The organism is Cytobacillus spartinae (genome assembly GCF_042865285.1).
Lineage (GTDB): Bacteria > Bacillota > Bacilli > Bacillales > Cytobacillaceae > Robertmurraya_A > Robertmurraya_A spartinae.
The window spans coordinates 804299-861969 of record NZ_JBIACK010000001.1 but is presented as its reverse complement, the minus strand read 5'-3'; the positions used below and the strand labels follow the sequence as shown (position 1 = coordinate 861969).

General features: G+C 35.0%; 59 protein-coding genes and 3 pseudogenes (1 of these 62 cut by a window edge). 53 read left to right on the top strand and 9 right to left on the bottom strand.

All coding sequences use genetic code 11. From position 1 onward, the window contains the following. Positions 1 to 72: 72 nt before the first annotated feature. Positions 73 to 951, bottom strand: coding sequence for an EamA family transporter (locus tag ACFYKX_RS04400; RefSeq protein WP_389358411.1), 879 nt, complete (start codon positions 949 to 951; stop codon positions 73 to 75). Positions 952 to 1153: 202 nt separating this feature from the next. On the opposite strand from ACFYKX_RS04400, the gene ACFYKX_RS04395 reads away from it, so the two are divergent. Together ACFYKX_RS04395 and ACFYKX_RS04390 are read left to right on the top strand one after the other, a co-directional pair. Then, positions 1154 to 1735 carry a hypothetical protein gene (locus ACFYKX_RS04395; protein ID WP_389358409.1) on the top strand — a complete coding sequence of 194 codons (582 nt, stop codon included), beginning with the start codon at positions 1154 to 1156 and terminating at the stop codon, positions 1733 to 1735. Positions 1736 to 1872: 137 nt separating this feature from the next. Beyond that, complete coding sequence (locus tag ACFYKX_RS04390; RefSeq protein WP_389358407.1) at positions 1873 to 2415, top strand: CueP family metal-binding protein; 543 nt, start codon at positions 1873 to 1875, stop codon at positions 2413 to 2415. 75 nt (positions 2416 to 2490) lie between these two features. On the opposite strand, the gene ACFYKX_RS04385 is transcribed toward ACFYKX_RS04390, so the two are convergent. Beyond that, complete coding sequence (locus ACFYKX_RS04385) at positions 2491 to 2736, bottom strand: hypothetical protein (RefSeq protein WP_389358406.1); 246 nt, start codon at positions 2734 to 2736, stop codon at positions 2491 to 2493. 373 nt (positions 2737 to 3109) lie between these two features. Here ACFYKX_RS04385 and ACFYKX_RS04380 point away from each other — a divergent pair, with 373 nt between their 5' ends. The 10 genes from ACFYKX_RS04380 (at position 3110) to yidA (ending at position 12196) form a co-directional block, all read left to right on the top strand. Next, positions 3110 to 4108, top strand: coding sequence for a LacI family DNA-binding transcriptional regulator (locus ACFYKX_RS04380; protein ID WP_389358404.1), 999 nt, complete (start codon positions 3110 to 3112; stop codon positions 4106 to 4108). A gap of 3 nt (positions 4109 to 4111) precedes the next feature. Continuing rightward, the gene (gene rbsK / locus ACFYKX_RS04375) at positions 4112 to 5053 is read left to right on the top strand and encodes a ribokinase (protein ID WP_389358402.1); all 942 of its coding nucleotides are present in this window, start codon (positions 4112 to 4114) and stop codon (positions 5051 to 5053) included. Beyond that, complete coding sequence (locus ACFYKX_RS04370) at positions 5050 to 6012, top strand: nucleoside hydrolase (protein WP_389358400.1); 963 nt, start codon at positions 5050 to 5052, stop codon at positions 6010 to 6012. The genes rbsK and ACFYKX_RS04370 overlap by 4 nt, the downstream gene beginning before the upstream one ends. Positions 6013 to 6016: 4 nt before the next feature. Beyond that, positions 6017 to 6994 carry a nucleoside hydrolase gene (locus ACFYKX_RS04365; protein ID WP_389358398.1) on the top strand — a complete coding sequence of 326 codons (978 nt, stop codon included), beginning with the start codon at positions 6017 to 6019 and terminating at the stop codon, positions 6992 to 6994. A 34-nt stretch (positions 6995 to 7028) separates the two neighbouring features. Next, positions 7029 to 7586 carry an ECF transporter S component gene (locus tag ACFYKX_RS04360; RefSeq protein ID WP_389359045.1) on the top strand — a complete coding sequence of 186 codons (558 nt, stop codon included), beginning with the start codon at positions 7029 to 7031 and terminating at the stop codon, positions 7584 to 7586. A gap of 9 nt (positions 7587 to 7595) precedes the next feature. Next, a complete protein-coding gene (locus ACFYKX_RS04355; RefSeq protein ID WP_389358396.1) occupies positions 7596 to 8345 on the top strand; it encodes an energy-coupling factor transporter transmembrane component T in 750 nt (249 codons plus the stop codon). After that, the gene (locus tag ACFYKX_RS04350) at positions 8342 to 9205 is read left to right on the top strand and encodes an energy-coupling factor ABC transporter ATP-binding protein (protein ID WP_389358394.1); all 864 of its coding nucleotides are present in this window, start codon (positions 8342 to 8344) and stop codon (positions 9203 to 9205) included. Before ACFYKX_RS04355 ends, ACFYKX_RS04350 begins: the two co-directional genes overlap by 4 nt. Further along, positions 9205 to 10017, top strand: a complete 813-nt coding sequence (locus ACFYKX_RS04345; RefSeq protein ID WP_389358392.1) for an energy-coupling factor ABC transporter ATP-binding protein — start codon at positions 9205 to 9207, stop codon at positions 10015 to 10017. Before ACFYKX_RS04350 ends, ACFYKX_RS04345 begins: the two co-directional genes overlap by 1 nt. A gap of 216 nt (positions 10018 to 10233) precedes the next feature. Beyond that, positions 10234 to 11253 carry a DUF1646 family protein gene (locus ACFYKX_RS04340; protein ID WP_389358390.1) on the top strand — a complete coding sequence of 340 codons (1020 nt, stop codon included), beginning with the start codon at positions 10234 to 10236 and terminating at the stop codon, positions 11251 to 11253. A 133-nt stretch (positions 11254 to 11386) separates the two neighbouring features. Further along, entirely contained in the window at positions 11387 to 12196 is an 810-nt protein-coding gene (yidA, locus tag ACFYKX_RS04335; RefSeq protein ID WP_389358388.1) for a sugar-phosphatase, read from the top strand. A 108-nt stretch (positions 12197 to 12304) separates the two neighbouring features. Here the strand turns inward: yidA and ACFYKX_RS04330 are convergent, their stop codons facing one another. Then, positions 12305 to 12832, bottom strand: coding sequence for a CBO0543 family protein (locus ACFYKX_RS04330; RefSeq protein WP_389358386.1), 528 nt, complete (start codon positions 12830 to 12832; stop codon positions 12305 to 12307). Positions 12833 to 12993: 161 nt separating this feature from the next. Continuing rightward, positions 12994 to 14436, bottom strand: a complete 1443-nt coding sequence (locus ACFYKX_RS04325; protein ID WP_389358384.1) for a glycoside hydrolase family 1 protein — start codon at positions 14434 to 14436, stop codon at positions 12994 to 12996. Between the two features lie 607 nt (positions 14437 to 15043). Here ACFYKX_RS04325 and ACFYKX_RS04320 point away from each other — a divergent pair. After that, positions 15044 to 15181 carry a hypothetical protein gene (locus ACFYKX_RS04320; protein WP_389358382.1) on the top strand — a complete coding sequence of 46 codons (138 nt, stop codon included), beginning with the start codon at positions 15044 to 15046 and terminating at the stop codon, positions 15179 to 15181. Between the two features lie 169 nt (positions 15182 to 15350). Beyond that, positions 15351 to 15716, top strand: coding sequence for a hypothetical protein (locus tag ACFYKX_RS04315; RefSeq protein WP_389358380.1), 366 nt, complete (start codon positions 15351 to 15353; stop codon positions 15714 to 15716). A 239-nt stretch (positions 15717 to 15955) separates the two neighbouring features. Here the strand turns inward: ACFYKX_RS04315 and ACFYKX_RS04310 are convergent, their stop codons facing one another. Next, positions 15956 to 16786 (bottom strand): DUF368 domain-containing protein, encoded by an 831-nt coding sequence (locus ACFYKX_RS04310; protein ID WP_389358378.1) that lies wholly within the window; start codon positions 16784 to 16786, stop codon positions 15956 to 15958. Positions 16787 to 17053: 267 nt separating this feature from the next. Here ACFYKX_RS04310 and ACFYKX_RS04305 point away from each other — a divergent pair, with 267 nt between their 5' ends. The 5 genes from ACFYKX_RS04305 (at position 17054) to ACFYKX_RS04285 (ending at position 21896) form a co-directional block, all read left to right on the top strand. Continuing rightward, positions 17054 to 17599, top strand: coding sequence for a GNAT family N-acetyltransferase (locus ACFYKX_RS04305; RefSeq protein ID WP_389359043.1), 546 nt, complete (start codon positions 17054 to 17056; stop codon positions 17597 to 17599). Positions 17600 to 17709: 110 nt separating this feature from the next. After that, the gene (locus ACFYKX_RS04300; protein ID WP_389358376.1) at positions 17710 to 18642 is read left to right on the top strand and encodes a D-2-hydroxyacid dehydrogenase; all 933 of its coding nucleotides are present in this window, start codon (positions 17710 to 17712) and stop codon (positions 18640 to 18642) included. A 120-nt stretch (positions 18643 to 18762) separates the two neighbouring features. Continuing rightward, the gene (locus tag ACFYKX_RS04295) at positions 18763 to 20130 is read left to right on the top strand and encodes an FAD-binding oxidoreductase (RefSeq protein WP_389358374.1); all 1368 of its coding nucleotides are present in this window, start codon (positions 18763 to 18765) and stop codon (positions 20128 to 20130) included. 195 nt (positions 20131 to 20325) lie between these two features. Continuing rightward, positions 20326 to 20490 (top strand): hypothetical protein, encoded by a 165-nt coding sequence (locus ACFYKX_RS04290; RefSeq protein ID WP_389358372.1) that lies wholly within the window; start codon positions 20326 to 20328, stop codon positions 20488 to 20490. Beyond that, complete coding sequence (locus ACFYKX_RS04285; RefSeq protein ID WP_389358370.1) at positions 20481 to 21896, top strand: DUF3369 domain-containing protein; 1416 nt, start codon at positions 20481 to 20483, stop codon at positions 21894 to 21896. The genes ACFYKX_RS04290 and ACFYKX_RS04285 overlap by 10 nt, the downstream gene beginning before the upstream one ends. 39 nt (positions 21897 to 21935) lie before the next feature. On the opposite strand, the gene ACFYKX_RS04280 is transcribed toward ACFYKX_RS04285, so the two are convergent. Next, positions 21936 to 23225, bottom strand: a complete 1290-nt coding sequence (locus ACFYKX_RS04280) for a sensor histidine kinase (RefSeq protein ID WP_389358368.1) — start codon at positions 23223 to 23225, stop codon at positions 21936 to 21938. Between the two features lie 139 nt (positions 23226 to 23364). Between ACFYKX_RS04280 and ACFYKX_RS04275 the strand changes: the two genes are divergently transcribed. The 9 genes and pseudogenes from ACFYKX_RS04275 to ACFYKX_RS04235 form a co-directional block, all read left to right on the top strand. Beyond that, entirely contained in the window at positions 23365 to 24477 is a 1113-nt protein-coding gene (locus ACFYKX_RS04275; RefSeq protein WP_389359041.1) for an NAD(P)H-dependent flavin oxidoreductase, read from the top strand. 55 nt (positions 24478 to 24532) lie between these two features. After that, a complete protein-coding gene (locus ACFYKX_RS04270; RefSeq protein ID WP_389358366.1) occupies positions 24533 to 24784 on the top strand; it encodes a hypothetical protein in 252 nt (83 codons plus the stop codon). 282 nt (positions 24785 to 25066) lie between these two features. Beyond that, complete coding sequence (locus tag ACFYKX_RS04265) at positions 25067 to 27136, top strand: McrB family protein (protein WP_389358364.1); 2070 nt, start codon at positions 25067 to 25069, stop codon at positions 27134 to 27136. After that, a complete protein-coding gene (locus ACFYKX_RS04260) occupies positions 27108 to 29573 on the top strand; it encodes a DUF2357 domain-containing protein (protein ID WP_389358362.1) in 2466 nt (821 codons plus the stop codon). Before ACFYKX_RS04265 ends, ACFYKX_RS04260 begins: the two co-directional genes overlap by 29 nt. A 400-nt stretch (positions 29574 to 29973) precedes the next feature. Further along, the gene (locus ACFYKX_RS04255) at positions 29974 to 31905 is read left to right on the top strand and encodes a hypothetical protein (RefSeq protein WP_389358360.1); all 1932 of its coding nucleotides are present in this window, start codon (positions 29974 to 29976) and stop codon (positions 31903 to 31905) included. 1 nt (position 31906) lies between these two features. Beyond that, positions 31907 to 32758: a hypothetical protein gene (locus tag ACFYKX_RS04250; protein WP_389358359.1), complete on the top strand. Its 852-nt coding sequence runs from the start codon at positions 31907 to 31909 to the stop codon at positions 32756 to 32758. Beyond that, complete coding sequence (locus ACFYKX_RS04245; protein ID WP_389358357.1) at positions 32748 to 33509, top strand: hypothetical protein; 762 nt, start codon at positions 32748 to 32750, stop codon at positions 33507 to 33509. The genes ACFYKX_RS04250 and ACFYKX_RS04245 overlap by 11 nt, the downstream gene beginning before the upstream one ends. A 277-nt stretch (positions 33510 to 33786) precedes the next feature. Further along, on the top strand, positions 33787 to 35802 hold the full coding sequence (locus tag ACFYKX_RS04240) for a DUF4357 domain-containing protein (protein ID WP_389358355.1): 2016 nt from the start codon (positions 33787 to 33789) through the stop codon (positions 35800 to 35802). Between the two features lie 344 nt (positions 35803 to 36146). Beyond that, positions 36147 to 36284 (top strand): annotated as a pseudogene (locus ACFYKX_RS04235) (DNA replication protein DnaD); the annotation flags it as partial. A 377-nt stretch (positions 36285 to 36661) separates the two neighbouring features. Here the strand turns inward: ACFYKX_RS04235 and ACFYKX_RS04230 are convergent. Beyond that, positions 36662 to 37642, bottom strand: coding sequence for a DUF4003 family protein (locus tag ACFYKX_RS04230; protein ID WP_389358353.1), 981 nt, complete (start codon positions 37640 to 37642; stop codon positions 36662 to 36664). Between the two features lie 156 nt (positions 37643 to 37798). Here ACFYKX_RS04230 and ACFYKX_RS04225 point away from each other — a divergent pair, with 156 nt between their 5' ends. The 21 genes from ACFYKX_RS04225 to ACFYKX_RS04125 all read left to right on the top strand — a co-directional run bounded on the left by ACFYKX_RS04225 (position 37799) and on the right by ACFYKX_RS04125 (position 52691). Beyond that, entirely contained in the window at positions 37799 to 38185 is a 387-nt protein-coding gene (locus tag ACFYKX_RS04225) for a globin domain-containing protein (protein ID WP_389358351.1), read from the top strand. Between the two features lie 194 nt (positions 38186 to 38379). After that, positions 38380 to 38823, top strand: a complete 444-nt coding sequence (locus tag ACFYKX_RS04220; RefSeq protein ID WP_389358350.1) for a hypothetical protein — start codon at positions 38380 to 38382, stop codon at positions 38821 to 38823. An 88-nt stretch (positions 38824 to 38911) separates the two neighbouring features. After that, entirely contained in the window at positions 38912 to 39748 is an 837-nt protein-coding gene (locus ACFYKX_RS04215; protein WP_389358348.1) for an LVIVD repeat-containing protein, read from the top strand. Between the two features lie 422 nt (positions 39749 to 40170). After that, on the top strand, positions 40171 to 40401 hold the full coding sequence (locus ACFYKX_RS04210) for a YczI family protein (protein ID WP_389358346.1): 231 nt from the start codon (positions 40171 to 40173) through the stop codon (positions 40399 to 40401). Positions 40402 to 40839: 438 nt separating this feature from the next. After that, positions 40840 to 41118, top strand: coding sequence for a hypothetical protein (locus ACFYKX_RS04205; protein WP_389358344.1), 279 nt, complete (start codon positions 40840 to 40842; stop codon positions 41116 to 41118). An 810-nt stretch (positions 41119 to 41928) separates the two neighbouring features. Next, positions 41929 to 42114, top strand: a complete 186-nt coding sequence (locus ACFYKX_RS04200; RefSeq protein ID WP_389358342.1) for a hypothetical protein — start codon at positions 41929 to 41931, stop codon at positions 42112 to 42114. Positions 42115 to 42289: 175 nt separating this feature from the next. Continuing rightward, positions 42290 to 42703 carry an RDD family protein gene (locus ACFYKX_RS04195; protein WP_389358340.1) on the top strand — a complete coding sequence of 138 codons (414 nt, stop codon included), beginning with the start codon at positions 42290 to 42292 and terminating at the stop codon, positions 42701 to 42703. A 147-nt stretch (positions 42704 to 42850) separates the two neighbouring features. After that, positions 42851 to 43048, top strand: coding sequence for a hypothetical protein (locus tag ACFYKX_RS04190; RefSeq protein WP_389358338.1), 198 nt, complete (start codon positions 42851 to 42853; stop codon positions 43046 to 43048). A 161-nt stretch (positions 43049 to 43209) separates the two neighbouring features. Continuing rightward, a complete protein-coding gene (locus ACFYKX_RS04185; RefSeq protein WP_389358336.1) occupies positions 43210 to 43419 on the top strand; it encodes a hypothetical protein in 210 nt (69 codons plus the stop codon). A gap of 301 nt (positions 43420 to 43720) precedes the next feature. Then, positions 43721 to 44056, top strand: coding sequence for a hypothetical protein (locus ACFYKX_RS04180; protein ID WP_389358334.1), 336 nt, complete (start codon positions 43721 to 43723; stop codon positions 44054 to 44056). A gap of 153 nt (positions 44057 to 44209) precedes the next feature. Next, complete coding sequence (locus ACFYKX_RS04175; protein WP_389358332.1) at positions 44210 to 44431, top strand: hypothetical protein; 222 nt, start codon at positions 44210 to 44212, stop codon at positions 44429 to 44431. Positions 44432 to 44891: 460 nt separating this feature from the next. Next, on the top strand, positions 44892 to 45092 hold the full coding sequence (locus ACFYKX_RS04170) for a hypothetical protein (RefSeq protein ID WP_389358330.1): 201 nt from the start codon (positions 44892 to 44894) through the stop codon (positions 45090 to 45092). Positions 45093 to 45261: 169 nt separating this feature from the next. Next, positions 45262 to 46299, top strand: coding sequence for a serine hydrolase domain-containing protein (locus tag ACFYKX_RS04165; RefSeq protein WP_389358328.1), 1038 nt, complete (start codon positions 45262 to 45264; stop codon positions 46297 to 46299). Between the two features lie 26 nt (positions 46300 to 46325). Next, positions 46326 to 46739 (top strand): GNAT family N-acetyltransferase, encoded by a 414-nt coding sequence (locus ACFYKX_RS04160; RefSeq protein WP_389358326.1) that lies wholly within the window; start codon positions 46326 to 46328, stop codon positions 46737 to 46739. A gap of 378 nt (positions 46740 to 47117) precedes the next feature. Next, the gene (locus ACFYKX_RS04155; protein WP_389358324.1) at positions 47118 to 48143 is read left to right on the top strand and encodes a serine hydrolase domain-containing protein; all 1026 of its coding nucleotides are present in this window, start codon (positions 47118 to 47120) and stop codon (positions 48141 to 48143) included. Between the two features lie 120 nt (positions 48144 to 48263). Continuing rightward, a complete protein-coding gene (locus ACFYKX_RS04150; protein WP_389358322.1) occupies positions 48264 to 48584 on the top strand; it encodes a peptide ABC transporter permease in 321 nt (106 codons plus the stop codon). A 515-nt stretch (positions 48585 to 49099) separates the two neighbouring features. Beyond that, a complete protein-coding gene (locus ACFYKX_RS04145; protein ID WP_389358320.1) occupies positions 49100 to 49306 on the top strand; it encodes an ATPase in 207 nt (68 codons plus the stop codon). Positions 49307 to 50035: 729 nt separating this feature from the next. Then, positions 50036 to 50578, top strand: coding sequence for a DUF3267 domain-containing protein (locus tag ACFYKX_RS04140; RefSeq protein ID WP_389358318.1), 543 nt, complete (start codon positions 50036 to 50038; stop codon positions 50576 to 50578). Between the two features lie 200 nt (positions 50579 to 50778). Further along, positions 50779 to 51519: a type I methionyl aminopeptidase gene (map, locus tag ACFYKX_RS04135; protein ID WP_389358316.1), complete on the top strand. Its 741-nt coding sequence runs from the start codon at positions 50779 to 50781 to the stop codon at positions 51517 to 51519. 324 nt (positions 51520 to 51843) lie between these two features. Continuing rightward, the gene (locus ACFYKX_RS04130; protein WP_389358314.1) at positions 51844 to 52395 is read left to right on the top strand and encodes a hypothetical protein; all 552 of its coding nucleotides are present in this window, start codon (positions 51844 to 51846) and stop codon (positions 52393 to 52395) included. A gap of 38 nt (positions 52396 to 52433) precedes the next feature. After that, positions 52434 to 52691, top strand: a complete 258-nt coding sequence (locus tag ACFYKX_RS04125; protein ID WP_389358312.1) for a hypothetical protein — start codon at positions 52434 to 52436, stop codon at positions 52689 to 52691. Positions 52692 to 53072: 381 nt separating this feature from the next. Here ACFYKX_RS04125 and ACFYKX_RS04120 read toward each other — a convergent pair whose 3' ends face one another. Then, complete coding sequence (locus tag ACFYKX_RS04120; protein WP_389358310.1) at positions 53073 to 53507, bottom strand: Rrf2 family transcriptional regulator; 435 nt, start codon at positions 53505 to 53507, stop codon at positions 53073 to 53075. 201 nt (positions 53508 to 53708) lie between these two features. Between ACFYKX_RS04120 and ACFYKX_RS04115 the strand changes: the two genes are divergently transcribed. After that, the gene (locus tag ACFYKX_RS04115; RefSeq protein ID WP_389358308.1) at positions 53709 to 54581 is read left to right on the top strand and encodes an SDR family oxidoreductase; all 873 of its coding nucleotides are present in this window, start codon (positions 53709 to 53711) and stop codon (positions 54579 to 54581) included. 37 nt (positions 54582 to 54618) lie between these two features. Here the strand turns inward: ACFYKX_RS04115 and ACFYKX_RS04110 are convergent, their stop codons facing one another. Further along, positions 54619 to 55188: a CBO0543 family protein gene (locus tag ACFYKX_RS04110; RefSeq protein WP_389358306.1), complete on the bottom strand. Its 570-nt coding sequence runs from the start codon at positions 55186 to 55188 to the stop codon at positions 54619 to 54621. A gap of 248 nt (positions 55189 to 55436) precedes the next feature. Here ACFYKX_RS04110 and ACFYKX_RS04105 point away from each other — a divergent pair. The 3 genes and pseudogenes from ACFYKX_RS04105 to mnmA form a co-directional block, all read left to right on the top strand. After that, positions 55437 to 56090 (top strand): annotated as a pseudogene (locus ACFYKX_RS04105) (L-dopachrome tautomerase-related protein); the annotation flags it as partial. Positions 56091 to 56127: 37 nt separating this feature from the next. Beyond that, on the top strand, positions 56128 to 57081 hold the full coding sequence (locus ACFYKX_RS04100; RefSeq protein ID WP_389358304.1) for an LLM class oxidoreductase: 954 nt from the start codon (positions 56128 to 56130) through the stop codon (positions 57079 to 57081). 90 nt (positions 57082 to 57171) lie between these two features. Next, a pseudogene (gene mnmA, locus ACFYKX_RS04095) lies at positions 57172 to 57671 on the top strand (tRNA 2-thiouridine(34) synthase MnmA); it runs 609 nt beyond the window's last position.

Genomic DNA, 57671 nt, shown 5'->3' with positions numbered 1-57671 from the left:
GAAGTCTGATTAATAGAGAAACGCTTGGATATTAGACCAAGCGAATTTTTGATTATCGGTAAACTTCCTAACCTAAAAAATCAGCAGGGCAGTCCCAACCGTAATTAGCGCGGCACCCATAATGGTTGACTTGGTTGGTTTTTCTTTTAAAATGATGAAACTTAGGATCATCGTAAGGACTACACTGAATTTGTCAATTGGATTGACTACACTCACCTTGCCAAGTGCAAGTGCTCCAAAGTAACATAACCACGATAGGCCGGTTGCGGCTCCTGACAGTATCAAAAAGGTGAAGGATTTTTTCGAGATTGCTCCTAGCTGTTTAAACGTTCCTTGGAATAACACAATCCCCCAGGCAAATAAAATGATGACTACGGTCCGGATAAAGGTGGCAACGTTAGAATCTACATCCTCAATCCCAATCTTAGCTAGTATGTTAGTAAGAGCGGCAAAAATGGCTGATAGGATTGCGAGAAAAATATAGGATTTGGTGGTTTTGATTCTCTTTCTTTTCGCTTTGTTTTTATCTCTTTTTCCGATTAGTACAAACGTTCCAATGGAAATGATGATTCCACCGGTTACGACGAATGCGGTCGCAGGTTCTTTAAGAACGATAAAAGATAACAGGATGGTAAGCACCACACTTGATTTGTCGATGGGAACGACTTTTGAAACATCCCCAATTTGCAACGCTCTAAAGAAGAATAGCCATGATAAACCAGTTGTTATCCCAGAGAGAACCAAAAAAATTAGCGCATGGGTGGACACCGTCATAATGCTATCTGTTTGTCCAGTTATGACGACCATCAAGAATGCCATTATTAAAACGACCACTGTTCGTACTGCAGTGGCTAGGTTAGAATCAACTTGTTCTATCCCGATTTTTGCGAGGATTGCCGTTATAGATGCAAAAAACGCAGCAAGTAGTGCTAATAGGATACTCATTGTCATTGTGATAAACTCCATTTTGGAAAAAGTTTTACTATAAAATCGCTATTCTACCATTACTTTACACAAAAAGGTTGCTGAATATGAACTATTTGTGATTCATAAGTTAATCAAATTCTTTTTTACATTCACCAATTGTTCATGAATTGAAAAAAGAGATTTGGGTATTTATGGGTTAAAATAGAGAGGTGAGGGGGAGAATACAATGGGTAATTGGGTGTTTGATAAAATATCAGAACATCATAGCGACGTTTATGATCATCAAAAGTTAGTTGGTACCGTAGAATTAGGCATCAGGTACTATCATACGGATGAAAATAAGAAAGGTCTTTTTAATAAAAGGAAAAAACTGTACATCAAACAAGTAGATACTATTTTTAGAGATGTTGATCACACGGTTGAAGTGAAATCTTCTTGTCACCTCAATCAATCTACCTTAATGTACGATGTTTTTAAGAGAACATTTACCTATACAAAAGACGGAAAAAAACATGAATTTGAAATGATCTATCATAACCAGGCTGATCTGGCACGGTATTATTATAGCTTTGAATTTAATTCTGATACATACTATGTTTTTTTCGACAACCGCTATTTTAATCTAGAGTTGTTTAAAAACAAGGACTTTGTTGGAAAGTGGGAACAAACAAAGAAAACACAATTCACTTATGAAGTAGAAACATTTTACGAAGAACATAAGTGGTTGTGGTTTTCCATATTTAGTCATTTATATTCTCATTTTCCTCGCGCTAGCAGTAATTATTTTATTATTCCGGATACCGATTAATCATTTTGGCTCAACTTTTCAGCTAAAAAAATGATGTAGATTCTGTGTCAACTGTAAGGCAATATAACCGAAACGGAAAAGACAATGGTATAATGAAAAAGTAATTAGGAAGAGTAGAGGCAAGGAGTGAAGACTAGATGAAGCTTAAGACATTAGCCGTTACTTTACTAGCTACTGTTGTGTTAGGAGCTTGTAGCAGTGATAGTACGAATGAAGCAAACTCTCCAAAAGAAACAGAAACAGCATCAGTAAATCTTAAAGAATTGGTGCATGAATATAGTGTGGGGAACTTAGATGAAGGTTCTGCATCCATTACATCTCATGAACTAATTTTGGCTGACAGCGATGGGAAAAAGACCGTTCACGATCTATCAAATGAGGATTTCTTTGTTTCCATTGCACCATATGTAAATGAAACCCATCCCTGAACGAATCATAGCTTGACAGGTTGTCAAGGTGAACTAGTGGAAAAAGAGTTTCATGTGTATATGGAAGATCAAGATGGCAATGTCGTCGTTGATGAGACCGTTAAATCCCTTCAAAACGGATTTATGGATTTTTGGTTACCACGTGATAAAACATATAAAACCAAAATTGAGTATGACGGAAAAGTAGTAGAGTCAGAAATCTCAACTTTTAAAAACGATCCTACGTGCATTACAACAATGCAGTTAATGTAGCAAACAAATAGGAGTAGTGTGGAACTAGGAAACTAGGTTTGCACTACTTTTTTATTTTCATCAACTAATGATCATTTAAACGTCATACTTTTTCGGCATAAAATAAACCATAATCCCTACACATGTAAAGGTAAAGATGCGGTCATCGATTGCCGGGAATTGAGAGATTAATACATACCAAATAACGAAGGTTAAAACAATGACGGTTAAGCCAGTAGGTAAGCTACCAAATCGTCGAATGAGACGTTTTCGAACTTTGAATAGGGGTTCCACTACAAATTCTAATAAGCACATAACCATAAATGGGATGATAATAAACATGTTCAATCCCTCCTAATTAAGTATTCCACTTGAAGTAAATTTCATATTAGAGTGCAATTTTAAAAATTAATCCACCCAAACTTAGTTACATTATAATCTTGTAATGAACTGTACCACATTGTCATTTATTCCATATGAATTTTAAAAATAAATAAATATGGAATATAAAAAGAACATCATTGCATAAATTATGATTAAGATTCAGACTATTCAAACAATATCCGTAGTAAAGGTTTTCTCTTCACAATAATACCACACCAATACATGTAACCGATTACAATAACCTAGGAGTTAAATCACTCCAAAACCAATTGTTTATATTTTTGTAACCGCTTACAACTAAATGGTAATTACGAAAAAAAGGGGAGGGTTTATGCCGACTATAAAAGATGTAGCACAAAAAGCAGGAGTTTCCGTAGCAACCATTTCAAGGGTATTAAATAACAATCCTCATGTAAGAGAAGAAACACGAATTAAAATTTTGGAGGTAATGCGTGAACTAAATTATACACCAAACTCAATTGCTAGGACTTTATCTAATCAAAAGTCGAATACTATTGCTCTACTTATCCCCGATATAAATAATCCTTTTTTTTATGAACTATCGAGCTATATTGAACAAAGTGCGTATGAAAAAGGTTACAGCGTACTCTTGTATCACACTCATGGAAAAAAGAAGGACTCCATAAAACAATTTCTTAAGACTTTGTACAGTAGTTATATTGATGGAATAATTATTGCTTCAAATTTGGATAAAGAAAGTGAAAAGTTAATTATACGAAAAAAATTACCGGTTATTGCAATCGACAGAGCAGTAACAGCGAAGAACATTCCCACAATTGGTGTACAAAATTATAATGGAGCAAAACTTGCTTTAGATCACCTTATCAATATGGGAAGAAAAAGTATAGGATTTATTTCTGGACCTAGACAATGGAGTACCACTAATGGAAGATATAGAGCTTATAAAGATGTAATGGGAAAGCTTAATATGGAGGTAAATGTAGTATACGGTGACCTTTCTGTTAACGGTGGTATGGAAGCAATATATGAACTGACAAAAAATAACTACAATATTGATGCAATATTTGCAGCTAATGATTTAATGGCTATTGGGGCAATAAAAGCTTTAATAAAACAAAAAATAAAAATTCCAGAAGAAATAGCTGTTGTGGGCTTTGATGGTATTAGTCTATCAAGAATAACTGAACCTGAACTAACTACAATAGCTCAACCAATAGACAGGATAGGGTATCTCGCTATTAAGAGGCTAGTTGATTTTATTGAAAGAGGTGTAGAAATACCTATCATACAAGAGGATTTACCAATGGAACTAATTATAAGAAATTCAACAAGAATTGAGGGACATTAATGTATGGGAAAAGTACTTGTGATTGGAAGCCTCAATATGGATATTGTACAAGAGGTTACAAGGCACCCGAAGATTGGTGAAACCGTAAGAAGTCAGAGTACACAATTTATTCCAGGTGGAAAAGGTGCCAATCAAGCGATTGCTACGGCAAAGACGGGTTCAAACGTGTTAATGATAGGAGTTATTGGGAGAGATTCTTTTGGTCATCGTATTAAAGAAAACTTATTAAAAGCAAAAGTAAATACAGATTACTTAATTGAACATGAAGGTCAAACTGGAATGGCAACGATATTGGTCAATAGAAATGGGAACAACACCATTGTGCTTGATCCAGGTGTGAATTTAAACCTAATCCCATCGGAAGTACACTTTGTTGAAAGTATACTAGATAACTATGAAGTTGTACTTCTCCAAAACGAAATTCCTTGGGAAACGAATCAACACGTTTTAAAACTAGCACTAAAGTTAAATAAGAAAGTCTTCCTAAATCTTGCACCAGGAATGAAAGTAAAAACAGAGGATTTAAAGAATATTTCATTACTAAATCTAAATGAGACAGAAACTGAGATATTAACTGGTATTGAGATTAAGACAATTACTGAGTGTGAAGAAGCACTAAAGGAACTAATTAGAATTGGACTTTCAGAAGTTATTATTACTCTTGGGGAAAAGGGATCTGCATACTTAAATAAGGAAGGGAAATTTATTATTACCCCGGCTTTTAGGGTTGATGTAGTAGATACAACAGCTGCGGGAGATACTTTTATTGGCTCTTTTACTTCAGCACGCCTAAAAGGTTTAAATATTCATGAGTGTCTGGAATTTGCAACTGCTGCTTCTGCACTATGTGTGAGTAGAAAAGGTGCTCAACAGTCTATTCCAGATTTAAAAGAAGTTGAGGAGTTTTTAAATAAACATAAGACTATTAATAGGGGGAATTTATGAGAAAAGTAATAATAGATGTTGATACTGGTATTGATGATTCCCTGGCGATATTGCTAGCTTTAGAGTCGCCAGAAATTGATATAGTAGGATTTACAACAGTTAGCGGGAATGTTGAAGTAAACCAAGCTACTAGAAATACATTAAAAACAGTTCAGATGACTGGGAAATCTGTACCTGTCTATAAAGGTTGCAACCTTCCTCTAGTTAAGTCTTATATTGACGCAACAGATACTCACGGTGCCGATGGACTTGGTGAGACATTTTACGAACTTCTAAAATATGAACCCGAAGAACAATATGCGGTGGATTTTATTCTTCAAACAATTAAGGAAAACCCCGATGAAATTACTTTAATTGCTCTTGGTCCTTTAACGAATATTGCCATGGCTATTCAAAAAGATATTAAAACTCTTAGTTTAGTTAAGCAAATAATACTAATGGGTGGCGCTGCAAGATACCATGGAAATTGTTCTCCGGTAGCAGAGTATAATTTCTGGGTTGACCCACATGCTGCTGAAATTGTTTTTAAGTCTGGACTAGATATAACGATGGTTGGCCTTGATGTAACTCATAAGATAGTGTTATCACCTAACATTAGAGAAATTATAAAACAATTTAAAACTCCTTTGTCTCAGTTTATATATGATATTACTCAATTCTATGTTGATTTTCATTGGAAACAAGAACGTACAATTGGTTGTGTAATCAACGATCCACTTGTAATCGCCTATCTAATTAGACCAGATATAATCAGCTTTAATTACGGAAAAGTATTAATTGAAACGGAAGGAATTGCTGTGGGGCAATCAGTTGTGGACTTTAGTAAGAAAGAAACAAACACAAAGATAGTTATGGATGTAGATGTTAAAGAGTTCTTTAATATCTTTCTTAAGAGACTTTTTCCAAATAACTTGGAAGAGATAAGTATATTATTAGAAAAAGAGTTTAAGAGGGGGTGAAACCTTGAAAAAAGTCATTATAGATTCAGATTTCGGCATTGATGATGCTGTAGCTGTACTTTTGGCGCTAGAAAGTAAAGACTTTGAAGTACTGGGTATCACTACAGTTTATGGAAATGTAGACATTAAACAAGCAACTAATAATGCATATTTTCTTTTAGAGCAATGGAATTATAACATCCCCATTTTTAGGGGTGAAGAAATGCCTCTTGAAAAGGACCTTTACATCTCTACAGAAACCCATGGTAAAAATGGTTTAGGAAATATTATTGTAAATAAAGATTATGAGCCTGCAGACCAAAAAGATGCTTGGGAGTTTATTATAGAAATGGTTGAAAGGTATCCTGAGGAAATTACGGTCATCACATTGGGGCCATTAACTAATATAGCTAGCGCTATCTTAAAAAATCCAACCGCTATGATAAAGGTTAGAGAAATTGTTTCTATGGGTGGCGGAATCCTTAAAGGAAACATGAGTCCAGTGGCAGAGTTCAATATATGGTGTGATCCTGAAGCAGCTAAAATCGTGTATGATGCTGAAATCCCTATTAAAATGGTGGGATTAGATGTTACACATAGAGTAATTTTAACACCAAATCATATCGAATTTGTAAAATTGATAGGAGGTGAAAAAGGAGAATTTCTTGGCAAAATACTTGATTACTATACAAGTTATTATTGGAATCACGAAAGAATTTTGGGTTGTGTAATGCATGATCCACTTGCTGTTGCTATTGCAGCGAATCAAAGTTTAGCTAAGTATGTTCATAGCCATGTAGATATTTCCCTTAATGGAATAACAAGGGGAGAATGTGTTGTAGATCTTGTTGATGCTTGGTGTAACCAAAAAAATGCGGACGTTGCAGTGGATGTATTCCCAGAAGAGTTTTTTGATTACTTTTTTAGATCTCTTTTTAGAAATAATGTGAATCAGTATCTTGAGTATAAGGAGTTTCAACAAAAAATTAATAAAAGGGGATAGAATCATGAATAAAATTAAAGAAGATTTTACCTTGATGTCCTTATTACTTATGCCTGTCGCAATCGCAATAAATACAGTTGGAGGCCAGTTAGCTGCCGTGTTAAAGTTACCTGTATATTTAGATGCGATAGGTACGATTCTTATTGCTATGTTAGCAGGTCCTTGGGTCGGCGCTCTAACTGGGTTACTTAGTAACTCTATAAATGCAATATTTGATCCAGTGTTCTTACCATATGCCCTTGTATCAATTGTTATTGGTTTTGTAACTGGTGTATTATCTAAGAAGAGAATGATAAAAGGTGTATTTAAAGTAATAGTCTCTAGTGTAATTATTGCTATTGCTGCAACAATCGTAGCTGCACCAATTACAGCATACATGTTTGGTGGGGTTACCGGATCTGGAAGTACATTAATTACAGGTGTTTTCCTTGCGGCAGGTCAAGACTTGCTTAGAGCCGTTGTAACAACACAACTAATTACTGATACATTAGATAAACTAATTTCAGTTGTTATGTGTTATTTTATTATAAAAAGTATGTCTACTCGTTATTTAACTAAGTTTAAATTAGGACCAATATACTCAAAAGAATAGGGAGGAATTATGGGTAATCATCTAATACTTCAAAATGATATTAATCCAATTTCTAAACTATTTATTGTACTGGTCTTAATTGTATCTATATTTATTATTCCCAGTTACATTTTCTCCCTTAGTATTTTTATTGTTCTACTCTTTCTATCACTTCTTTTCAAAGTTTTTAAGTCATTTATTTCAACTATTTCTAAAACTCTATTAATCTTAATCTCTATGATGTTTGTTATGCAAGCATTGTTTTACCCAGGAGAAATAATCTTAATGAAACTATGGATATTCTCAATTAAACAAGAAGGGATTATACATGCCCTAAATCTTTCTTCTAAACTCTTGGTAATTGGCGGAGCTATATTGCTATTTTTCAAACTAATTGAAGTACGAGAGTTACTTGCATCACTTGAGTCGGTTGGTTTAAGCCCAAAGTTATCGTATGTAATCCTATCAACCCTACAAATTATTCCCCAAATGCAAAAAAAAGCAAATATCATACTAGACACCCAAAGGGCTAGAGGTGTTGAAACCGAAGGCGGAATCTTTATTCGCTCAAAAGCTTTTATACCCACAATCGCACCTTTGATTCTTGGCTCCATAATTTCCATCGAGGAACGGGCACTGACTTTAGAAGCTAGAGCATTCTCTTCACCAGTAAAGAAAACAAGATTAATAGAAGTTAAAAAAACTAGCATAGATAAACTCACTAGAGTACTTGCCTTTATTTTCTTGATATCGGTTTTTATATGGAGGATTTTTCTATGAGTAAGATTAGAGTAGAAAACCTATCATTTAAATATCTTTCATCTAAAAAATGGGCACTGGATACCTTGTCATTTGAAATTGATAAAGGGGAATTAATTGCTATTATTGGGGCTAATGGTTCAGGAAAGACTAGCCTTTGTAATGCAATAAGAGGTTTTATCCCCCACTTCTATAAAGGTGTTTATAGTGGTGACGTTTATATTAATGGTGAAAATATACTCAATAATAGTTTAGGAAAACTTGCACTGGATGTAGGATACGTATTTCAAAATCCATTTACCCAAATGAGTGGGGTTGGTGAAACAGTTTATCAGGAATTATGTTTCGGACTCGAAAACATAGGATTATCCAAAAATAAAATTCACTCAAGAATAGAGGAGATTGTAGAACTTACAAAGATAAATAAACTTATTAATAAAAATCCTTTTGAATTATCTGGAGGACAACAACAAAGGGTGGCCCTAGCTTCAATCTTAGTCATGAATCCAGATATATTAATAATCGACGAGCCCACTTCACAACTAGACCCTCAGAGTAGCGAGGAAATTTTTAAAATAATATATGAACTAAAACAGCAAGGCAAAACAATAATTTTAGTAGAACATAAAATGGAACATATTGCAGAGTACGCAGATCGTGTATTCCTACTAAATGAAGGAAGAATAGTTCTTACTGGATCCATTGACCAAATATTCAGTAATCCTTCCTTAGGTAATTATAATGTAAGTACATCTCAATATGCATACTTTTTCCAAGCTTTAAAGGAAAGAGGAAAAAATATTCCTTATATACCAGTAAACGAAGAAGATTCAACAAGGCTATTAACAAGTTTGTTATTAAAATCTGAGGAGGGTTTGTAGTGTCTATAATTGATATAAGAAATCTTAGCTATGCATACAGTAATGGAACCAAAGCACTTGATAATATAACACTTCAAATATCCAATTCGGAGTCTGTAGCCATAATTGGACAAAATGGAGCGGGAAAGACGACTTTGGTTAAGCTAATAAAGGGATTAATGAAACCTTTGAATGGAGATGTAATAGTAGATCTATTTAACACTAAAAACTACACTACTGCACAGATGGCTAAATTTGTAGGGTACGTTTTTCAAAACCCTGATGACCAAATATTTCATAATGACGTCTATAGTGAGATTACTTTTGGCCCAAGGAAAATAAAAATGAAAGAAAAGGATATTAGTGAAAATGTAAAGTGGGCTGCGGAGCTTTGTAATCTTGAAAATTACCTTAAAGAAAATCCATTTGACTTACCATTATCAATAAGGAAATTTGTTACTATAGCATCAGTTATATCTATGAGACCAAAAATTATAATATTAGATGAACCAACAGCTGGTCAAGATAAAATTGGCATAGAAACTCTCTCGAAAATTATCAAAATTCTTTCTGACAAAGGTCATACTATTATCACCATCTCTCACGATATGGAATTTGTGGCTGAGAATTTTAAAAGAACCATTGTAATGGCAAATAAAAAAATTGTTGCTGACAATAAAACCAATGAAATATTTTGGAATGAAGGAGTTTTAGCAGAAGCTATGCTTAAGCCACCACATGTATTGAAGTTGGTAAAAGAATGTGGAATTCATAATAAGAATTTATTGAGATTTGAAGAGATTATTGATTACTTTTGTGAAAAAATTAAATAGCATTATGATTTACATCTTAAATGACATACTAATCATAGGGAAAGAAGGCATTTAGAATATGTATCTAAATGTCTCTTTCTCTTCTTCATTACTATTTATTAATTACTACTAAAAAACAAGTTTAAACATGTTAAGTTTGTCCCAACCTCAGCATACACATATACTACTCCATATTTTTATCATCGATATGGAAGAAAAGAATTGGAGTAGATTGAGATGCTTGTAGGATTGCTCGTTATTTTTGTTTTAGTGTTGGCGTTGCCGTTAATGGTCAGAAGGATAGAAGAGAATCTAGAAATCTTTTTGTTTGCTATGGGCGTTTTGGCGGCTACGATAAGTGGCGTACTTAGTCAGTCATTGTTTTTAAAAGGGGCCATTGATCCTATTAAGATTACCGTAGCGGTTTTGGTTGCAGGATTGTTATTTAGGTGGCTACATACCCCGATAGAAAAAACGATCAAGCGCATTATGAGGCTGATTCCTTTCCGAGTATTTATCGGTGTATGTGTGATTCTGCTAGGGGCTATTTCCAGTTTAATCACAGCGATTATCGCGGCACTTGTATTAGTGGTGGTCGTATCGGCGCTTCGATTAGAGCGAAAAGAAATGGTTCGATTTGTCGTATTAGCCTGTTTTTCAATCGGTTTAGGGGCGTCTCTGACACCAATTGGTGAACCACTATCCACCATTGCCATCAGTAAATTAAGCGAGGATTTCTTCTTTTTAATCCGTTTGATTGGTGCTGAAGTCTTTATTGCTCTAATTGTATTAGGATTGCTATCCGCCATTCTTGTAAATCCACCGATAAAAAATTATGGATCCTTTAAGAAATCGACAGATAGTGAAAGTTACGAAGAGATTTTCGTTCGTGCGTTAAAAATTTACTTCTTTGTCATGGGGCTTACGTTTTTAGGGTCAGGTTTTGAACCCCTTATCAAACAGTATTTCTTAGAACTGAATCCGTCCGTACTTTATTGGATCAACATGATCTCAGCTATCCTGGATAATGCGACGTTAACAGCCGCAGAAGTAAGCCCGAATATGAGCCACGACACCATTCGTGCCATTTTACTAGGCTTGCTTATTAGTGGAGGAATGCTCATTCCAGGGAATATCCCGAATATTATTGCAGCAGGGAAACTACAAATCACGAGCAAAGAATGGGCAAAGGTCGGTGTTCCAATGGGATTGGCTGCTATGACTATCATCTACTTTGGGGTTGCTTTATTTAGATAAGAAGGGGGACAGTTCCTCAACACGTTAAAATTTTACCGTGGTGGGGGACTGTCCCTTACAATTTGGACACCCTATGTTATAGTTATGTTATTACTTCTAGGCTCTTACAAAAACATAATTTGAGGTGAACGATTTGTACAGGTTAATGGCAATTGATATAGATGGTACGCTGTTCAATGATCAAAAGCAGATCACGAAGGAAGTTAACGAAGCGATTCAAGCAGCTAAAGCGAAAGGCGTAAAAGTAGTAATTTGTACGGGACGGCCAATCGGTGGAGTCCAATCTATACTTGAAGAATTAAACTTAAAAGGTGAAGATCAATATGTCGTTACCTATAATGGTGCGCTCGTTCAAAATACATATACGAAGCAAGCGGTTGCGGAGCAATCCTTAGCGTATAAAGACTTACAAGTACTCTATAAATTAAGTTTAGAAATAAATTCGCCAATGCATTTTTTTGACACGACGACCATTTATACACCGAACAAAGACATAAATCGGTACACGATTCATGAATCCTTTGTAAACCAGGTTCCACTTAAGTATAGAACCATTGAGGAGGTCTCAAAAGACATCCTCATCCCAAAAGTGATGTTTGCTGATGAACCTGAACGTCTAAATGAAATCATAGCCGCTATACCAGCTTCATTTAAAGAAGATTATGCTATGGTTAAAAGTGCACCCTTCTTTTTAGAAATTCTGCACCCAAGTGTTAGCAAAGGAAATGCGATCAAGCAACTTGCGGAAGTATTATCGATTAGTAGGGAAGAGGTAATCTGCATAGGTGACGGTGAAAATGACTTAAGTATGATTGAGTATGCTGGGTGTGGGGTTGCGATGGGAAATGCAGAACAAAGCGTAAAAGATGTAGCAGATTTTCATACACGTTCTAATAATGAACATGGAGTAGCTTATGCCATTGAAAACCTGATATTGAACTAGTAAATGAAAGAAGGGTGACCGTCTGTGGTGACCCCAAAAGTTAGATTTTACTTTAACTTTCGGGGTACATGCAGTCGAGGCACCCTTTTATTATAAAAAAGTATAAAATCATCCATTACCATCACTAGATTTAAATAAATTATAGAAGACCTTTTTGTTATTCGATTGACCTAAAAAAAACCATCGATAATATATACGTGATAAGTAATAGGTAGACCAAATCGTAATGAAGCTCCAATACCAAGCCCAATTATTGTACTTGATCAGTTTCGTATATTTTACAGCAATTATTTCAAAAAAAGTAATGACGGAAGTGTGGAACAAGTAATACATGATTTTTATTATATTGTTCCTTTTTTCCGGATAATGCACATTAAATAAAGAGCATAGTGCTGGGTAAACAAAATACTCAAAGGTGAAGCTTGCTTTATTGGACCTTTTAAAGAACGTTCGGAAAGGATACGTAATAAGTTTCTTTTCCACAACGACTAACCCAAAAAGCCACGTGACAACTTGCTTAAATAAAAAAGAAACATGGGCTTCACGAATCTTATTTCGAGGAATAAATTTAACTAATAAAATACTGGCTATAATCCAAGCAGCTATTTCTATATTTTTTTCTAATTGATTTCTCATTGATGTTCACCTCATAAAGGTATTTTGCGAATTCAACTAGATAATATGTGTGGAACTCTATTATATAAATCGAAACTGTTTATTCGGTAGATATCTGAAAAATAAAAAAGGATAGACGAAGCAGTTTGTACTGTTCCATCTATCCTTTATTTAAGTTAATCCTATAATTCCTTCCCATTCGTCGCAATCACGTTTTTGTACCAGAAGAACGACTTCTTCTTTTTACGCTCAAGCGTACCGCTTCCATCGTCATGCTTGTCTACATAAATGAAGCCATAACGCTTCGACATTTCACCTGTTGATGCACTTACTAGGTCGATACAGCCCCAAGGCGTGTAACCCATTAGGTCGACACCATCTTCAATGGCTTCACCCATTGCTTCAATGTGATCACGTAGATAGTTAATACGGTAATCATCATTGATGCTGCCATCTTCTTCAACCTTATCGTAAGCACCTAGTCCATTTTCAACAATAAATAGAGGTACACGGTAACGGTCATATAACTGATTTAAAGCAATTCGTAGTCCGGTTGGGTCAATTTCCCAGCCCCAGTCACTTGCTTTTAAGAATGGATTCTTCACGCCATTGAAGATGTTTCCATTTGCTTTCTCTTCTTCTGTTAATTCTTTCTTTTCTGTGCGAGACATATAGTAACTGAAAGATATGAAATCTACTGGATATTGTTTAATGATTTCTAAATCGCCTTGCTGCATATCGAGCTTGATGCCGTTTTCTTTAAAATAGCGTTTTGTGAAAGCAGGGTACTCCCCACGTACTTGTACGTCACCACAGATATAGTTGAAAATTTGCTCTTCTTTCATCGCGTGTAACACATTTGCCGGATTACAATCATATGCGTAAACCGGAGCGTAAATTAACATACAGCCAATTTGAGCATCTGGAATGATCTCGTGGCATGCCTTTACAGCTAAGCTGCTAGCAACAAATTGGTGGTGCAGGCCTTGGAAGCTTTCCTGTAGGCGATCCTCTTCAGTTGCTGGAGAGAAACCAAGACCAAAGATTGGCATATGTGTTGCTCCGTTAATTTCATTGAATGTTAACCAGTATTTTACTTTCTTTTTATAGCGATTGAATAAAGTTGTTGCATAACGCTCGAATAACCCAATCACTTCACGGTTTCTCCAACCACCATATTCTTTAATTAAATATAATGGCATTTCGTAGTGAGAAATTGTGACAAGTGGTTCAATTCCATGCTTTAAGCACTCATCGAATACGCGGTCGTAGAATGCAAGACCTTCTTCGTTTGGCTCAAGCTCGTCCCCATTAGGGAAAATACGTGACCAAGCAATAGATAAACGGAATGTCTTAAAGCCCATTTCGGCAAATAGAGCGATATCTTCAGCATAACGGTGATAAAAGTCGATGCCGTCATGGTTTGGATACGTATATTTTTCTTTATCGATCTCAAAGTTAAAGCCCGGAGTCGTGATTAATTTAAAACGGATTTTTCCACCAGGCATCACATCAGCAAGGTTCATGCCTTTGCCACCCTCAAGATAAGCACCTTCTAATTGGTTGGCAGCAGTTGCACCGCCCCATAAAAATCCTTCAGGAAATTGATAAGTAGATTTAGTCACACAGAATTCCTCCCAATTTGTTTTATGACTACGCTTTCACTGTACTATAAGACTCTTTTCGTAAAAATTACTGCTATTAAAGTATTTTGAACGGCTTATAACCAGATGATGCTTCTTTCTTTATTTTAAAAGAAAAGATGCCACGAAGCAGCACAGATTTCATGTTTAAAACCATATACGAATAGCAACAATCAGTAAGAAGAACAGCCATAAATAAACAAAAAAACCTAAACCACGCAAGAAAGACAGAGAGGTCCCCTTGTACTCGTGATTTAGGTTTTGCCTGCTTAACCAGTAACAACCCTAAAAAGGTGTTTGTTTATTTGCGATAACTATATCATCAAATCTTATTCCATTCAAGAAGTTTTGGGCAGATGACATAAAAAAGTCAGAATTTAAAAAATAGATCATGAAAATATAGCTAAAAACCACGACCCCCAAAATCTCTTCTGCAAAATAAATATAAGAAATTTATCGTCAATTTCAATGAAAAACTATATTTAGCGATTCACATTCAGAGAGTGGTTAATCGCTAATCGCCCTACCTGCATAATTGCAAATGAACAAGGAAAAAATCTTACTATCACCTTTGAAAGGGGTAGAAAGAATGAGTGTGTATGAGAATTTCCCTGTTGCAAATTTAGAGGAAAGTCAGCTGGCAAAAATTACTCAACTAGAAAAAGAACTACGAAGAGAAACAAACGAAAACATCGTCTTGATTGCCTATGATGAGAAGGATGAATGAAAAGGTGTAGAGGGGGATATGGACCTGAAATTTAGAAGTCCAAACCCGCTCTTTTTCTATTAAAAGGGATAAAAAACAAATTTTGGAATGAAGAGACAACTGAATAGTCATTATTATATAATGAGGTTTGAGAGACATCTCAAATAATTGGTAGGAGGTGAACAATAAAATGGAAGTATTACTAAAGCAAATTATTGGTGAATTGCAAGAGTTAAGAACTGGTCAGAAAGGTATGGAGTCTGATATTAAAGAATTAAAAATTGGCCAGGATATTTTAATGAACGGTCAAAAGAAGATGGAGAGTGATATTACTGCATTAAAAGTTGGTCAGAAGACGATGGGAGAAGATATTATAGAGTTAAAAACTGGCCAAAAAAATCTAGAATTGGGTCAAGCGAAGCTAGAAAATAATTTAATAAAAAGCATAGAAACATATACCGAAAAGATTATTGAACATATTGATCTTAAAATGGAAGTGTTGAATAAAAGAACTTTCAACGTCGAAACGGAAATCGAAAGACTTAGTAAGAAGTAGGGAAGCGAACATTTCGGATTAATACTTCCCTCATAACCTCAAGTAATTTACTTCATCATTTTTTCTTCAGTATAAACATATTTACATCCAGTGCTTAAACTTTATACCCCTAGATTTGCCCTAAACCATGCTCGTATTCGAAGAGTAGGTTATTTATTTCTTATGAAAAATCCCCTAAAGGTAGGAAGGGGTCTTACCCGATCTACGATTAGGGGACTATTTTACAATATGTAAGAAAGTTAGCTAGCACTACTCTCTTTTCTCTCAATTTTTCCAAGTCGGTAAGCCACCCAGTAGCCTAAGATCATACAAACGATACTTACAACCATTAAAGGCACATTATTCGGAATACCAGGGAAGATGACAAATATCGAACCTACGACAAATCCAGTGACAATGGCATAGGTAGCCGTCCGGTAATGAAGAAATAGATAGCGAATCAACTTGCTTGTTAGCAGCAATCCAATGACGATCCCCATTCCTACCGTGATAATAATGGGAATGTTAAAGGTCTTAATTGCATCAATAATCGTTACATAGACTCCGAGTAATAACAGAATCATCGAGCCGCTAATTCCAGGCAGAATCATCGCGGAGCTTGCTAACCAGCCTGCAAAAAATAAGAAAATATAGTTGCCAATAGCTAAGTCAGTCATGACCGTTCCTTGGTCATCTCCAACGAGGCCTGTACACGCAACTGCGATAGCCGCGATGACAAGGAGTATATAATGCGTACCGTTATACGTCTTTTTATAATCAGCTTCAACCAGTAAAATCGGAATAATCGCTAGGATTAGACCTAGGAAAAAGAAAAAGGTTGGCTGCGGATAAACTTCGAGTAACCAGCTTAGAAGGTGACTCAACGTCAGGATGGACACTCCTACACCAATACCGACAGGAATCAAGAAAATCACATGCTTTTTCCATTCCCTCGTTAGTACACCATTAATTGCAGCGATTAGCCTCTCGTAAATCCCAACTAGTAAAGCAATTGTACCGCCACTTACACCTGGGACAACATCACTTGCACCGATCATCATCCCTTTAAAAATATTCTTCCACTCAAACACAAACTCAATCCTTTCAGTTCAAAACTCAATCCTTTATAGATTACCATAAAAGCTACAAAAATCATCAACAATCTTCCTCTAAGGAGGGGGCGTAAGGATAGAACATGGGAAAAAATCTATCAAATACCAATAAATGTATTGTTGAAACTTTTATAAACGTTTATGATTGAACTAATTATTTCTAGGGGGATGAGCCATTGCGTACGGTGAATAGTGAACTTAATGAGGTGTATAAAACAACGATAAAAGGAGATTAACATGACAACAATTCGTTATAATCTATTTCACGGTGAAAAAGTAAAGCTTTCAGTGGTACGGGAAGAAGACGCTGAAGTGATGGTTAAGTGGGGAGAAGATTCAGAGTATCTAAGAAATGTGGATACAGAATTTGCTTATCCAAAGACAAAGGAAGAGTATGCTGAAGAGGGGAAATCTGGCTCCAGCAGTGTATATTTCCGGTTAAGAACGATAGAAGACGACCGTTTAGTTGGCTTTGTTGCCATTCATGGGATTGAATGGAATAACCGTGCTGCCAATATTGCGATTGGGATCGGAGAAGCTTCAGATCGCAATAAAGGGTACGGGACAGATGCATTGAAATTAATCCTTCGTTATGCGTTCCATGAATTAAATTTAGACCGAGTGGGCCTAGATGTAATCGATTATAATAAGCGCGGAATTAAAGCATATGAAAATGTCGGTTTCCAGCTAGAAGGTAAAAAAAGATCGATGGTTTATCGCGATGGTCAGAGATATGATGTAATTTTGATGAGCATCTTACGAGATGAGTGGGAAGAGATTTATAGTAAATAGTTTGTGAGTATCAGGTCAACGCTTAAGAAATGTAGCGTTGGCTTTTTTTGTACGATAAATCAACTAAAAGGATTATAATTGTAGGTAGTATACATACAGGAAGTGATTCTATGAACATTCAAAATATACTAGTTACCGGTCGAATTTTTAAAGAAATTGAAAAAATGATGGAGTCCAATACACTAAACAAATCCTTCAAATTCATCGCTCAAGAGAGGGTGACGCAAGAGGATTTGGATTGGGCAGACGCCTATGTGTCTTTCGCCCCTATAAAAGACTTGGACGATCGAAATATAAAGTGGGTTCATTCCCTAGGAGCGGGAGTCGATTCCTTCTTATTAAATAGAGAATGGAACGCGGGTGTTCTCCTCACTAGAACCGTCTGTTCCTTTGGAGAAAAAATAAGCGAATATTGCTTGAGTTACATCTTACGAGATATTCAACTACATGATGTGTTTGAAAAAGACCAATTAGAAAAAGTTTGGGCTCCCAAAACACCAAAGCTTCTAAAAGACCAAAAAGTCTTAGTATTTGGTACAGGCGAAATCGGCTTAGAAATCGCCAAAAAGTTTAATCTATTAGGAATACAGGTCTTTGGGGTATCCATGACTGGTACACAAAAAGAACCGTTCCAACAGGTATATAAGACAGAGGAAATTCATCAGGTTACATTTGACGCCAACTATGTCATCAATACCTTACCGCTAACGGATCAAACGTATCATCTATTTAACCAGTCGTTATTTCAACGGTTCAATCAAGTTACGTTTATCAATTGTGGGCGAGGAGGTTCCGTCGATGATGGTGCTTTAATAGAAGCACTTAATCAGGGTCATGTCCGTCAAGCTGTGTTGGACGTATTTTCAGTCGAACCATTACCCGAAGACCACGCTTTCTGGTGTAGGAAGGATATAAAAATCACTCCTCATATCTCCGCGATTACATCTCCAGAAGATGCAGTAGCGTGTTTTCTAGAAACGATGGAAAATATTGAAAACAACTCTCCACTCTCGAACAAGGTGGACACTTCTAAGGGATATTAAATGGTTCATGGCTATCCATCTAGTTTGGATAGTCATTTTTACAAAAGTATTGATTTAAATCGGGGCTACAAACTGAACGTTGAGGTAAAGTTGACATAAACCCATAATGGAGGATACAGAATGGACTACATAAGAGATTTAGAGCAAGCCATGTCAAAAGACAGAGTCACAACAAACGAGACCATTATTGAAGAGCATAGCTTTGATGAATCACACCATACACCCTCACGACCGACCGTTGTGGTGTTCCCTGAACACAGCGAGGAAGTTCGTAAAATTGTCCAGATTGCTAGTCAATATGAAGTACCAGTGATTCCCTACGGGGCAGGATCAAGCTTAGAAGGTCAAGTCATCCCATGCGATGGTGGCATCACAGTTGATTTTTCTCTGATGAATAAAATCCTCGAAGTCCGCGAACAAGATTTGTTAGTAAAAGTAGAGCCAGGGGTAACGAGATTACAGTTAAATAAAGAGTTAAAGAAATATGGGTTATTCTTTACTGTAGATCCAGGCGCAGATGCAACCTTAGGTGGAATGGCAGCAACGAATGCGAGTGGAACGACATCTGTTAAATACGGAATTATGCGTGACCAAGTAAGAGATTTGGAAGTCGTATTAGCGGATGGATCCATCATTCATACTGGTAATCTAGCAGAAAAATCTTCATCTGGGTTCCATTTGAATTCATTCTTTGTTGGTTCTGAAGGCACTCTTGGATTATTTACAGAGCTAACGCTAAAAGTACATGGCATTCCCGAACACAAAGTAGCAGCTAGGGCTGTTTTTCCATCCATCGAACAGGCTGTAAGTGCAGTTGTATCCATCTTACATGCCGGGATTCCGATTGCCCGATGTGAACTAGTAGACGAAAGTTCAGTCAAGCATGTCAACCAATATAGTGATACGAATTACATGGAAGCACCCACTCTATTCCTTGAATTTCATGGCAATCAATCTGGCTTACAAGAAGATGTGGAATTTACAAAAGAATTGGTTAAGGAGCAAGGATGTCAGGAGATTATTTTTGAAACGGACTCCAAAGCGGCCCACCAATTGTGGGAGAGTCGTCACAATCTAGCATACGCATTTATTCACAGCTATCCAGGGAAAAAGATGATCTTAACCGATGTCAGTCTACCAATCTCGGAATTAACAGGGGCGATTCTGTATGCTCAAGAAGAAATGAAGGACATGGATATGGTTGGAGCAATTCTAGGCCATGTTGGAGATGGTAATTTTCATACGATCTTGATGATTGATAAAGAAAATAAGGAAGAAGTAGAAAAAGCTGACCTTTATAATGAAAAGCTCGTCAAATATGCTCTCGCTAGAGGAGGAACCTGTACCGGAGAACATGGGGTAGGAATAGGGAAAAAGAAATATCAGAGACTTGAATTTGGCTTGGCGTATGATTTGATGGTGAAAATGAAGCAGACGCTTGACCCTAAATGTATTTTAAATCCTGGGAAGATTGTGGATCGGTATTAAGTAATTATCTACCAAACGATTATATGAATAATCTCAATTCGAAAAGGTTATCGCAAACAATTTACCGTTTGGATAATCTTTTCTTTTAGGTGTTTGCAAAAAGAAAAAAATACTGAATGTAAAGCGAAAAAAGTGACCAATTTATGACAAAATAATGTATAGTAAATTCGAAGTATCGTTTTGGAGGAAAAGAGAATGTCGCAACACAGTGATGATCAAGAGCTTGTCTTTTTAGAAGACGAGGATGAAATATATTTTGCAGATGATGATGTCGAGATAGAAGACCAAACCAGTGATAAGTGGAAAATCCTCATTGTTATGATGAGGAAGAGGTCCATGAAGTTACAAAGATGGTATTAAATGATGTAACGTTTGATGGAAAGGGACTCAGTTTCGTTCATGCATATTCAGCGAAGGAAGCTAAGCGGCTATTAACCGAGCATGGTGATATCGCAGTCGTATTGTTAGATGTGGTCATGGAGACGGATGACGCGGGGCTCCAAGTAGTTGAGTATATCCGAAAAAGTTTGAAAAATCCGATTATGAGAATCATTCTAAGAACAGGTCAACCTGGACAAGCACCAGAAAAACAAGTGATTGTAGATTATGATATTAACGATTATAAGGAAAAGACGGAGCTTACCTCTCAAAAGCTATTCACCACGCTAGTCACATCCCTTCGCTCGTATCGTGATTTGAGCATCATTGAAAATAGTAAAAAGGGTCTAGAGGACATCATTGTGGCCTCTTCTACGATTCTTAAAATTCAATCACTAAGGAAATTCGCTTCTGGCGTTCTCACTCAGCTCACATCGATTCTAGGCTTGGAAGGAAACGCCTTACACTGTCATGGGTTGGCTCTAACAAAGGAAAATGAGTCCATTCAAATTCTTGCAGGAATCGGCGAATTTGCTAATCATGAAAAAATGGATGTTGTTTCGGAAGAAATCTTGAACAAAATCAGGACTTCCTTTTACGAGAAAAGTAGCCTATTTGAGGATGATTCCTTTTTTATCTATTTCCAAAGTCAGTTTGGTTCAGAGTATGTGATCTATTTTAAAGGGAAGAACAAATTATCGGAATGGGATCGATATTTAATCGAGATCTATGGTGCGAATGTTTCAATTGCCTTTGAAAATTTATATTTAAACAAGGAAGTTGAACTATCGCAAAGAGAAGTGATTTTTACGTTAGGGGAAATTGCGGAAACTCGCTCAAAAGAAACCGGCTATCATGTAAAGCGAGTCGCGGAGTATTCCAAACTACTAGCGATGATTAGTGGAATACCAGAGGAAGAGGCTGAGATGATCCGCTTAGCTAGTCCGATGCATGATGTGGGGAAAATTGCGATTAGCGATGATTTTTTAAACAAACCTGGGAAATTAACATATGAAGAATATGAAGTCATGAAAACACATGCCGTAATTGGCTATGATATGCTAAAGCATTCAAAGCGATCGATTATGAAGACGGCTGCGATTATTGCTCTTCAACATCATGAGAAATACAACGGACTTGGCTATCCTCATGGCCTAAAGGGTGAGGAGATTCATATTTATGGCCGAATTACCGCCATTGCTGATGTGTTTGATGCACTCGGAAGTGATCGTGTGTATAAAAAAGCATGGGAGATGGAGCGAATCCTCACACTCTTTAAGGAAGAGAGAGGCGAGCACTTTGATCCGCACCTAGTCGATCTGTTTCTAAAACATATTGATCAATTTATTGCCATTAAAGAAACCTATCAAGACGAGAAAGTCTTTTAAAAAATACCCCTTGGAACCATAGTGGATCCAAGGGGTATTTTAATGGGTACTATGAGCGGGAAGTGTCATGGTAAAACGAGTTCCATGCCCTGGCTCACTTTCGCATAGAATAGTGCCACTTAACGTCATCGTCACTAAGTTATGGACGATATGCATTCCAAGTCCAGAGCCACCATTTGCTCTGTTGGTTGTATAAAAAGGCTCAAAGATTTTTGCCGCTACTTCTTCTCTCATCCCTTTTCCATTGTCCTCATATACAAGCTTAATCTTCTCTTCACTCTCGGTAACATGGATCGTAATCGTCTGTTCACGTTCGACCGGAAAGGCATGAATGAGCGAATTCATGACGAGATTGGTGATGATCTGAAATAGGTAGGTAGGATTTGCTTCCAATTTTAGTTCTGGATCACAGTCAATGTCTACTTTTACGCCAGATTGCTTCAGATTCGCAGACAAGGTCATAATGGTCTCATCTAAATACTCTTTTATAGAAAATACGCGAACGTCATCAAAGGACTGATCCACTGATACTTGTTTAAAGCTCTTGATTAACTTAGATGCACGGTGAAGATTCTTTTCTATTAATATCGTAGATTCTTCAGCCTGCTGTAAAAATGTATCCAAGTCCTTCCGTTTCATCTGGTTTTCACTATAAAGCTGTTTAATATCTTTTACTTTTTCGGATAAGTGAGACGTACCTGTTAAGCTTATTCCAAGTGGAGTATTAATTTCGTGAGCCACACCAGTTACAAGGCCAGCGAGTGAGTGAAGCTTTTCAACCTTTGTCTTTTCTTCAAGAATTTCTTGTTGGCTCCGTTCAATCTCTTTTTGTAAACCTTTAGTGAAACGAATATGTCCAAGGTTCATCAGAGTAATAACCCATATGTACGTTAACGTAAAAATAAGATCGAACGAACCTCTAAAACTTTCAAATACACTATCTTTATATTCCATAGATACATATAGAGTAAGAATAGATTGAACAATGCATGAAAAGATAACGGGGCGATAGTCCTCGTACAAGCGAACAATCACCAATACAAAAAAGACAACGAAGTACGAAGTGATATGTGGATCACCAATGATTAAGAAATAAGACAAGACGGATAGGAAAATAATCGATAAATACATCGTCAGACGAACCGCTATTTTCTTCCTAATAAGAAACGATAAAATAAGACCTAAAGGAATTCCCACTAATATTAACGCCGACACATACTGAAATTCACCGGTAAAACTCCACGTAATGACCATTGCCAGAAGCAAGCATAGCCAAGATATCTTAATAAAAAACTTATTTTTTTTATGAAGGAGCTCAATATCTTCCAAAAAGAAAACACCTCACTAGTAGATTCTCCTAATTTTAGCATATTTTTGTTAAGGGAATAGTAGTTTTCGTTGTAAGTGAAATTGAAGGTAACGAGATAAGTAATCAAATTTTAGAAGGAATATGAGAGTGTGGAAAAGAATGGATAACAATAGAAAAGTAGAACGGAGTGACACGATGTTAAACAATCAATTAACTCAACTTTTAAAGATAGAATATCCAATTATCCAAGCTCCGATGGCGGGTGGAATCACCACATCAAACCTAGTTTCAGCTGTCTCCAACGCAGGCGGTCTAGGAATGATAGGGGCGGGGTATATGACTCCAGCACAAATAAGGGAACAAATTAGAGAAATCAAAGGAATAACAACAAAGCCATTCGGGATCAATTTATTTGTGCCAAATGAATTTGAGGTCAATGAAAGCGAAATTAAAGCGGCAAACGAGAAGCTACAACCTATTCAAGAGCTATTGAAAGTTGAACCAGTTGCTATATCCGAAATCCCAACATATGAAGAAGTTTTTAATACCTTTAAGAAACAGATTAAGATTGTCATAGAGGAAAGGGTGCCCATTTGTTCGTTTACGTTTGGAATTCCATCGAGGGAAGTAATTGCTGAATTAAAAGAGCACCAAATCATTTTAATAGGAACAGCAACAACGGTGAAAGAAGCAATAGTTATAGAAAAAGCAGGCATGGACCTAGTCGTTGTTCAAGGGAGCGAGGCTGGTGGCCATCGAGGAAACTTTATCAACGAACACCAGGAAAGCCTAATCGGATTAATGTCTCTTATTCCACAGGTAGTTGACCACGTAAGCATTCCTGTCATTTCTGCAGGAGGAATTATGGATGGAAGAGGGTTGATGGCATCCCTTTGCTTAGGAGCCAAAGGAGTTCAAATGGGGACTGCCTTCCTAACATGTGTAGAAAGCGGGGCTCATGAGGTACATAAAAAGGCTATATTAAATGCTAGTGAAGATCAAACGGTCTTAACTCTTGCATTTTCCGGAAAATATGCGAGAGGGTTGAAAAACAAGTTTATTCAAGACATGCAAAAACAAGAGAACGAGTTGCCAGATTTTCCAGTTCAGAATAAGTTGACTCAGAAGATAAGAGGGGCTGCTGCTAAACAAAATAATACAGATTACATGTCGCTTTGGGCTGGGCAGAGCGTGAGAATGGCAGAAGCACAGACGGTTGAGAGGTTATTAGAGAAGCTGATAAATGAAGCTGAAAGATTATACAACGATTAAGTCAAATAATACCCAGCAGAGAATTAATAATCTAGTCATTAAAGGAGCAATTTAATTGAATACAAGTCCATCACAGATACTAATCCTTCTACTATTTGTAGGGGGTCCCTTATTATATCCTTTGTTCACAAGAAAATGGAAATGGTTTGTCACTTCATTAATAGGTTACGTCTTATATATATTGTGGGGAGTTATGCTGCATTCTACGGCTGATATAAGTGAGTATGGTACGGGATATGGGTTGTTGGTTGTGCCGTATATATTGGTAGTAACAGTTGTAGGGGTGATTGTGCAGAGGAATGATTAATATAAGATAGTTTCTATAACTTTAAGTGTTATCGAAGAATTTTAAACTGGAGAAGAATTTTAAAGGGATGTAATCTTATTAATTATTGGTTTTACCATAAGAGTTATTAATTTTAAATAATATGAAGCCACCTTCGATAGGTGGCTTTTCACATGAGATGAATTTAGGTAAGTAGTACCTAATAAATACCATTTATTGATCATTTAGTACTAGTAGGATAAAATTTAAAGATAAGGTCAAATGATTACTAGATCAAAAAAAATAAGAAGTAGGTTTTCTAATATGATAAAAGAAGTTCGTAGTTGGTCCAAACCCCATATTAATAATCTTATAGGTAGAAAAAAAGTGGATTGGTCAGTGTTTGAATACGGAACTCAGATTCCTACTGAGTTTCATGAGGATTTTGCTATTGCAAACGCGAACCACTTCTTAAAAGTAGGAGAAAAAATTGAAATCGAAATAATCATTGATGGTAAGTCGTATAACGCTCAGTTAATACATTTTAAACGTAAAGATTCTGATAAAGGATCATTACAGCTTCGTTATGATCAAAATAATTCTCTGAAAGAATTATTAAAAAAGGCTTTTTCAATATCTTATCAATATTTCTTGGAAAATAGAGATGAAAAAACTAAGAAGCCAGTCTTTACACCTAAAGAACAAGAAGAATTCATTGAATTTTATGAAACAGGGAAGCCTTTTGTTTATGACGTAGTATTAAACAATAGGAAACTACATTCAAATATATCATTCTGGTGGGTTAACCAAGGACAGACATATAGGCAAGAAAAAGAAGAAGGAATTCTTTGGGCACCACAAAAATCTAAACAAGGGATTGCTCTGCCCCATCACGTAGGTCTTGTTAAACCTAAGGTTGGAGACATAGTGTTTTGCTATTCTGCAATGGAAGTTAGATCAGTCGGTGTAGTTAAAAAAGAGGCAGTTGAAGCTCAAAAACCAAAAGCAATTGCTGAACATAACTGGGAAGAAGATGGATATTTGGTAGAGCTCGAATACAATGATTTAGAGCCTTCCATCAAAAAAGATGATATTCCTGTTGAATGGCGATTAGAAGAGGGTGGACCATTTGATAGAAATGGAAACTTAAAACAAGGCTACTTTTTTGAACTCTCAAATGATTTTGCAAAAAAGCTATTTAATTTATATGGAGAAAGATTTCCTTCGGAGGTAAGGGTGAAAATGGTTGAATATAAATCTGGTAACGGTAATACTCAAGTTGCTGAGGGAGTAAGCCCAAGATATTTACCCTACAATGAAATAATTAATCATATTCACTCTTATATCACCAGTAAAGGCTTCTATTATAAGAAAGAAGAAGTCACGAATCTGTTTCTATCTCTAAAGTCAAAGCCTTTTGTAATCCTTTCCGGTATTTCCGGAACGGGGAAGACAAAGATGGTTCAATGGTTTGCAGAGAGCCTAGGTGCAACTGAGAAAAATGGTCAGTTTACGTTAATACCGATTCGTCCGGATTGGAATGATGGATCAGATTTACTTGGTTATAAGGATATAAAAGGTGAATATATTCAGGGACCGTTAACAAAAGTGATTCTTACAGCTGAAGAGAATCCAGATCTCCCTTATTTTGTCCTTTTAGATGAAATGAATTTAGCTCGTGTAGAATATTATTTCAGCGATATTTTAAGTGTAATGGAAAGCCGAAAGTGGGAGGAAGGGAAAATCAGCTCCTCTACTCTTATTTCTGAAAACTTAGTAGAACGAGATATCCCACTTCCTAATAATCTGTATATTATTGGAACCGTTAATATGGATGAAACCACCCATCCATTTAGTAAAAAGGTATTGGATCGTGCAAATACGATTGAGTTTAATAGAGTAGAGCTAGGCAATCTTTTATTCCTAAAAGATCTTAAAGAAGTGCTACCAATTACAGTTGGTGATAAGCAATTAGCTTCTAAATATCTACATTTAAAAGATCTTTACGAAACAAATGCTTCCCTTGTAGAAAGGGTTACGAATGAGCTTGTGAAAATTAATGAAGTACTTCAACTTATTCATGCTCATGTTGGGTATCGTGTTCGAGATGAGATTTGTTTTTATATGGCTTATAACGAAGAGGGAGGATTAATGACCTTCAACGAGGCTTTGGATTATTGTATATTACAGAAAATCCTCCCGCGTATTTCCGGAAGTGATGACAGAGTAGAAAAGATATTAAAGGACTTATTTAAGATTTTTACAAATAAAGAATACCTTTCAGAAATTGAGATTGACTTAGAAAGAACACAGTATCCCAATAGTGCCAAAAAAGTGGTGGAGATGCTTAGGAGGTTAGGTGAAGATGGCTTTACTTCCTTCTGGATCTCTTGAGGATGTTGAACTAGTCAAAATAGAGACCGATGATTTGTCTTTAGTAATAAAAGGAAAACCTTATCATCACCGCTATGAGGGACTACAACAATATAGGAAAATGGATCATCATGATATCATGGAATTCTCTGTCCATGGTGCTACTGAGGAAGATGTATTAGTCTATCATATCGCTGAGCAAAGGCTGACTAAAAGAACGAATGTCCGTCCTATCTTTTTTGAAAATGGAGCTTATCAAATTATTGTTTTTCCAAAAAAGGAGATTGAATTAACCTTTTATCATGAACATCCAGGACTCAGAAGAGCAGTTAGTAGAGTAACGATAGCTAATACGTATGCTCTTATGGGGAGCTTACATTTTCAAAATGAAGTGGGATTAACGACCTTTGAGATCCGTTCGGAAGAGAAGAAATTATTAGATGTAACCTTGGAGGTCTTTCCTACCAAGCTTGATTATAAAAGTGATTATAAATATCTTCTAGATGAAGTAAATAACGAAATATATAATCTTGCATTTCATTTTATACGTAAAACGTATTTAGGGGCGAGAATAAAACTTGATGGAAAACCTTCAAAATCTGAATTCTATCGTTTAATAACTAAACATTTCGAGCATTTTTTGCAGGCTCTGTCTCGTATTGAAAGACAGCCTCATCATCTGCTCCGAAAGACGTATGAGAAGGCTCGAGGAGATCAATTAAGAAAACTCGATACAAGAAGTCGGAATTACCTTCAAAAAAGAGGTCATTTATTCGTAGGAGTTACAAATGGAATTACTCTACATGATAAAAAATTGATGCCTATAGAAGGACTTAAGATAAAGAAAGAATTAACTTTTGACACATTAGAAAATCGGTATGTAAAGTGGATGATGGAGCGTATTTCACACAAACTAGAGGATCTGTTAGAAACAATTTTGAACCGAAATGCTCGCTGGGAAACGGAGACTGACCTAGCTTTAATTGAAAGAATCAAAGGAATGAAAGTGCAACTAGAAAGAAAACTAAAAAATCATTTCTGGAGAGATATACAAAAATTAGATCGGTCAGTGATGAGCTTAGTTTTTCAGATGGCTCCAGGATATCGAGATGCCTTTCAAATCTATTTAACGGTCTCAAAAGGCTTAATGCTGCAAGGAAAACTGTATCAAATGTCAGTAAAAGATGTAGCGACACTTTATGAATATTGGACCTTCCTTAAGTTAGGCCAAATACTCGATAAAAAATATAAATTAACTAGTCAGGATATCGTTAAAGTCAATCGTGATGGCCTATTCGTGAACCTCCAAGCTAATCAATCAGCTACTAGAAAGTTTCTCCATCCCATTACGAACGAAAAAATAGAATTAACGTACCAAAAGTACGAAGGGAATTTACCTACTATCCCACAAAAGCCCGATACGATGTTAAGCATTAGTAAGAAAGGGAGAGACTACTCTTTCAATTATGTGTTTGATGCAAAATATCGAGTTGATTATGCGTTACAAGGGACCTATTATCATACTAATTACCAAACTCCTGGTCCAATGGAAGAAGACATTAATACGATGCATCGTTATAGAGATTCTATTGTTGCCTCTCATAATGGTCCGTATGAACGAACAGCATTCGGAGCTTATGTGTTGTTCCCTTGGTTTGATGAAGATATGTATCAGCATCATCCTTTTTACAAAAGTATAAATAAGGTGAATATTGGTGGTTTGCCATTCCTACCTAATACCACCAGTTTAGTGGAGCAATTTGTGGAAAGGTTAATCGAAATGAGTCCTGAGGAATTGCAGCAAGAAGGAATTTTACCAAGGGGAGCAGAGGAGTCCTGGCAAAGTAGTTTAGATGAAAAGGTTCTAGTAGGATTAGTATCAACTTCTGAAGATTATCAAGAATTTGAACGGGAAGGCTATTATAAAATAGATGTTGACCAGTTGAAAAAGGGTTGGCAAGACGCTATGTATGTTGCTCTATACGCTAAAAATGGAGTAGCAAAGGCAAATGGTGTCACAATGTATGGTAAGATTAAAGATATAAAGATTGTCCAATCGGGGCAAGTTGTTAGGTTTAACGTTCAATTTTGGACATCACTAAACCCTTTTATCCGACCTGTAAATTATGGAATTGCAGGCTCTATAATAACTACTTATCATAGTTTAAAACAATCAAAAGAATTACCAGAACTATTTATGAAATCCAAAGAGGAAATGATCCTCTGGCGAATGTTGAGAAGGATTTCAGACGAGATAAAATTAGGTTTAAATCATAATCTTTTAGATCAAGCAACTCTAGTAGAAGAATTCGCTATTAAAGGGATAACCATTAAAGTTAATAAAGACAAAAAGGATATGGTGTTCTCAAACTTCAACAGGACTGAATCCGTCCCAATTGAAATACTCACTAAAAACACATCATCAGTGTTTAAACTACTAACGGATTTATTGGGGTAACCTTAATGAAAGTAAAAATGATCAATAAATATGTTTTACAGTCGTTTTTTTATGACAAAGTTGAGAGCTCTCCTTTTGGGAAGCTCTTTTTTTATCATTAAAATTGTTCTTATTTATTAAGAAGGTTTAAATTCCTCATTCAAGATTGAAGACTTTAGTACTAAAAGAATCAGTGTCATTTTTTTACTTGTATTGGCAATAGCTTACATTTATTGATCCTAAGCTATAACTAATGTAAACTTTATTATATAAAAATATTAATTTTTACCAGTTATAGGATTTTAACAAATAATTAAGGTGATAAAACTTAATTTAAATTCGAATTAAAAATAAAAAGATTAAATAGATACTGAGTTAATAGAAGATATCCAATATAGAAAATTTCGCTAAGGAGATTACCATGAACCACCAACAACAAGCCAAAAATAAATTATGGAAGTTCTCACCAATCCCAAATATAGAAGAGTCGAATTTTAATAAGATCCTAGAGCGATTTTATGATATGGGTGTAGAAGGTTTGACTCGTGAAAATACCCAAAATGCAATGGATGGAAGATTACTAGATTTCAATGGTCCTGTTATTTTGACCATTAAAACCGGGAGTATTAAAAAGTCAGATATTCCTGGTATTGATGAAATCATCGATCGGATTATATGTCTAGAAGGTCGGAACAGTTATACAAAAGAGACCATTAAACATATGAGGAACAAAATTAATCAAGAAGAAGTAAGATATATCTCATTTGAAGACTATAATACTCGTGGTTTAACAGGAGCTAGAAATGGTCAAAGTGGATCTCTAAGTGATACGTGGGGTATCTATGCCTACAATAAAGGTGTTCACTTTGAGGAAAGTGATTCCGCAGTAGAGACATCACGTGGAGGTTCACATGGTGTTGGGAAAATAGCATCTAACGCCGCATCAGATATTAATCTAATGTATTTTGCGAACTGCGATGAGCATGGAGATAAGCATTTAGGAGGAACAGTTCAATTAATCGAACATGTATTTGAAGACCATTGCTACCGTTCTACAGGCTATTTCACAGATATTGAATACTTAGATGACAATAAGTCCAAATTCTATCCATATGTAAACAAGTTTCATAGAGTTTTCGAAAAAAGCACTCGTGGTCTAAAAATTATTATTCCTTTTTTACGTGACGAATTTGATAGTGAAGAGGACATTATTAAAAGTATATGTGATAGTTTCTTTGTATCCATTTTACAAGGAAAGCTAGAAGTGAATGTCAACGATGAAAAAATCACTAGAGATACACTTGAACAGTATGTAAAGAATTCAAGGTATTATAACCAAGATATTACAGAAGCAAAGAAGGAGTTTACACCTTTATACGTGGATACTTATTTATCAGAAACACCACAGGATCTCATTGTTTCTGATGGTTTAAAAGATTATCACTTTCATCTTTATTTCCGATACGATGAAGAAATACCAAAAGGTCGTGTAGCAATTGTTAGAACCATTGGTATGAAAGTAGAAGACTTCAAGGTTACAGGAAATGTTAACAAGCCATTTAACGCAGTAATAATTGGAAATGCCGAAGAAGATGCTTATTTAAAATCATTAGAAAATGAGTCACATACAAAGTTATCTTCAGAACATATAAAAGATCCGCTACTAAAAAAACATGCCAAGCGTTTTATTAATAATCTATCAAAGGAGATTGCAAAGATTATAGAAGAAGCAATAAAGAAAAATAATCCTACGGACGGCTTAATGAATACAAAAGATATCCTGTATGTTGTGGAAACACAATTCAAAAAGGACCTATCCGACACTTTAGGGACAGTGATGGTTTCAAATGGTAGACCTGTAGTAAAAGCATCGACTAACGTTCCTAAGAAAAAGAAGCAGGAAAGAAAGAAAAATGAGAAGGAACAGGATCCTCCAAAAAAGAAACGTGACCCTTTAAAACGACAAAAAAGACAGGACACAGAAAATGGAACGGAAATAGAAGAACAAAGACGTGAAAAATATAGTGCTCATCCAGATATGGTTGAACGTATTATCCTTGGTAATAAAGAGGTGCTGAGATTTGACCTTGCAAAAAGTGAGCAGATAACAAACGAGACTTCTTGTGACATCTCCCTCTCTATAATAGATGGAATGGGCGTTGAATACCCAAATGAATTTAAAATTAACGATAACTACAGTAATGTCGTTGATTTAAATTCAGGTATAGCTTACAACATTAGTGATAATGTGATAAAAGATGTTCGAATCACACAAGGGGTAGCGGAACTTCAACTGGAATTGAAAGATAGCTATAATAAATCCTTAAAATTTGTTTACTATGTAGAGGTGTAACATGATTTATAGAAAAGACGCAAACTTTCCATACCCTGTATTAACGAATACATCTCACAGTTATGCAGCAAGTCAGTTCATCTTAGATGTTACGTTACAAGAAAATGTCCATCATTACAGGTTTGATTTTGAATATGAAATTGATTCAGAATTCATAAATAGATTATTAAAAACAGGTAAAGCCCAACTCATATTAGTAATCCAGTCGAAAGACAATAAGTTTTATAAATTAGGAATAAACCAGAAATCAATTGAGATTGCAAAATCCAGAATATCGGTAAGTAAAAGAACATCGATTCAACTTCATATCCAGTCGAATGATGATATTAACTTTAAAGATAACAATGATTTAAGTGAGTTCTATAATAAATTCAAATATGACATCGTAGTATCAAAGCATTCAATTTTGGGCTTCTCAAATGTTGTTATGTTTGAAGGTAGTAGTGCAAAGCCTTTAGAGTTGTTTGAAAAGAAAGTAGATCCGAATCTTAAATCAGATATTAAATTTGAACTTGGAAATGAAACTATAGTGATACATTATAAAGATCCAGAATTTCAGTTTAATAACATTCCTAAAAGTAGTACATTGAATAATCCATACGTGTACACGGGATTACACATGGCCATACACCAATTCATTGTAAATAATGGGGAGGATGATGGTTATGTTGATCTGGAAACTATTGATCCTCCTAGCAACCCGTTAGAATTGAAATTATACCATCTGATGAAGAAGAAAATGGTTGAGGATGTTAGCATGGAAACAATAGATGAAGTGGTGTATAAGATCTCTGATCGTATTATTGAAAAGTATACATCTGCAGTAAAGGGGTTAATTTCGCATGGAAATTAGGCTTTTGGAAAAAGGATATAAGAATAATGACCAATTTTATAGAGACTTTTTAGAAGATCAAATTACTCTGAAGGATGAGTATTTCTCTGGAGAAGTCGTCCAACTTCAAGAAGTACCAGATTTCCCGATCTATATGGCACATGGAAGCGAAGAAGAAAGAAAAAGTCTGTTTCTTGAGGCCTTTGAAGTTTTGTCTAATTCGTATTTAAATACGGACAGAGATATTCACTTTGAGGAATTATTTTGGCATTCCCTACTAGTTACTAGAAAACGCGATTACTTGCTAGAGAATTACCCCCAAATTAAAGAGGGAATAAACCATTTCAATAATATTGTTTTGAAAAAGTTTGACTGGGAGAACTACATCTATAAATGTATACTAGGTGCACAGTATATCAATGATTTCGTAAAGGAAGAGAATAAACGAAAACATTATTATAGTTTACTAGTAGATAACTTAGATTTATATAATTACATCATTAAGTACGAGATTTTTCGAAACGACCAATTCTTAATAAATATCTTGGATATTATTGATGAGTTAGATCTTTCGAAAGTTTTGAAGGCAAAAATCGTAGACCGTGAAGACCTTGGAAAGGATGAGCGTGTTGGGAGACGTGTTATATTTGAATTTAATAAGAGTTATCCGGTTATCATGTCCCCTATGTTAGATAAAGAGGAATTGAATGAGGTTTTCTTAAAGTATTTAAGCTATTATTATGATCTTTCGAATTTGGAAACACCAGTATAAGAATTCATCTTGGTTCTGAATGTTTCTAAGAAACGAGGACCTGTCCCGTTTTTTTAAAAAAATAGACCATTCACAATTTAACGGTGTGTTCGAGAAAACTTTGATGATGTACTCATCAAGGTTTTTCTTTTTATAGATTTACACATATTATGACATGTTAATCAATTAATATTAAGAGTCAGATAGGGTAATGTCTATTTCTCCCAACTGCGAATCAATTAAAATCATGTTAATATTTAGTTAACACTTATATTATGAATTAAAGGAATGAATAAACATGAAAAAGACACTTACAGCTGAAGAGATGCCATTATACAAGGTATTTTCTGACGATTTTTTATTTACTATTCCTACTGTTCAGCGTCCATACTCATGGACAATTGATGAAGCTGGCGAGTTACTTGACGACTTACTTGATTTTATTGAGCATTTTTCCATTACTGAAGACAACATTTCTAAAGTGGAGGATCCCTATTTCTTAGGGAGTATTGTCCTTGTTAAGAAGGGGAGAACTCAATCCGAAGTACTAGATGGTCAACAACGCCTAACTACCTTAACTATTTTATTAGCCGTACTTCGAGATTTTTTAGGTGGAGACTATGCTAAAAATATTAAAGTAATGATTTCTCAAGAAGGGAACATGCTTCTTCAGACAAAAGACCAATATAGAATTGAACTTAGAAAAAGAGACCAAAGATTTTTTCAAACCTTTATCCAAGAAGAAGGAGCCACAAGTAAACTAAGTGAAGAAACGGAAACAAAAACAGACAGTCAAAAAAGTATTCGTGACAATGCTTTATATTTTATTAACCGGTTAAATAATATTGATCAAAACATAGTTCAAACACTTCCAGGTGTTATTGCAGGGCTTTGCTATATCGTTGTAGTCTCAACTCCGAACTTTGATTCTGCCTTTAGAATATTTACAGTTTTAAATGATCGTGGTTTAGATTTAATGAATAGTGATATATTTAAAGCTCGTGCTATAGGAGAAGTTCCCGAATACGAACAAGAAGATTATACGATAAAGTGGGAAGAAGTCGAAGTAGCACTAGGGAGAGATCGCTTTAACAAACTTTTCGAACATATTCGATTGATTATCCAGAAAAGAAAAGGTGGAGCCAATATAAAGGATGAGTACGAAGATATATTTACTACTCTAAATGGAAAAGTATTTATCGATGAATATTTGATTCCTTATAGTGAGATCTACCTAAAGCTAGTTGACTACCAAACGTACTTTCATCATCAACCACAAATGATGAAAATATTAAGCATTATGAATCGAATCGATAATGCAGATTGGATTACAGTAGCTATGTACTATATGCGAAAATGTGATACAAAACTTGAGGAATTCTTGAATCGTTTAGAAGCATTTGCCGCAACTAGTATGATTCTACGTCGAAATTTCAACTGGCGTATGTCCAAATATTCAGCGATTTTAAAAGAGATCGACAGAGACGTTGATGTCTTTTCAGAAGAGTCTACCCTTGAAATATCAAATGAAGAACGAATCGAAGTTGTTAAGTTATTGAATGATGACGTCTACTTATATTTAAAAGACACGGCCAAACGCTACATTTTGCTTCGTCTAGACTCATTGTTAACAAAAGGACAACCATACTATAATCATTCGGTTATTACCGTTGAACATGTATTACCTCAAAATCCAAAAGATGGTAGTGAATGGTTACAGAATTTTGATCAACCAGAAGAATATACGCATAAACTTGGAAACCTTGTACTTTTGACTAGAGCTAAAAATTCTCAAGCTAAAAATTATGATTTTCATAAGAAAAAAACGTCTTATTTCCAAACATCAAATGGAGTGACCTCTTTCGCGTTAACTTTACAAGTAGTTCAAATGACTGAATGGACTCCGGAAGTAGTGGAAAAACGACAAAGGCAACTTGTTAAATTACTGGTGGAAACATGGGGACTAGATAAGGTCAACCAATACAATGATTCTGATCAAATCTTTTATTTAGAAGCACAAAAAGGTACAAACGGTTCGGGTTATTATACGGGCCAAGGATTCTTGTTAAAAGAAGGATCTAAACTTGCCTCTGAGTTTACAAATGGTATAAAAAAGGGATATATCGAATTAAGAGATAGATTAATTGAGGAAGGAATCCTAAAAACACAAGAGAATTATTATGTTTTAACAGAAGATTACTTATTTTCGAGTCCTACTACTGCAGCAAATTTAATTATTGGGAGTAGTTCAAATGGAATGACAGCTTGGAAGCTCTCGAATGGTAAAACCCTTAGGGAAGTCTTAGGGAAGTAACCTCAACCTCAAAGCAAGTTTATTAGATTTATTAATTGTAGAATATATTTTTCTTTAAAAAGTTATTTTTAAACTAAACATTCACAAATGTTGTTTTACACAGCGTTTTTGAATGTTTTTTATTTTGTATGAAACTTTTTTCTAAAAGGGATAGAAATAGGTAACAACCAATCGAATCGCCACACAACTATCACAATTAGTAAAAAAGATACTGCCCATTTCCTTTCCTCAAACCTATATAAGATGTGAAGGATATTTTATATAAGGAAAGGACTGTAATCAGAATGGCAAAATACCGAATGGTACGTACTGATTTTTAGCTAAATCCAATTGTTTCAGAGGAAATGTCCCCAGAGGATAAATATTTTTACCTCTATCTTCTCACAAACCCACATACGACTCAGATTGGTATCTATAAAATTACAAAGAAACAAATGGCTTTTGATTTGGGTTATCGATTGAGGGATTCTATAGCCATGATACAGATCATCAATGTGTAAACCCTCGTTATGAGTATGTGAAAGAAAAGGGTAATGGGTATTGCCATATAACAAACGCTGAAGAGACGGAGGAACTCGCTAAAAAGGTTGGAGCACTGACAAGGGAAGATTTTTTTGCGATGAGGCGAGCTGAAGGAAAAACTAGTTGGAACAATGCATACTCGGAACATTTATAGGAAAAAGTTGGTCAACAATTAGAGAGTGGTGGAATTGTTATGACCATTAATTATGAGGTGGTTAAGTTCTCTTGTCCGAAGGGAGAATTTGTTCCTTGGAAAATTAAAAGCAAAACAGTTAATTAGTAGTAATAACATATCACCGGTGGTGTAAGAGAAGGGGGGAGCCCCCCTCATCTAATTCTACTCCCCGCCACCACTGCTAGTCGCAACCGATGCTGCAACAATACTCGAAGTCATCGCTGCCTGCTGAGCTTGAAGAAGGGCTTCGATGGTGATATTTAGTCCTGTTTTCGCTGCATCACCAAGCGTCGATATGTCATCCATAAGGAAAAGGACACTCATCATAAAATTGATATCTTTGTTCCACTTATGCAATTGGTTTAGTTCATTGAAAATAACGGTTAATTCATCCATTTTGCCATTCATGTCTTCTATAAAACTAAGCATTCCGATATAAGGATAATAGCTTCTTTTGGTTTTGAAATTGGCACGCTCCAACTGCTCTAGCACCGTTAAGCATTGTTTGGCTTTAACGACGGGCTCATGAGTAGTATCGATTGCTAGGATATGACTTAAAAACTGTAGGTCGTTTCCTTTTGCGAACCCAACATCGTTTAATGCTTGATAATTTTCCTCGACATTCTTCATGACCATTTCCGTCGATTCTTCTCTCTGGGCTAGCAGAGCGGCTAGAGGATAATCACCGGAATTCGTTAAAAAGAAATGCTTATCCTTCATCCCTTTATAGATGTCACTTACTTTCTGTGCAACCTCATCCATTCGATTTGGGTTTACTTTCAAGAGGGTCCCAGCTGCAATATATGAAAAAGGAGTCCGACTAAACCCATTATCAATTAGCTCTTCATAGATGGATAAATAGTGTTGGAAGCTATCTGTTGGAACCGTTGTAGTTGTTTCTAGAGTAGCAGCAGTTGTGAATCGTTGTGCCGATTTTAACGTTGAAAAAAATCCTACTTCATCCTTGATATAGTCTGCTACCTTTAAGAATCTCTCTAAATTAAATTCCGTTTTACTAGTAACGTACATCGCCGCAACCATCATAAGGTTACGCTTATCAGCCTTCCATTTTAAAGCAGCGTATAACTGTGAATAGATGTTGTTATATTGATCAATTTTTGTTTGAGTCACATTTTTTATCATATTACCCTATCCCTTCGTAGCCGTATATATCTTATATACGGTGGAAACCGCCATTAAGTTTCAAATTACCTAATCCCTAATTTTCGTGATTTATATCACAAAAGTCTTTTGAAAATATCTATATAATCTAAAGAAAAACAGAAGAGGGTGAATGGCTTGACTTTTAAATCACTTTATACAGAAATCGGTGGGCAAGAAACGATTGATCAATTGGTAGAGGCATTTTATCCACGGGTACACGCAGACGAGGAATTAAGACCTTTGTTTGAGGGAGATATGGAAGAAATTAAGAGAAAACAGAGAATGTTTTTGCCACAGTTTTTAGGAGGGCCAGCACTTTATAGTCAAGAATTTGGTCCACCAGCGATGAAAGAACGGCATCTTCCATTTGAAATTACACCGAAAAGAGCTAGGTGTTGGTTAAGGTGTATGAAAGAGGCGTTTGAGGAGGTCGGATTGGATCAACATCCAGCTGGAATGGTCGTTTATCAACGGTTAACTCAAGTTGCTGGGATTATGATTAATAGTCCTGACATAGATTAATTATAGATTCGCTGGCCTTCGTTCTAGATAGATTGGATGACGTATGATCATTTTAATGTGACGTATTGACCGAAAGCAAAATAAATAGGTATCATGTACCGAGCATTTTTAACGGAGAAATAAACTCTATTGTAAAAAAACACCTCTACTCATCTATAATGAATATAAATAGATGAATGGGAAGGGGTGAAGTGATGCGAAGATTAATGATTATAACCTTTATGATCATGCTTATTCCAGGCCTATTATGGTTCCTTTTTTCTAATGAAGATGAACATATGAAGAGCTTGCTTCTCCACCAACCAATAGATGTGAATGAAGTTCATATTGCTAAGGTATTTACATCTGGGAAAGAAACGGATATGAAAGAAGAAGAGTTGCAGAAAATCATTAGCTGGTTTAACGAGTACCCTGCAGATAGAGTGACGGAGCAACCCGATTTTGATTACTCTGCTCAAAGTTCCGGCGTCATGGCAACGCTTCATGTAGAACTAAATTCAAAAGGTAAGATAAAGATTTTTCTCGTGAAAAATGACGCGATTTATGTTGCTCGAAACGATGTTAAAGGTGGAATGATGATTTCCTACTCATTCCTAGACCCATCAGAAGAACTAGTAGACTATTTTAAAAGAGAGTAAATGTGTATATACCATAAGATGAATCCCTATACCACCTCTTTTCCAATGCATAAGATATGAATATATCAGCAGGAAAGGAGGTTTTTTTATGGGAACGAGACCTTTTAGGGGGCTGTATGTAACCAATATCGCAGCTAATAACATTGAGATTTATAATGCAATTAATCCTCTTGAACCAGAAAGATTTGGAGAGTTTGGTGGAGGAAATCTTAATGCGCCGTCAGGAATGGCCATAACAGGTAATATCCTTTACGTTGCAAACGCCGGTGCACAAGCGAATATTGAAATATTTGATATCACAGACCCAAGGGATCCAGAAAGAGTTGGGGAGTTTGCTGGCGGAGATTTAAATAATCCCAATGCGCTACTTGTTGTGGGAGATATTCTTTACGTGACGAATCTTCTGGACTTTAATGTAGAAATCTATGATATTAGTGATCCATTAGACCCTCAAAGAGTTGGTGAATTCGGATCTGGAGATTTAGCTCGTCCGAATGGATTGGCGGTTATCGGAAACATTTTATATGTGTCGAATGCATTTGGACCCAATGTAGAGATTTACGATATTACGGACCCTACTGACCCGCAGCGTGTAGGCGAGTTTGGTACGGGGGACTTAAGCAATCCAATCGGACTAGCCATCACTGGTAACATATTATATGTGGCGAATTTTACAGGGAATACCGTTGAAATCTATGATATTACAGATGCAACGGATCCTTCTCGTATCACAGAATTTGGACTCGGGCAACTAAGTGGGCCAACAGAAATGACGATTTTAGGTTCACTTTTGTATGTTGTTAATATTGGAGATAATACCGTAGAAATCTATGATATCTCGGATCCGGATGCACCAGTACGGGTAGACCAGTTTAATAGCGGGAATCTGGTTAGTCCATTCGGGATTATTTTTGCACCAGCATAGAATGAAAGTTTTTGTGAGTTCTTACCTTGTAAAGATAGATTGCCAACCATCTTAAGGGAAAGTATCCCGTTCAGTTAATAGTGAAAAAGTACAAACAGTTGTTGGAGATGTGATTATATATCGCATCTCTTTTTTTGTTGATATAACAGTGGTAATGAGTAAGAATATGAATTTAATAAAATTTATCCAATGGTGTTAATTGGTGCGGAGATCATTTGTTAGAATCATCTTTCAAATTAATGTAGTTGACTAAATACTACCAACAATGATTTCCTTAATTGTGGAAAATAAGCCCAACCATTCGTTGTGTTCTGGTATGATTTTAGTATGAAGATTTGTAATGTTGTGAAGTTATTCACATAAGCTGAACGAAGCAGGTTATGTGAACAGGAATATGTGTCAAGGCTAAAGGGGGTTTATAGTTGTTAAAGTTTTTGCAAATTATTTTTTCAATAACGGTTATTTCACTTGCAGGGTATGGATTGATTACTGAGGATTTTAAGTTTCAACCACATATGATGTTGTTTTTAGGTTTAACGATGTTGGTAATGGGATTAAGAGAATTTCAAAAGGGCCATAAAGGTTACGGCTGGTTAAGTATTGTTGTATTTATATTTATCTTATTTGTATCAATCAAAGGTTTTTTATTGTAGTAACGGGATGCGATTGCTGAACAAGATCCAGTCCCTTTTTTACGAACGAGTAGGATAGTAATTATTTGTAGAATTAATTAAGGGGGAAAAACTCATAATGGAGAGATTTGATTTTAGCTTTAATAATAAATATGTTAGATTGTGGTTTATATGGGTACTCCCTCTTATAATACCAACATTAATACTATTCTATGTCCTACCAATAAAATACCAATGGATACCTTCTTTTATTCCCCTGACTGCTGTAATTATCTTTTCTGGGTGGGTGAAGTTTGATAAATACAAAAATAAAAATTAGCTATGTTATTAAATAACGCGTGCGATTGTTCAACAAGGGAACAGTCTTTACTTGTGTAAACGGATCAGGTTTGTTGAAATTAGCAAAAGTATCAATATCCTTAAAATAAAGAGATAAAAAATGGTTATCGGAGGTAAGTCATGAAAAATGAAAAATGTGACTTGACACACTCGAACGGTGTTAAGGAAAAGAAACTTGAAGTGATTGATGGATACACGATAAAGTACCATGCAAACGGAAAAACAATATGGTCAAAGGGGAAAATAATTGATGATAAGCCTGAGGGCTATTGGGAATGGTATCGTTCCGATGGCACAATAAAACGTTCAGGGTATTTTGAAATGGGTGAACCTGTTGGTGAATGGGTGACCTATGATAGCAAAGGAAAAAAATATAAAACCACCAATCGTAATAAATAATAAAATACCTTTTGTTATAGAACTAACGGGAGCTTATCTTTAAGAAGGATAAGTCCTATTTTTGTGGAAGTTATTAAGCTAATGGAGCAGATTAGCACAATAAGCTTTATACTTTTAATCTAATAGTTATTTCTAATATGGGAGAGTGAGACTTATGAGGTTTATTTTATTATTGTTACCATTTTAGTTATTCTATTTGGTTGTAACAGAGGGTACCCAAGTCTTGAAGAAGCTGTTCAGAGTCATTGGAATACACCGATAAAAGTAATTAACCAAGATGATAATAATCAATTAGTTTATTATTTAGACCAAACACAGCATATTTTAGGAGTTTATGAATTTGAGAATGGAAAATACAAATATAGCAATGAACATAGTGTTGGTATAACCTTTGAATCAGAAGATGGACTACCTTTTTTAGTTTCAGCTAACAATCTTGAAGGTATAGGAAATATTATTCATGGTGCTATTACCACTGATTAACATGAGGTAGAAAAATTTGAAATTCATTATAAAAATGGAGAAATACAAGAAATAAGTGCAAAGAATAATACGTTTATAGCAGAATTCCCACCTTTTTTAACAGTAGAAGAAGTAATGTTTTTTTCTGAAATTGAAAACGCTGTGGGATACGACCAAAATGGAGAGATTGTTGAAAGATGGAACAGGAATGCTGAAATTAAATAATTAAATGTTTCTTTCACTAAAGGGTAGCGTTGTTCCAAGAAGGATTGACGCTTTTTATGTTGATTTTATTGCACTAACGATCAGGTTAATTGAATAACAATTAAAGAGTAAGGGGGAATTTAATTGAAATATATCGGTATTTTTATTGGTCTTTTTGTTCTGTCATACATTATTTTTAATTTAGTAGCACTGGTAACTGGTGCAACAACAAATGAAGAAGAAATGGTAGCTATAATAGTCCTTTGCATTCAAAATATAGCAATTATTACTTTACTAATTTATATTGCACAAAGACTAAGGAAAAAGTAATGCTTTAAAGATAACGGGTGCGTTTCTTCAAGAAGGAGAAGTGCCTTTTTTGTTGAAGTTATTGTACTAACGGAGCAGGTTAGTGGAATAAGGTACCTTTTAAAATCTTAAGGAACCTACTGTAATTTTAGCCGTATGTAGTAGTATAAGTTACTTTAGTAAAGGAGTGCAAAGGATGTCTGAACTATATAAGGCTAGCTTTTTATTAAGAGTGGCAGCTGGTGTTTTGGATTCGATAATTGTTTTCACACCGATCCTATTTACTATTTTTTTAATAACAGGTGACTTCACCTTACAATGGTCGCAAGGAGTTATTTATAATGTCCCCTATTTACTTTATTTAACGGTTATGCCAACTATATGGAAGGGAAATGTCATTGGGAAACGGATTGTAAACATACGGATTGAGAAATTAAATGGGGAAAGTCTAAAAATTTCTGATATGATAATGCGCGAAATTATTGGCAAATTTATTTTAGGCTATGTAACTTTCGGCTTAACGACTATTGCAAGTGCCTTAATGGTTCTAATTCGGAAAGATAAAAGAGCAATTCACGATTTATTGGCGGGAACGCAGGTGTCTTCATAATTATAGAATAGAGAAAAATGAAACTTCAAATTAGGATTACAGTTAAGTTTGTGAAAAGTTGTATTTATGCTAACGGGACTTTTCTGCAACAGGATAGCTTTTTTACTAACGGGCAGTAATGCTGAAGAAATTAGAGGGGGAGAAAATTTGTTTATAGGTCGTATTTTGTTCATACTAGGTTTAATCTTTGTGTTCTTTAGCATTATTGTATTGGTAACGACATTCTTTAATGGCGAAGATGTCATTTTTCCTATATTTGGTTTACTTAATGGTTTAATTGCGATAGGAATTGGAGACTTAGTTATTGATTTAAACCATAGGAAAAGAGAGGAAATAAAAAAATAGGTTGGATGTAATTTTTAAATAGCTAACGGGGGCTTTAACGTAAGAAGGAGTTGTCTTTGCGACAGCTCCTTCTCTATTTGGAACAATGTCTGGTTCTTAAATACGTAAATATACATAGGGAACACTATAAAGTAGAAATTTAACGAAATGAGATAATAAAAGTGAAGTATTTTCTAAGGTTAGTATTAGCTTGTACTGTGATTTCTTGTGTGCCATTGGGAGAACAAGCAAAAGAAATAAAATACAATCATAATAGTATTACTATTTCTGAAATCAAAGGAAAAGTTGATTTTAAAGTTCAAGAACAGGATCGTTCTTTTTTTATTGAACTAATGGAGAGCATTACTGGAACAGAGGTAATGCTTTTTTAATGATGTAAAAAGCAATTACTATAACAAGAGAAACGAAATTTTGTGGTAAAATTAGGAAAACTGTAAGGAGGGGGGAGAGTTAAAAAGGAAAAGAAAAATTTTATTATTAATAGGAATAATATGTTCAATTATTCTAAATTTGTATTTGCTCCAAGAACTTATTAATAGTAACGAAGATTCAAGGATAGCACAGTTTGAAAAAATACAAAATGGAGTTAATTATTCATATAATTTTGGTGATATTCTACGTAACAAATATAAAGATATTTCCTTAAAGGAAATAGCAGAATATCTAACTGCTATGTCTTGGAGTTTGCAACTATCCGTTCATACGCTTGAAATTATTGAGCCAAGAGATGAGAGATATAGAGAGCTTGCAGAGTTATTTAATATTTATAGTCATATTCCATCTTCAAATGATTTAGGGTCTTTGAATAATGAAGAACATGTGTCGGATGGAAAAGTATTAAGCTTACTCGAGTTATGGTTAATTGATATGAAGTATCTTGATGAAAATCTTAATTACAATCAATTAGCCAAGATGAATTACAATGAATTAAGAGCGTATTGGGAAAAGTTATTACAAAATTTACAATATGAAGATGAAGCCCTAAATAAATATAGGCAATCGTTTTAAGGTATTAATTGAATTTAAACTTATTCAAGCAACCGGTGCTTATCTTGAAGAAGGATAAGTCCTTTTTTGTGGAAGTTATTAAGCTAACGGAGAAGATTAGCTAAACAAGGGAATATGATTTTTTGTAATAAATTATGTATGGGGAGGGGTTATATGTATTTACTATTATCAATAATTCTAAGTGCTGTTTTAGGATACATCTTATTGATGATGGGACCGCTTGTTGGAGGTATTGTTGCTTTCGGAATTGTAGTTGGTTGTATTTTTCGAGGATTGTACTTACTAAATGATATTCATAAAAGAATTTTAAATATATCACCCAAAGGAGATAAAGTTCAACAAGTATATAAAAAATATTTAGAGGAAAAAAAGTAAAACAGTTTCTTGAATTAAAGTGTGCATTAATCTAAGAAGGGATTGACGCTTTTTCTTTTGTTATTGTACTAACAGGTTAATTGATTAGAGGGGGAGGAAGATGGATTTTTTAATATACGGTGCAATCTATTTAAATCCAATATTAGCGATAGTATTTTGTCTAAACTTAGTTATAATCTTTAGGAAGATCTCTGCTAATTCTGAAGCTGAGACTGCTAAACATACATTTTGGATGACTATTTCATTTGTATACATTGTTGGAACAATTACAATGGCGAGTTTTATGCAATAAAAGGGTGAAGTAAATCTTCCTCCTGAAAGAATTCTTAATGAATTAACGGGTGCAAGAACTTAAGATCAATAGTGAATCAGAGCTCTTTTTCGTTATTCAAGTAACGGAGCAGGATTATGGAAGTAGAAACGATAAAATGTGGGTATGAACGTTCAAGGGGGACTTAAAATGGAATATGAACTTTGGATACTTATAAGCCTTATTTATCTATTAGTGTTCTATATAATTATTAAAACAGCCGTTTCAAAAGGTATAGATGATTCAAAGTTGATAAGGGAATTAAAAAAAGAGATTAAAGAGTTAAAAAAGCAAAAGGCGGAAGAAAGAAATAGCGAAGAATCTAAACACATTATAAATAGAAAAGCGTAATCTGTTATTGCACTAAAGGGGACGATGCTTCAATAATGAAGGATCGTCTTTTTCTTATTGAAGTAACGGAGCAGATTTGTTTAATAATTAACTTTATATCCAAATAAACACAACAGAACATACATTCGTGTTAAGATATTTATAATAAGTGTTAATTAGGGGGAGAAACATGCAAATTAAAAATATCAACATTAAAGAACGAATGGAACATTATAACGTGAACGGTTTAAGTATTGCTTTGATTGAAAACGGTAAAATTAGCGGAACAGAAAATTATGGTTTACTAGAAGTAAAAAGTAATAGAGAAGTAAATGAGAACTCTATTTTTGGTGCTTGTTCAATTAGCAAGTTCTTAACGGGGATGATGGCTATAAGGCTAATTGAAGAAGGACTTCTTGAATTAGATGAAAATGTAAATGATAGACTTGTGACGTGGACAGTACCCGAAAATGAATATACAAGCAATAAAAAAGTTACCCTAAGAAACTTGCTTAGTCATCAATCTGGAATTAAAGACCCTGAAGGTAGTTTTTCTGAATTTAATTCGGATATAGGTATTCCTTCCATGGTTGAATTGTTAGAAGGAAAAACTCCTTATTGTAAAGTTCCTATTGCAGTACAGTGTGAGCCGGAGAGTGAATTCAACTATTCAGATGCAGCTTTCTGTATTATTCAACAACTAATTGAAGATGTAACGAAAAAACCATTTTATCAAGTGGTAAATGAGTTCATATTTAAGCCATTAGAGATGAAAAACAGCTACTTAAATACTACGTTGTTAGAGATGGAAAAAAATGAATTCTCTTGTGGTCATAACAAATATGGTGAATTAGTAGGTGGAAAATATCCATTGTATCCTTATCCAACTGCTTCTGGACTATGGACAACTTCATTAGATTTTGCTTCATTAGTTCTTGAGCTAATGAATGCTCTTAAAGGAGAAAGTAAAATCGGTATTTCAGAAAGTTTAGCAAAAGAAATGATAACTCCACAAAGAGGAAAAAGTTGGATTGGTCTAGGTGTATTTCTAGAAGGCTCTAATAAAGAGTTAGAAGTATCATCTTTCGGTTGGGGAGTAGGTTTCCAATGTATGATGTTTGCAGTTCCACAATTAGAAAAAGGCGCCGTTATTATGACGAATGCAGAATTAGGTGTTCATCAATTAAAGGGGATTATAGGAGAGATATATAAATCCCTTATTTCTTAAAAAGTGTTACGAGGGGGGTAAAGAAGATGCAAATAGCTTTAGCAAATCCAACTCATATATCTGAAGTTGAATCTTTCTTTAATCAAAATCTAGACCGTGATAACAGTGCAGTTTATTCTGAAGAGTTTTTATGTCCTCTTGGAATTAAAGCTGCTATAAGAAGAAAACAAATGATGATAGCAACAGTAGAAGGTCAAATAGTGGGAGCATTTCGCTTTTATCGAAAAAAAACACAAACTAAAATTTCTTTATATCAGTTTGCGATTAGTGAGGTTTATCGTGGAAAAGGTTTATTAGAAAGAATGTTAAAAACGATAAATGATTTACCTATCGTTGCATTATGTCCGGCAAATTCAACATTCAACAACTACTTTTATAAGACAGGTTGGGAGTTACAAGGTCAAAATGAAGAATTTAAAACGTGGGTTTATTATTCTTGACGTATTATGGGCACTAATATTTTGTGTTATTGAATTAACGGGGGCGGTGCAGAATGAGAGCAGTCGCTTTTGTGTTAACGGTAAAGACTTTTGAAAGAACGGTTCAGATTTTATTTATGATTAAATCAGGTGAAATGTGAGGAGGAACAAGGGTACAGTGCAATTGTAGGAAAGAGAATGTTAATTTACAGAATTCATAGTGTATTGTTGTATATATTCGATGTAAAATATATAATTATTTTAATTGATTCAAGGTGACATGGGGAAGAGCCCATGTTGGCGGCTTTTATTAAGTTAAATACGATTATTATAAATCGTACCGCAGTGCCTCCTACTTTTAGGGGGCACTTTTATTTTGTCTTAATGGAGGGGAAATCATTGTTAAATAAAAAAACTAGTAATCAATTTTCAGATGTATTAGACCATGTAAAGAGAACTTCTAATCAAGTCAATTGTTCTGGAACTGCAACACTAGTTATTCATAACAATTCTATTGTGCTAGAAGAATATACAGGTAAACAGTCGAAAAAGCCTGATGCAAGGAAAGTGCAGTCCGATACCCAGTTTCATGTAGCTTCCGTAAGAAAAAGCTATATAGGGTTTGCTGTGGCATATGCTGTATATCATGGTTATATTAAAAGTATAGATGATTTAGTAGTAAACTATTTACCCGAACTTGAAAAGGATATTTGGGACGGGACAACAATAAGACATTTATTAACGCATACTCATGGGTTAAACGTTAAGAGGAATTCGACATACCGTGAATTTCCAGCAGGGACGAGCTGGTCCTATAAACAAGTAGGTATAGATGCTTTAACAACACTTGTGAAGCGAGTAACTAACAAAACAGTAGCTGATATTCTGCATGAAAAAGTCTTTTTGCCATTACAATTTTCCCAATCGGGTTGGTATGCTAAAAAACATGAAAAGTTGGTAGATGTAATCCTCAGATACGATGGAGACAAAGATTGGTATGAAAGCGAAAGTACAGCAGGTGACAAGATGAATATGTATGTTTCAGCACGAGAGTTGGCGATGTGGGGTTACATGCACTTATTAGAAGGAAACCTTAAAGGGAAACAAATTGTTGAAAAAGAGATAATACACATGGCAACATCCATTCAAAGTCCGCAATGTTTAGATAAAGACTTACCTCAAAATGGCTTTTTGTGGTTTGTAAAAGAACTACCTGCTAAGAAAACTGAAATAGGTGAAAGAGTACCTGTTGGTTCTTTTCAAATCCTTGGTTACACTGGTGTAACCCTATTAGTAATTCCAGAAGAAAGTTTGGTAGCGGTTCGTATGTTTAATAGTTTTGGTTCACCTGATGGCTTCGACTACTTATCTGATGTTAGGTCTTTTGGAGATACCGTTGTTAGCTGTCTGGAAAAAGTAAAATAAAAGATTATTATGCAACTAACCGGGGGCGTTTCTTTTACAGTATGAGACAAAGCGATTGTTCAATATGTAAATCGCTTCTTGTGCTAACGGGCAGTAGAGTTTAATAAAGGGGGTGGTGAATTGGACTTTAAAATTGAAATTTATGAAATAGTCATTTTTATGCTTCTGTACGGTGGTCTTTTTTTAGTTACATTACGTTCAAGCTATTTAAGAAACAAAACATTATTTTATATAAAGTCAGCATTCCTAATAGTTTTATATGTTTTTATATCTATCATTATTTGGTTTATTTACAAAACCGAAGAACATCATATTAACAACCATAGTGGATATGAACCGATTAGTCTTACAAGTGAAGCAATTTTTATGATATTAGGTTTGAGCATTTATAGCATAATTCTGTTATTGTTAGGTGTTTATTTGAAAAGAAAGAGGGCATAAAATTACATAAATCCCTTTTCAACTAACGGGTGCGAGTGTTCAATAAGAGCATTCGCTATTGACTAATGGAGAAGGTTAGTTGCCTTCGATTTTATTTGATCATGAATGGTGTGTTTCAGCGTTTTTGACTTTTGTTATATTTTTTGGGAACTTATTAAGCTAACGAATTCGGTGTTTAAAAATAGCACTCGTTCTTTACTAACGAAGCAGAAGTGTACAAAAGGAATCTGGCTACCCGTTATGATTATCAACTTTTTTTAGACTAAAATATTGTGCGAATTTTGAAACTTTTTCATAAAGATGTCGTATGTATTTTAAAAAGGGAGGAATCTATTTGGGTGGTTTTATACTAAGCTTGCTTCCATTGATATTTTCAATCGGAATAGTTTTTACAATTGTATATTTAATAAATAAGGCTTTGAATAGGCGGTTATAGAAATGTCGGTCTTAATGACATTAGAGCAGTCCCTTTTTAACTAAGTGGTGGCATTCAATAAACAATTGGAGGTGGAGTTGTGAGTTTTTGGATTCCGTTAACTGTTTCATTCGGAATGATGATATTACTTTATACAATAGGCTTTATTGCGGATCTAGATTTCCTCATCATTAAAATTTCATCCTCTTATACTGAAATTTCTCTCTTTCCAATTTTTGTCGGAGTATTATTAGGATTTATTACAGAACGAATCATTAAATACAAATTAAAAAAGTCTGAACAATAAACCTTGTTGTCCTAACGATTGCGTGAGTTGATGGATTAGAATATAGGTGAATTTAAGAACTAAAGGGTGAGAATAAGGTGACTAAGAGGAAGAATTTATATCTCCTATCTCTAATGGTTCTAGCATTTCTAATTTTGTCGGCTGTTCTAAATAATAACTCTAATAATTATGCGAAAAACGCATGTATTGACAACAACAAAACACCAATAGTAGATAAGAGTTTTTTAGCAATTAATTGGACTGTTTCTTGCAAATAGAATGTAACAGTATTATTAACAAACGGAAGCGATTCTTTAAGAAGCTTGAGGAACTCCTTTTATTCACTAAAGAAGCAGGTTAATGAAAGAACAAAAAAATAAAGGAGTGACTAAAGCCCTGATCATATATGCAGAAACACTACGTACAATTAGCTTAGTAATACTTATTATCAGTTCCTCTTTCTATTTTCGGCAATTAGCAAAGACCAAAAAACAAAGGAAACTTTCAGCATTGAATTTACTATGTACATAACCATTCAGATAGCGTATATCTTTTTTACAATAAGTTTATTGATATCTATATTCGCTAAGTGATACGGGAGGATGTAGAATATTGTGGAGTATTCTACTTACTATAGGGGACTTATCTGAAGAGGGATAAGTCCCTTTTTTGTGGAAGTATAACCTTTAATAAATGGTGAGGTTAATGGAAGAAAGCTTTAAGAATAAAGTCTTATATTTAAAGGGGTCAATGCATTTGATTATTTGGTTTAGACACTTGCCACAGAAAAGTATGGATTTGTCAAAGTGGACTCCTTTCATACAAAATGATTGGTTTCGAGAACATTATATGAAGTTTGTATACCTACTTCAGATAATCATTTTTCTGTTTCCACTTTTCTTTCCTACAGGATTCACTAAAATTAATATATATTTTTTAATCATAATAGGTGTCCTTGTTTTCATCATTCACGAATGTCTACACATCTTGGTCATTTACAAAAAAGGTGATATTAGCCTAACGTTTAGCGGCATCTTTTTTTGGCTAAATACAAATGCAATTCTCTCAAAATGTAGATTCTGGGTTTTTATGAGCTTACCCTTTATTCTATTATCGGTTGTGCCAGTTATTGTGTCGTTCTATGTAATTGAGGATATTAAATCGATCCTATTATTTGTAAGTTGGATCAACTCTTTAATTTCTTCTTCAGATATTATTAATTCGTTTCTAATTGCTATTAAACCCAAGAACACAGTTTTTTGCAGAGGCTATTACCGAATAGACCATTTTTAAAAAGTAGGTCAATTGCGTTTGAACTAGAGCCTAAGCACATTAAAAAGACTTAACATAATATCAAACTAAAGGATGCTATTCTTTAAGAAGAATGGCTTTTTCTTCGTGAAGCAAAGGGCAACTAAGGAAAAAAGTTCCGTTTATGCTAAAATTTAAATGGAATACTAATTATCAGATACACTAAAAAGTGAGGATATGCGATGATTGCAAAAACAGAAGAAGATTTTAATGGTTTGAAGGAGATTGGCAAAATTGTTGCCTCCATTAGAGATGAATTGGTACTAAGAACAATTCCTGGCATAACGACTAAAGAACTTGATGATATAGCCGGTGAGCTTTTTCAGATAGAAGGTGCAGTTTCAGCCCCAAAAGGTGAATATGATTTTCCTGGCTACACATGCATTAGTGTTAATGAGGAAGTGGCGCATGGAATTCCTGGTCCTCGGGTTATTCAAGAAGGAGATTTAGTAAATATAGATGTTTCTGGCTCCAAAAACGGTTATTTCGCAGATACAGGAATTTCGTTTGTTGTAGGCGAGGGTGAAGAAATATTAACCAAATTATGCAACGTTGCGAAAAAGGCATTTGAAGCAGGGCTTAAGAAAGCAAAGCCTGGTTCCAAAAAAAGCGGAATTGGAAAAGTAGTATTCCAAACAGCGAGAGAGAATGGATTAACGGTTATCAAAAACCTTACAGGACATGGTATTGGCCGAACAATACACGAAGCACCTAATCACATTTATAATTATAATGATACATGGGATGATGAATTATTAAAGGATGGGATGGTTATCGCATTTGAACCATTTATCTCAACCTTAGAAGAAGAAGTATTCCAAAAAGAAGATGGCTGGACCTATGCTACAGAAAAAAGCTTTGTAGCTCAATTGGAGCATACGATTATCATTACTAAAAATGGGCCAATTATTGTCACACTTTAATTCAATTATTTGCAAGAAGAAATATATGGAGTCTTCCTAAGCAAGGAAGTAGATAAATTTTGTTCTTGATCTAAGTGGTGCTTTACTTCAACCTGAGGTAAAGCACTTTTCTTTTTATTGTAGGAGTATTTAATGAATGGGGGATTTGGCCATTCTATAATGCATAGTAGACACATATTGTGCAGTAAACAAATCCAATCTCTCCTCTAAAAAATCCATATTTAAAGGTGTTATTGCCTTATTTAACGAAATAAAGACCTTATTAAATTATTGATAAAACTTGAAAGGAAAAATGTGTATGCGAAAGGTGATTGGGGATAAGTTATGATAACTAAAAACATCAATGGGCTGTCATTTGAACTGAAGCAAGATTTTGATTTCACTTTTTTATCTGAGTACGGAAATGTTTTTTCGGTATTTGACAAGCAAGATTCTGGTTATTTATGCTTTGGTGTACAAAATAATAACAAAAAACTTTTTATAAAAATGGCAGGAGCAGAAACGATACGAAGTAATGTGGGTACTGATGTGGCAATTACTAGACTTAAATCAACAGTATTAATTTATGAAGACCTTCGCCATCCCATTCTTATTGAGATGATTGAGCATAAGGAAATCGAAAAGGGCTATCTTACCGTTTTTGAGTGGTTTGAAGGAGAGTGTATGGGTAAGCAGTATAATTCATTTGATAAATTTTTAACTCTACCATTAGATAAGAAATTAAGTAACTATCAAGATATACTATTGTTCCATTCACATGTAAACAAGTGTGGATATATTGCCCTTGATTTTTATGATGGCAGTATCATGTATGATTTTATTACTGAGCAGACGAGAATTTGTGATGTGTGGAATTTTACAGTAAAAAACCAGTAAAAAATACTATAGGTCGAATGTGTGGGTCAAGTCGTTACATGTCTCCAGAGGAATCTAAACTAGATGCGGAGATTGATGAAAGGTCAAATGTCTTTTTAATGGGGGCATCTGCTTTTCAGTTATTTGGTGGTGGCATTGAACGTACTATAGATAAGTGGCAAGGTAATGAAAAAATGTATTCGGTGGCATTAAAAGCTGTAAATATAGAAAAGGAAGACCGCTATCAAACAATCGATGAATACATAGAATCTTGGAACAATGCTACGGGCAGTTTTTCTAAAATTAATAGAATTTAGCTTAACAAGAGCTTGCAATAAAAATAAAAAGGCGATAAAATCATCGCCAAATTTAAGCGTCTTAATTTGAACGTTCCTTATGATAAATATAATCAACCCGTTCTTTAGTTTTCATAAGTAGTGAAGCTAAAATTGCAGTGTAAATAGACGTTAAAAGAAGCGCAATCAATCCTACACCAAACAAATTATTATTACCATACATTATGATCACCCCTATTTTCTTTTGATGTTGCAACAATATTTTGCTCTTGGAACTTATATTTATTCAAAAGAATCAAGGAATTGTATCGCAGTTCAACAAATTATGTAGTGAATACGCCTTTCATTGTTGTAGGTACATTTATAACAAAGAGAAAAGACATTCCTTTGGAATGCCTTTTTTTAACAAGTATTTTCTTTTGTAGCAATATCCTTTACAACATCTTCTAAAGTAACACTCCGTAAAACCTTCTCCATTGCCAATTGTGCAGATGTGAAAAATGTTTCAATTGTATCTTGGATGTTTCTACCTACGGGGCATTCAGGATTTGGATTTTCATGAATACTAAACAATTCTTTCTCTTGTACAATATTTACTGCCTTATATACGTCGTACAATGTAATATCAGACAATCCCTTTGCAAGTTTAGCACCTGCAATTCCTGGATGTACCTCTATCAAACCAGCTTTTTTTAGCATTCCCATAAGTTTTCTTATCACGGCTGGGTTCGTGTTAACACTTGTAGCTAAGAATTCAGAAGATGTTACCCCTTCCTTATTCAATTCAATTAGAGTCAATATATGAATTCCGACAGCAAATCGGCTGCTGATGGACATGATCAGTCACCACCCTATTAACTAATCCTTATTAAATTTATTTCCCAATCATGTAATTAATTTGATTACAAGTTTATTATACCAAAACCAGAACAAAATAATATATGTTATTTCACTTGTTGACAAATCGGTTACATGTAACTAAAATGAATACATGTAATCGATGTTGTTACAAATGAACTTGAAATGGGGGAAATATAAATGAAAATTTTAGTTACTGGAGCAACAGGGAAATTAGGTTCCAAGGTTGTAGAATCATTATTGAAGTCAGTACCTGCAAGTGATCTGGTGGTGAGTGTTCGAAACCCAGAGAAAGCAGTTGGACTTGGTGCTCTTGGAGTGGAAGTTCGTCAAGGAGATTTTGATCGTCCAGAAACATTAGATGATGCCTTTACAGGGATTGACCGCCTATTAATTATTTCAGCCGATGGTGACAATGAAACAAGAATTCATCAACATGCTAATGCTGTTCAAGCAGCTGAGCGTGCAGGGGTGAAATTTATTGCTTACACAAGTATAGCTAATGCAACAGAGAGTAATAATTTAATGGCACCTCCTCATATAGCGACAGAAGCAGCCATCATTAAGACGGGTATTCCATATTCCTTCTTACGTAACAATTGGTATTTGGAAAACGAAGTCGGGAGCATCCAAGGGGTAATTGCAGGAGCACCGTGGGTAACTTCCGCAGGAGAAGGTAAAGTAGGCTGGGCACTTCAACAAGATTATGCTGATGCCGCTGCAGCAGTTCTTGCTGGAAACGGCCACGAAAATACAGTGTATGAACTTTCTGGTCCTCTTTTAACTCAAGAAGAATTGGCAGCAGCTCTTGGTAATGTATTAGGTAAAGAAGTACCTGTACAACAAATTAGTGACGAAAAATATGGTGAGATCATGAAAGGAATAGGTTTACCTGATTTTGTAATTCCAATTGTAGTAGGGATTCAAGAGAGCATTAGAAACGGTTCACTAGCAGTTGAAAGCAATGATTTCGAGAAAGTTCTTGGTCGTCCAGTTACGCCGATCAACGAAGCATTGATACAACTTGTTAATACAATTTCTCAAACAAAATAAATTGAAATGAAAACTCAAATAACCGGCATTATGTCGGTTATTTTTTGTGTGTTTTAATTTTATGTAATTTATGAAATAACCAGGTTATAACTTTTGCTATCAAAAGTACAAATACGTACCCAAAGAATAAGTGAAAATAATTAATTTCTCCGTACATTCTAAAAAGTCCAGTATTTACTAAAATAGGCTTTAAAATAAATGCAAATATAGCAGCAGTTATAATAGCGTATAGGTAATAATTTTTATGATTATTTAATGTCCATTGGTAAATTAGCATGAAAGCCACAGGGACCAAGGCGGTGTCAATTGAGACGCTTGGCAGTGCAGGGATAACCTGATAAGGATAATGCCAATACCCTCTATTTATACCGTAAATATCGAGAAATGTAAAAAAAACATGAACGCTATATCCATAAAAACCAATTAGAAATACTTTACTTCGGTCAATTTTGAAATATAGAATAACCAATGGGACTAAAAGAATAGCAATTAAAACCCAAAACTGCCATGTAGAAGGGTTTGAATAGTCTGTCCAATAATTAATTAAAGAATCGGTATTCTCTTTTCTACCGTATAGAATCTTGTCAAATTCATGTAAACGATCCAATTATATTCCTCCCTAATGTTTGCCAATTATACAGTTAGAATAACCTAATCTATTTTGTTTATTAGTAATTTAATAAGGAAGAGTATTATTTCGTATTTCGAGTAACTGTGTTCTACTTATTCACTATTCATCAGATTGTTTTAATTCTATTTTAGAGTTTAAATGAAATACACCGTTAGAAACAGGCACTAAAAAAATAATAAATCATATATAGGAGATATCCGTTTACAATGCTTGAGGAGGATATTATGAAACCTATGTTACCTAGTGAAAAATATTTCGGCAATTTAGAACTAGTTTATGAATTTTATGGGGCTATGCCTACAGGTGTTACTGTTTCAGAAACCGGTCGTATTTTCATCTGCTTCCCGAAATGGGGTGACGATGTTAAATTTACGGTGGCGGAAATTGTTGGGGATAAATTGCAGCCTTATCCTAGTTTACAAACCAATTTGGTTAACCCCGAGAATATCACAACGACTTTCATAAGTGTTCAAAGTGTAGTGGCTGATGGAAGGGGAACAGTTTGGGTATTAGATACAGCAGCACCCAATTTTTCTGAGCCTATAAAAGGAGGGGCAAAATTAGTCGCTGTTGATTTAGAAACCAATACAATTAGAAAAGTATATACCTTTACAGAAGATGTTGTCCTGCCAACAACTTATCTGAATGATGTCCGTTTTGATTTTCGTGTTGGAAAAGCAGGTTATGCCTATATAACGGATTCTTCTTCAAGAGGACCAGGAGCTATTATCGTCGTAGATTTATCAAATGGGAACGCTTTTAGGCGGTTAAATGGTGCGAATTCAACTTCACCCGATCCCTATATGTTACCGAAAGTAGAAGGTAAAATTTTAATGAATCGAAACAAAGATGGTTCAACTTCTCCATTTAGATTGGCAGTTAAATTCAACATTGAAAGGGGCGAGTTTAAAAAATATGAATAAATTTGAAAAGCACAAGGGTTATTCACGCACATTCCAAGAAAGCAAACTTTCACTTGGTTTATTCTTTCCTTTAGAAGCATATAAGGGAAGTATCCCAGTTATGGAATTAAAGCAACAGATCGATCTTGCTCAAATAGCTGAGGAAGCTAATTTTGCTTCTTTATTTGTTAGGGATGTTCCGTTGAATGACCCGACCTTTGGTGATGTTGGTCAAATATATGATCCTTGGGTTTTTCTAGGTTACTTAGCAGCTCAAACAAAAGAGATTGCATTAGGGACTGGGAGCATTGTGACGACACTACGCCATCCACTTCACCTGGCTAAAGCTGCTGCATCTGTAGATCATATATCTAATCAAAGGCTTCTTTTGGGTATTGCAACTGGAGACCGACCTGTTGAATTTTCAGCATATAAAGTTAACCGAGAAGAACGAAGAGAATTATTTCAAGAGTCATTTTTTGTTATGAAAGAGGCATGGAAACAGTCATTCCTACCGATTAACTCACAAAGAGTTAGATTAGAACAAGGAGACATCTTGCCAAAGCCAGCTTTGTCAGATATTCCTGTTTTCGTGACAGGCCGTTCAGGGCAGTCACTAGAATGGATAGCTGAAAACAGTGACGGTTGGATTAGTTACCCGCGAAATATTGATGTACAAGCTGAACTCATTAATGAATGGCGTTCCTTAACGTATGATTTCCAGCCGTTTTCACAATCACTTTATATTGATTTAGCAAAAAATCCGGATGAAGGTCCTACTCCTATTCATCTGGGGTTTAGGAGCGGGTACAAATTTTTAATTGAATTCCTGTATCGCTTACAAGAAATTGGAGTGAATCATGTTATTCTGAATTTAAAATATGGTCAACGTCCGGCAAAGGATGTAATAGATGAATTAGGAGAAAAGGTAGTACCTATGTTTCCTGCATTTAAACAACAGACCTGATGAATTAGGTAAGTAAGGATAAGTAACAATCAAGTTAGCTGAACTTAAGAAACTTTTAAATTGAAGAAGGATCAAAAGGTGGTGAAAGGTATGATGAAACGACCGGAAGATACAAGGGTAGTAGTCGGTATGTCTGGTGGTGTTGATTCATCGGTTACAGCTTTGCTTCTTAAAGAGCAAGGATATGATGTAGTTGGAATTTTTATGAAAAATTGGGATGATACTGATGAAAGTGGTTTCTGTACAGCAACTGAAGACTACGAAGATGTGATTAAGGTTTGTAATCAAATTGGGATCCCGTATTATGCTGTTAATTTTGAAAAACAGTATTGGGATAAAGTGTTCACATACTTTCTGGAGGAGTATAAATCAGGTCGGACACCTAATCCTGACGTCATGTGTAATAAAGAGATCAAGTTTGAGGCGTTTTTTTAAATTATGCGACGTCACTTGGGGCTGACTATATCGCAACAGGTCACTATGCACGAGTCGAAGAAAAAGATGGACACTTCCGATTGTTGCGAGGTGCTGATCATAGCAAAGACCAATCATACTTCCTTAATGCTCTTTCTCAAAAGCAATTATCGAAA

Bases quoted from the DNA above. Each gene is read 5' to 3' on its own strand.
- ACFYKX_RS04195 (WP_389358340.1), top strand. From the start codon at position 42,290: ATGTCTGAACTATATAAGGCTAGCTTTTTATTAAGAGTGGCAGCTGGT.
- ACFYKX_RS04385 (WP_389358406.1), bottom strand. From the start codon at position 2,736: ATGTTTATTATCATCCCATTTATGGTTATGTGCTTATTAGAATTTGTA.
- ACFYKX_RS04100 (WP_389358304.1), top strand. From the start codon at position 56,128: ATGAATAAATTTGAAAAGCACAAGGGTTATTCACGCACATTCCAAGAA.
- ACFYKX_RS04160 (WP_389358326.1), top strand. From the start codon at position 46,326: ATGCAAATAGCTTTAGCAAATCCAACTCATATATCTGAAGTTGAATCT.
- ACFYKX_RS04330 (WP_389358386.1), bottom strand. From the start codon at position 12,832: ATGAGAAATCAATTAGAAAAAAATATAGAAATAGCTGCTTGGATTATA.
- ACFYKX_RS04250 (WP_389358359.1), top strand. From the start codon at position 31,907: ATGATTTATAGAAAAGACGCAAACTTTCCATACCCTGTATTAACGAAT.
- ACFYKX_RS04295 (WP_389358374.1), top strand. From the start codon at position 18,763: ATGGACTACATAAGAGATTTAGAGCAAGCCATGTCAAAAGACAGAGTC.
- ACFYKX_RS04320 (WP_389358382.1), top strand. From the start codon at position 15,044: ATGAGTGTGTATGAGAATTTCCCTGTTGCAAATTTAGAGGAAAGTCAG.
- ACFYKX_RS04380 (WP_389358404.1), top strand. From the start codon at position 3,110: ATGCCGACTATAAAAGATGTAGCACAAAAAGCAGGAGTTTCCGTAGCA.
- ACFYKX_RS04245 (WP_389358357.1), top strand. From the start codon at position 32,748: ATGGAAATTAGGCTTTTGGAAAAAGGATATAAGAATAATGACCAATTT.
- ACFYKX_RS04290 (WP_389358372.1), top strand. From the start codon at position 20,326: ATGTCGCAACACAGTGATGATCAAGAGCTTGTCTTTTTAGAAGACGAG.
- ACFYKX_RS04115 (WP_389358308.1), top strand. From the start codon at position 53,709: ATGAAAATTTTAGTTACTGGAGCAACAGGGAAATTAGGTTCCAAGGTT.
- ACFYKX_RS04130 (WP_389358314.1), top strand. From the start codon at position 51,844: ATGATAACTAAAAACATCAATGGGCTGTCATTTGAACTGAAGCAAGAT.
- ACFYKX_RS04285 (WP_389358370.1), top strand. From the start codon at position 20,481: ATGGTATTAAATGATGTAACGTTTGATGGAAAGGGACTCAGTTTCGTT.
- ACFYKX_RS04355 (WP_389358396.1), top strand. From the start codon at position 7,596: ATGGGTAATCATCTAATACTTCAAAATGATATTAATCCAATTTCTAAA.
- ACFYKX_RS04240 (WP_389358355.1), top strand. From the start codon at position 33,787: ATGAAAAAGACACTTACAGCTGAAGAGATGCCATTATACAAGGTATTT.
- ACFYKX_RS04125 (WP_389358312.1), top strand. From the start codon at position 52,434: ATGTCTCCAGAGGAATCTAAACTAGATGCGGAGATTGATGAAAGGTCA.
- ACFYKX_RS04400 (WP_389358411.1), bottom strand. From the start codon at position 951: ATGACAATGAGTATCCTATTAGCACTACTTGCTGCGTTTTTTGCATCT.
- rbsK (WP_389358402.1), top strand. From the start codon at position 4,112: ATGGGAAAAGTACTTGTGATTGGAAGCCTCAATATGGATATTGTACAA.
- ACFYKX_RS04140 (WP_389358318.1), top strand. From the start codon at position 50,036: ATGCATTTGATTATTTGGTTTAGACACTTGCCACAGAAAAGTATGGAT.
- ACFYKX_RS04260 (WP_389358362.1), top strand. From the start codon at position 27,108: ATGGCTTTACTTCCTTCTGGATCTCTTGAGGATGTTGAACTAGTCAAA.
- ACFYKX_RS04215 (WP_389358348.1), top strand. From the start codon at position 38,912: ATGGGAACGAGACCTTTTAGGGGGCTGTATGTAACCAATATCGCAGCT.
- ACFYKX_RS04360 (WP_389359045.1), top strand. From the start codon at position 7,029: ATGTCCTTATTACTTATGCCTGTCGCAATCGCAATAAATACAGTTGGA.
- ACFYKX_RS04220 (WP_389358350.1), top strand. From the start codon at position 38,380: ATGCGAAGATTAATGATTATAACCTTTATGATCATGCTTATTCCAGGC.
- ACFYKX_RS04300 (WP_389358376.1), top strand. From the start codon at position 17,710: ATGAACATTCAAAATATACTAGTTACCGGTCGAATTTTTAAAGAAATT.
- ACFYKX_RS04315 (WP_389358380.1), top strand. From the start codon at position 15,351: ATGGAAGTATTACTAAAGCAAATTATTGGTGAATTGCAAGAGTTAAGA.
- ACFYKX_RS04350 (WP_389358394.1), top strand. From the start codon at position 8,342: ATGAGTAAGATTAGAGTAGAAAACCTATCATTTAAATATCTTTCATCT.
- ACFYKX_RS04120 (WP_389358310.1), bottom strand. From the start codon at position 53,507: ATGTCCATCAGCAGCCGATTTGCTGTCGGAATTCATATATTGACTCTA.
- map (WP_389358316.1), top strand. From the start codon at position 50,779: ATGATTGCAAAAACAGAAGAAGATTTTAATGGTTTGAAGGAGATTGGC.
- ACFYKX_RS04275 (WP_389359041.1), top strand. From the start codon at position 23,365: ATGGATAACAATAGAAAAGTAGAACGGAGTGACACGATGTTAAACAAT.
- ACFYKX_RS04230 (WP_389358353.1), bottom strand. From the start codon at position 37,642: ATGATAAAAAATGTGACTCAAACAAAAATTGATCAATATAACAACATC.
- ACFYKX_RS04205 (WP_389358344.1), top strand. From the start codon at position 40,840: ATGAAAAATGAAAAATGTGACTTGACACACTCGAACGGTGTTAAGGAA.
- ACFYKX_RS04165 (WP_389358328.1), top strand. From the start codon at position 45,262: ATGCAAATTAAAAATATCAACATTAAAGAACGAATGGAACATTATAAC.
- ACFYKX_RS04265 (WP_389358364.1), top strand. From the start codon at position 25,067: ATGATAAAAGAAGTTCGTAGTTGGTCCAAACCCCATATTAATAATCTT.
- ACFYKX_RS04255 (WP_389358360.1), top strand. From the start codon at position 29,974: ATGAACCACCAACAACAAGCCAAAAATAAATTATGGAAGTTCTCACCA.
- ACFYKX_RS04395 (WP_389358409.1), top strand. From the start codon at position 1,154: ATGGGTAATTGGGTGTTTGATAAAATATCAGAACATCATAGCGACGTT.
- ACFYKX_RS04180 (WP_389358334.1), top strand. From the start codon at position 43,721: ATGTCTTGGAGTTTGCAACTATCCGTTCATACGCTTGAAATTATTGAG.
- ACFYKX_RS04370 (WP_389358400.1), top strand. From the start codon at position 5,050: ATGAGAAAAGTAATAATAGATGTTGATACTGGTATTGATGATTCCCTG.
- ACFYKX_RS04170 (WP_389358330.1), top strand. From the start codon at position 44,892: ATGGAATATGAACTTTGGATACTTATAAGCCTTATTTATCTATTAGTG.
- ACFYKX_RS04175 (WP_389358332.1), top strand. From the start codon at position 44,210: ATGTATTTACTATTATCAATAATTCTAAGTGCTGTTTTAGGATACATC.
- ACFYKX_RS04340 (WP_389358390.1), top strand. From the start codon at position 10,234: ATGCTTGTAGGATTGCTCGTTATTTTTGTTTTAGTGTTGGCGTTGCCG.